This window comes from Cupriavidus sp. 01L45 (assembly GCF_056399885.1).
On sequence record NZ_JBFTSG010000026.1, the window covers coordinates 57672 to 108748 of the forward strand.

39 protein-coding genes (1 of these 39 only partly in view) are annotated in these 51077 nt (G+C 67.0%); 17 read left to right on the forward strand and 22 right to left on the reverse strand.

The genetic code is table 11. From position 1 onward, the window contains the following. The 3 genes in view from AC1DT6_RS18910 to AC1DT6_RS18920 are tightly spaced (at most 52 nt apart) and all read left to right on the forward strand, a layout consistent with a single transcriptional unit that may run on beyond the window. On the forward strand, nucleotides 1-73 hold the 3' portion of the coding sequence (locus AC1DT6_RS18910) for a TonB-dependent receptor (protein ID WP_477111521.1). It extends 2174 nt beyond the left edge of the window; 73 of the gene's 2247 nt are visible here — the last part of the coding sequence; its start codon lies beyond the left edge, outside the window; the stop codon is at nucleotides 71-73. An 8-nt stretch (nucleotides 74-81) separates the two neighbouring features. Further along, on the forward strand, nucleotides 82-1611 hold the full coding sequence (locus AC1DT6_RS18915) for a PepSY domain-containing protein (protein WP_441632406.1): 1530 nt from the start codon (nucleotides 82-84) through the stop codon (nucleotides 1609-1611). Between the two features lie 52 nt (nucleotides 1612-1663). Then, on the forward strand, nucleotides 1664-2722 hold the full coding sequence (locus AC1DT6_RS18920) for a HoxN/HupN/NixA family nickel/cobalt transporter (RefSeq protein ID WP_441632408.1): 1059 nt from the start codon (nucleotides 1664-1666) through the stop codon (nucleotides 2720-2722). 117 nt (nucleotides 2723-2839) lie between these two features. On the opposite strand, the gene AC1DT6_RS18925 is transcribed toward AC1DT6_RS18920, so the two are convergent. From AC1DT6_RS18925 to AC1DT6_RS18970, 10 genes are all read right to left on the reverse strand, one after another. Next, nucleotides 2840-3157: a HigA family addiction module antitoxin gene (locus tag AC1DT6_RS18925; RefSeq protein WP_441632410.1), complete on the reverse strand. Its 318-nt coding sequence runs from the start codon at nucleotides 3155-3157 to the stop codon at nucleotides 2840-2842. A 31-nt stretch (nucleotides 3158-3188) separates the two neighbouring features. Next, nucleotides 3189-3467: a type II toxin-antitoxin system RelE/ParE family toxin gene (locus tag AC1DT6_RS18930; RefSeq protein ID WP_441632412.1), complete on the reverse strand. Its 279-nt coding sequence runs from the start codon at nucleotides 3465-3467 to the stop codon at nucleotides 3189-3191. 168 nt (nucleotides 3468-3635) lie between these two features. Next, nucleotides 3636-4139, reverse strand: coding sequence for a vWA domain-containing protein (locus AC1DT6_RS18935; RefSeq protein ID WP_441632414.1), 504 nt, complete (start codon nucleotides 4137-4139; stop codon nucleotides 3636-3638). Nucleotides 4140-4297: 158 nt separating this feature from the next. Beyond that, a complete protein-coding gene (locus AC1DT6_RS18940) occupies nucleotides 4298-5362 on the reverse strand; it encodes a magnesium chelatase ATPase subunit I (protein ID WP_441632416.1) in 1065 nt (354 codons plus the stop codon). After that, the gene (gene cobN, locus AC1DT6_RS18945) at nucleotides 5359-9174 is read right to left on the reverse strand and encodes a cobaltochelatase subunit CobN (RefSeq protein ID WP_441632418.1); all 3816 of its coding nucleotides are present in this window, start codon (nucleotides 9172-9174) and stop codon (nucleotides 5359-5361) included. Before cobN ends, AC1DT6_RS18940 begins: the two co-directional genes overlap by 4 nt. 24 nt (nucleotides 9175-9198) lie before the next feature. Continuing rightward, entirely contained in the window at nucleotides 9199-10278 is a 1080-nt protein-coding gene (gene cobW, locus AC1DT6_RS18950; protein WP_441632420.1) for a cobalamin biosynthesis protein CobW, read from the reverse strand. 162 nt (nucleotides 10279-10440) lie between these two features. Continuing rightward, nucleotides 10441-14598, reverse strand: a complete 4158-nt coding sequence (locus AC1DT6_RS18955; RefSeq protein WP_477111522.1) for a cobaltochelatase subunit CobN — start codon at nucleotides 14596-14598, stop codon at nucleotides 10441-10443. Then, entirely contained in the window at nucleotides 14598-15029 is a 432-nt protein-coding gene (locus AC1DT6_RS18960; protein ID WP_441636446.1) for a DUF2149 domain-containing protein, read from the reverse strand. The genes AC1DT6_RS18955 and AC1DT6_RS18960 overlap by 1 nt, the downstream gene beginning before the upstream one ends. Next, entirely contained in the window at nucleotides 15029-15703 is a 675-nt protein-coding gene (locus tag AC1DT6_RS18965; RefSeq protein WP_441636448.1) for a MotA/TolQ/ExbB proton channel family protein, read from the reverse strand. Before AC1DT6_RS18965 ends, AC1DT6_RS18960 begins: the two co-directional genes overlap by 1 nt. Nucleotides 15704-16223: 520 nt before the next feature. Continuing rightward, nucleotides 16224-16727 (reverse strand): DUF6630 family protein, encoded by a 504-nt coding sequence (locus tag AC1DT6_RS18970; protein ID WP_441636450.1) that lies wholly within the window; start codon nucleotides 16725-16727, stop codon nucleotides 16224-16226. A gap of 539 nt (nucleotides 16728-17266) precedes the next feature. Here AC1DT6_RS18970 and AC1DT6_RS18975 point away from each other — a divergent pair. The 6 genes from AC1DT6_RS18975 (at nucleotide 17267) to AC1DT6_RS19000 (ending at nucleotide 25524) form a co-directional block, all read left to right on the forward strand. Next, nucleotides 17267-17434 carry a hypothetical protein gene (locus tag AC1DT6_RS18975; RefSeq protein ID WP_441636452.1) on the forward strand — a complete coding sequence of 56 codons (168 nt, stop codon included), beginning with the start codon at nucleotides 17267-17269 and terminating at the stop codon, nucleotides 17432-17434. Between the two features lie 195 nt (nucleotides 17435-17629). Then, entirely contained in the window at nucleotides 17630-20386 is a 2757-nt protein-coding gene (mgtA, locus tag AC1DT6_RS18980; RefSeq protein ID WP_441636454.1) for a magnesium-translocating P-type ATPase, read from the forward strand. A 137-nt stretch (nucleotides 20387-20523) separates the two neighbouring features. Then, on the forward strand, nucleotides 20524-21246 hold the full coding sequence (locus AC1DT6_RS18985; RefSeq protein WP_441636456.1) for an MgtC/SapB family protein: 723 nt from the start codon (nucleotides 20524-20526) through the stop codon (nucleotides 21244-21246). Between the two features lie 1216 nt (nucleotides 21247-22462). After that, nucleotides 22463-23392 carry a Bug family tripartite tricarboxylate transporter substrate binding protein gene (locus AC1DT6_RS18990; protein WP_477114813.1) on the forward strand — a complete coding sequence of 310 codons (930 nt, stop codon included), beginning with the start codon at nucleotides 22463-22465 and terminating at the stop codon, nucleotides 23390-23392. A gap of 96 nt (nucleotides 23393-23488) precedes the next feature. Beyond that, the gene (locus AC1DT6_RS18995; protein ID WP_035868222.1) at nucleotides 23489-24688 is read left to right on the forward strand and encodes a CaiB/BaiF CoA transferase family protein; all 1200 of its coding nucleotides are present in this window, start codon (nucleotides 23489-23491) and stop codon (nucleotides 24686-24688) included. Next, nucleotides 24685-25524: a citryl-CoA lyase gene (locus AC1DT6_RS19000; RefSeq protein ID WP_441636458.1), complete on the forward strand. Its 840-nt coding sequence runs from the start codon at nucleotides 24685-24687 to the stop codon at nucleotides 25522-25524. Before AC1DT6_RS18995 ends, AC1DT6_RS19000 begins: the two co-directional genes overlap by 4 nt. Nucleotides 25525-25533: 9 nt before the next feature. Here the strand turns inward: AC1DT6_RS19000 and AC1DT6_RS19005 are convergent, their stop codons facing one another. The 7 genes from AC1DT6_RS19005 to AC1DT6_RS19035 all read right to left on the reverse strand — a co-directional run bounded on the left by AC1DT6_RS19005 (nucleotide 25534) and on the right by AC1DT6_RS19035 (nucleotide 31732). Beyond that, on the reverse strand, nucleotides 25534-26763 hold the full coding sequence (locus AC1DT6_RS19005; protein ID WP_441636460.1) for a GGDEF domain-containing protein: 1230 nt from the start codon (nucleotides 26761-26763) through the stop codon (nucleotides 25534-25536). Between the two features lie 271 nt (nucleotides 26764-27034). Further along, nucleotides 27035-27763: an IclR family transcriptional regulator gene (locus AC1DT6_RS19010; protein ID WP_441636462.1), complete on the reverse strand. Its 729-nt coding sequence runs from the start codon at nucleotides 27761-27763 to the stop codon at nucleotides 27035-27037. Between the two features lie 108 nt (nucleotides 27764-27871). Continuing rightward, entirely contained in the window at nucleotides 27872-29485 is a 1614-nt protein-coding gene (locus tag AC1DT6_RS19015) for an FAD-binding oxidoreductase (protein WP_477111524.1), read from the reverse strand. 21 nt (nucleotides 29486-29506) lie between these two features. Then, the gene (locus tag AC1DT6_RS19020) at nucleotides 29507-29986 is read right to left on the reverse strand and encodes a hypothetical protein (RefSeq protein WP_441637574.1); all 480 of its coding nucleotides are present in this window, start codon (nucleotides 29984-29986) and stop codon (nucleotides 29507-29509) included. Nucleotides 29987-30211: 225 nt separating this feature from the next. After that, nucleotides 30212-30994, reverse strand: coding sequence for an anti-sigma factor family protein (locus AC1DT6_RS19025; protein ID WP_441637572.1), 783 nt, complete (start codon nucleotides 30992-30994; stop codon nucleotides 30212-30214). Further along, nucleotides 30991-31530 carry a sigma-70 family RNA polymerase sigma factor gene (locus AC1DT6_RS19030; RefSeq protein WP_441637578.1) on the reverse strand — a complete coding sequence of 180 codons (540 nt, stop codon included), beginning with the start codon at nucleotides 31528-31530 and terminating at the stop codon, nucleotides 30991-30993. The genes AC1DT6_RS19025 and AC1DT6_RS19030 overlap by 4 nt, the downstream gene beginning before the upstream one ends. 46 nt (nucleotides 31531-31576) lie before the next feature. Further along, on the reverse strand, nucleotides 31577-31732 hold the full coding sequence (locus AC1DT6_RS19035) for a hypothetical protein (RefSeq protein ID WP_200876776.1): 156 nt from the start codon (nucleotides 31730-31732) through the stop codon (nucleotides 31577-31579). A gap of 753 nt (nucleotides 31733-32485) precedes the next feature. Here AC1DT6_RS19035 and AC1DT6_RS19040 point away from each other — a divergent pair. The 3 genes from AC1DT6_RS19040 to AC1DT6_RS19050 are packed head-to-tail and all read left to right on the forward strand — an operon-like array spanning nucleotide 32486 to nucleotide 38468. Further along, nucleotides 32486-33736 (forward strand): efflux RND transporter periplasmic adaptor subunit, encoded by a 1251-nt coding sequence (locus AC1DT6_RS19040; protein WP_441636815.1) that lies wholly within the window; start codon nucleotides 32486-32488, stop codon nucleotides 33734-33736. 15 nt (nucleotides 33737-33751) lie between these two features. After that, a complete protein-coding gene (locus AC1DT6_RS19045) occupies nucleotides 33752-36952 on the forward strand; it encodes an efflux RND transporter permease subunit (RefSeq protein WP_477114810.1) in 3201 nt (1066 codons plus the stop codon). A gap of 1 nt (nucleotide 36953) precedes the next feature. Then, the gene (locus tag AC1DT6_RS19050; RefSeq protein WP_477102182.1) at nucleotides 36954-38468 is read left to right on the forward strand and encodes an efflux transporter outer membrane subunit; all 1515 of its coding nucleotides are present in this window, start codon (nucleotides 36954-36956) and stop codon (nucleotides 38466-38468) included. Between the two features lie 18 nt (nucleotides 38469-38486). Here the strand turns inward: AC1DT6_RS19050 and AC1DT6_RS19055 are convergent, their stop codons facing one another. The 3 genes from AC1DT6_RS19055 to AC1DT6_RS19065 all read right to left on the reverse strand — a co-directional run bounded on the left by AC1DT6_RS19055 (nucleotide 38487) and on the right by AC1DT6_RS19065 (nucleotide 41797). Next, the gene (locus AC1DT6_RS19055) at nucleotides 38487-39257 is read right to left on the reverse strand and encodes a class I SAM-dependent methyltransferase (protein WP_441636809.1); all 771 of its coding nucleotides are present in this window, start codon (nucleotides 39255-39257) and stop codon (nucleotides 38487-38489) included. A gap of 208 nt (nucleotides 39258-39465) precedes the next feature. Continuing rightward, nucleotides 39466-40461 (reverse strand): hypothetical protein, encoded by a 996-nt coding sequence (locus AC1DT6_RS19060; protein ID WP_477114811.1) that lies wholly within the window; start codon nucleotides 40459-40461, stop codon nucleotides 39466-39468. Nucleotides 40462-40660: 199 nt separating this feature from the next. Then, nucleotides 40661-41797 carry a 4-hydroxyphenylpyruvate dioxygenase family protein gene (locus AC1DT6_RS19065; protein WP_441636805.1) on the reverse strand — a complete coding sequence of 379 codons (1137 nt, stop codon included), beginning with the start codon at nucleotides 41795-41797 and terminating at the stop codon, nucleotides 40661-40663. Between the two features lie 407 nt (nucleotides 41798-42204). Between AC1DT6_RS19065 and AC1DT6_RS19070 the strand changes: the two genes are divergently transcribed. Then, a complete protein-coding gene (locus AC1DT6_RS19070) occupies nucleotides 42205-43038 on the forward strand; it encodes a shikimate dehydrogenase family protein (protein WP_441636803.1) in 834 nt (277 codons plus the stop codon). Nucleotides 43039-43142: 104 nt separating this feature from the next. After that, nucleotides 43143-44492 carry an MFS transporter gene (locus AC1DT6_RS19075; protein ID WP_441636801.1) on the forward strand — a complete coding sequence of 450 codons (1350 nt, stop codon included), beginning with the start codon at nucleotides 43143-43145 and terminating at the stop codon, nucleotides 44490-44492. A gap of 55 nt (nucleotides 44493-44547) precedes the next feature. Here AC1DT6_RS19075 and aroQ read toward each other — a convergent pair whose 3' ends face one another. Both aroQ and AC1DT6_RS19085 read right to left on the reverse strand, forming a co-directional pair. Continuing rightward, on the reverse strand, nucleotides 44548-45000 hold the full coding sequence (aroQ, locus tag AC1DT6_RS19080) for a type II 3-dehydroquinate dehydratase (RefSeq protein WP_441637382.1): 453 nt from the start codon (nucleotides 44998-45000) through the stop codon (nucleotides 44548-44550). 70 nt (nucleotides 45001-45070) lie between these two features. Beyond that, nucleotides 45071-45430: a Gfo/Idh/MocA family oxidoreductase gene (locus AC1DT6_RS19085; RefSeq protein ID WP_441637389.1), complete on the reverse strand. Its 360-nt coding sequence runs from the start codon at nucleotides 45428-45430 to the stop codon at nucleotides 45071-45073. Nucleotides 45431-45730: 300 nt separating this feature from the next. Here AC1DT6_RS19085 and AC1DT6_RS19090 point away from each other — a divergent pair, with 300 nt between their 5' ends. The 3 genes from AC1DT6_RS19090 to AC1DT6_RS19100 all read left to right on the forward strand — a co-directional run. Further along, nucleotides 45731-48313, forward strand: coding sequence for a type VI secretion system Vgr family protein (locus AC1DT6_RS19090; protein WP_441637384.1), 2583 nt, complete (start codon nucleotides 45731-45733; stop codon nucleotides 48311-48313). Nucleotides 48314-48320: 7 nt separating this feature from the next. After that, the gene (locus tag AC1DT6_RS19095) at nucleotides 48321-50279 is read left to right on the forward strand and encodes a zinc metalloprotease (protein ID WP_441637386.1); all 1959 of its coding nucleotides are present in this window, start codon (nucleotides 48321-48323) and stop codon (nucleotides 50277-50279) included. 80 nt (nucleotides 50280-50359) lie between these two features. Continuing rightward, nucleotides 50360-51077: hypothetical protein (locus AC1DT6_RS19100; protein ID WP_477114812.1), on the forward strand; the 718-nt coding region annotated here is incomplete at its 3' end.

Consider the following 51077-nt stretch of genomic DNA (forward strand, 5'->3'; position numbering starts at 1 on the left):
CGGCAACAGCGGCGCCCAGTGGCTGCTGGGACGGCCGCGCGCCGCTGAGCTGTCGGCCAACTTCTACTTCTAGGCCAGGCCATGGCGAGCACGCCCCTGTCCTGGCGCGAGTCCTGCTGGCGCTTCACGCGCCGCTGGCTCTATCTGGTGCACCGCTGGGCCGGCATCGCCGGCTGCCTGCTGATCGCCATGTGGTTCCTGTCGGGACTGGTCATGATGTATGTGGCCTTTCCCGCGCTGACCGACGCCGAGCGCCTCGCGGGGCTGCCGCCGCTGGACGTGGCCACGGTGCGGGTCTCGCCCGATGCGGCGATGGCCGGCGCAGGCCTCGCCCGCTTTCCGCGCAGCCTGCGCCTGGAAATGATGGGCGCGCACCCCGTCTATCGCATGGTCGACTGGAACGGGAAGCCACACACCGTGTCCGCGCGCAACGCGGCCCGCATCGAACAGGTGGATGCCCCCGCCGCGCAAGAGATCGCCCGGCGCTTCTCCGGCGCCGCCGGCGCGCGCTGGATCGAGACCGCCGAGCGGGACCAGTGGACCGTGCCCAACGGACTGAATCCCTGGCGCCCGCTGCACCGCATTGCGCTGGACGATGCCGCCGGCACCGAGCTGTATGTCTCCGCGCGCACCGGCGAAGTCATGCGCGACACGAACCGCAACGAGCGATTCTGGAACTGGCTTGGCGCGGTCCCGCACTGGCTTTACTTCACGCCGGTGCGGGCCGATCCGCCGCTGTGGCGGCAGGTGGTGCTGTGGACATCCGGCGTCTGCATCGCCGTGGCGATCAGCGGCATCTGGATCGGCTGGCTGCGCCTGCGCGTGCGCCGCCGCTTTGCGCATGGCAGCGCCGGCGGCACCTCGCCCTATCACGGCTGGATGGCCTGGCACCATATCGCCGGCCTGGCCGGTTCGCTGTTCCTGCTGGCCTGGCTGGCAAGCGGCTGGCTATCGGTCAATCCCAACCAGTGGTTTCCGGGGCGCGCGTTTGCGCAGCCCGCGCTGGAGCGCTATGCGGGCGAAGTCCTGCCGCGCTTTCCCGCCAGGGACGCCACGGCGCTTGCGGGGATGCCGCCTGGCACCGGCGCGCCCCCGCGGGAAATCAAGATGGCCTGGCAGGCCGGATTGCCGGTCTTGCTGGTGGCGCGGGCCGCTGCCGGCGCCGCGGTCACGACGCAGGCTTACCGTGCCGACACCGGGGCGCCGCTTGCGATCTCCGCCGGGGCGCTCGCGCAGGCTGCCGCCCGGCTGGTGCCGGACGCGGCTGTCGCTGGCAGCGACCTGCTGCAACAAGACGACGCCTACTGGTACAGCCACCACCAGCCGCGCAAGCTGCCGGTGCTGCGCGTGCGCTTTGACGATGCCGCCGAAACCTGGGCGTATATCGATCCCGACAACGGCAACCTGCTCGGCCGCAGCGACAGCAGCCGGCGCGCCTACCGGTGGTTGTTCAATGCCGCGCATAGCTGGGATCTCGGCTGGCTGCTGCGGCATCGCCCCGCCTGGGACCTGGCGGTCTGGCTGCTTTCGATCGTCGGGCTGGCAGGCGCTGTCAGCGGCGTGGTGATCGGCTGGCGCAGGTTGTTTCGCAGGCGCCGCCGCCGGGCATGAATCCCGGCGGTCGCCCATTTACCCAACATTCCGGACCGTTCACGGAGCCCCCATGTTTCGCTTCCTCGCCAGCATCTTCAACGACCAGGACGCCGACGTGCGCCGCAAGGTCATTGCGCTCTATGTCTTCCTGATCGCCGCCAACGCCGGGGCGTGGGTGTGGGCGCTGGTGGCGTTCCGCGAGCACCCCATGCTGCTGGCCTCGGCGGTCCTGGCCTACACGCTCGGCCTGCGCCACGCCGTCGATGCCGACCATATCGCAGCCATCGACAACGTCACGCGCAAGCTGATGCAGGAAGGCAAGCGCCCGGTGACGGTCGGCTTCTTCTTCTCGCTCGGCCATTCCACCGTGGTCACGCTGATGTCGATCGGCATCGCCGTTGCCGCCGCCGCGCTGCAAACGCGCTTTGCGGACATGAAAGCCGTGGGCGGCATGATCGGCACCAGCGTGTCCGCGCTGTTCCTGTTCCTGCTGGCCTTCTTCAACCTGCTGATCCTGATCTCCGTGTGGCGCGCCTTCCGGGCGGTCAAGCGCGGCGAGGCGCTCAAGGAGCAGGACCTGGACCTGCTGCTGAACAACCGCGGCGTGCTGTCGCGGCTGTTCCGCCCGCTGTTCCGGCTGGCCAGCCGCAGCTGGCACCTGTTCCCGATGGGGCTGCTGTTCGGCCTCGGCTTCGATACCGCCACCGAGGTGGCGCTGTTCGGGCTATCGGCGGCGGAGGCGGCAAAAGGCGTGCCGTTCTGGACCATCATGGTGTTCCCCGCGCTGTTCACCGCCGGCATGTCGCTGGTGGACACCACCGACGGCATCCTGATGCTGGGCGCCTACGGCTGGGCCTTCACCAAGCCGATCCGCAAGCTCTACTACAACATGACCATCACGCTGGTATCGGTGATCGTCGCGGTAGTGATCGGTGGCATCGAAGCGCTCGGACTAATCGCCGACAAGCTCGGGCTGGAAGGCGGCCTGTGGGACGTGATCGGGGAGCTGAACGAACATTTCGGCATGCTCGGCTATGTGATCATCGGCGTGTTCGTGCTGAGCTGGCTGATCTCGATGGTGGTGTACCGGGTCCGGCGCTACGATGAGATCGAGGTGCGGATGGGGTGAGGTCTGGCGAGGCGGACCTGCGCCGCTCGCTGAAATGGGAACCACATCGGCGCCCTTGCTCAAGCCATTGAGCGAGTGTGGCCGGAGCGGAACTTATATGGGCTTCCCGCCGGTGCCCTATGCGCAGGACGGCTCCGCTTCGTCCATGACCGGACGAGCAATCGGCTTGATGTGTTTCCGGGGCTTCTGCGCGGCCATCCAGAGGTCGTAGGCCGTCTGCATACCGCACCACATCTCGCGGCTGGCACCCAACGCTTCTTCCAGGCGAATGGCAATATCGGGCGTAATTGCCGCATGGCCGTTCACGATACGGGAGAGCGTGGCACGCGTCACTTCGATGTGCTCGGCGAACGCCGTGATCGTCATGTCGTCGAGGCCCGCCAGCCATTCAGCGAGGACCGTGCCGGGATGCGGAGGCTTTTGCATCCGAGTCATGATGGGCTCCTTGATGTCAGTACTTTGAGGGTCAGTGGTAGTCGCGGTAGTCCACAACCAGCGCATCACCATCCTCGAATCTGAAGGTAATGCGCCAATTCCCATTGACGCTGATTGACCAGTGTCCGGCCATGCGGCCTTTGAGTTCGTGCAATCTCCAACTGGGCACGCCCATGTCCTCCGGCTTGATGGCGTGGTCTAAAGCACCAAGCTGTATCCGAAGTTTCTCGGCATGCCGAGGCTGAATCCCGGCTTTCGATCCGGTCTCGAAGAATCGCTGCAGGCCGGAGTGAGCGAAGCTTTTGCTCATTGCAAAATCATGAGAAATGTATAGCCTGACTATACGAATGACAAGCCTGACGCCAACGCCCAAGGCCGCCATCCAGGCCACCGAGTGTACGTTTCGCTTTCACGCTCATGATCCGGCGGAGGAAATGGCATCCTACACCACACTGTATAAACATACAGTGCTGGTATCTCACCCGATCAACGCATCCGCCACCAGATACTCTCCCTCCCACCTCTGCGCCAAATGCCGGCAACGCCCCAACGCCACCGCCTGCCGCTCGAAATCCACCACCATCACCGCATCTGCCCCATGCGGACGCGGCGGCTGCTCCATGCTGCGGCCATCGCTTAGCAGCCACAACCAGCGCTGCTGCGCCGGACGGCGGTGCGCAGCCTGCGCCAGCAGCTGGCCGGCACGCTCCATGCCAAGCGCCAGCGGCGTACCGCCGCCACCGGCAATCGGGCGGATCCAGGCTTCGCTCCACGGACGGGCCCGCGCTGGCTGCAGGCGCACCTCCGCCCGGCCTCCGGCGAAGCACACCAGCGCCACTTCGGCGCGCGCCTGGTAGGCGCGCTCCAGCAAGCGCAGGAGCACGCCTTTCGCAAGCGCCAATTGGCGGCCATGGAGCATCGATGCCGAGCAGTCGAGCACGAAACAATGCAACACGCCGGCATGTGCCTGCTGGGTTCGCATGCGGAGGTGGCCGGCGGCCAGCGGTTCGGTGCGCTTGGCCGCGAGCGTGCGCGGCCAGTGGATGCGCAGGCCTGCCGGGAGGCCTCGGGGAGAGGCGAAACGGGGTGCCTGCCACCGGTTGCCGCCTTGCCCGGAATCGGCGGCGGCCTGCCGGTGGCTCAGGCTTTTTTTGCGGGCAGCGGCCTCACGGATTTGACGGCGGCGATGCCCGTCGTGCTGGCCGCCGACGGCGGCGGAAGCGCTCCCCAGGGGTTGCCGGCGCCCGCCGCGCCGGTATCTGCCCTATCGCCCCCGCCATCGCTGGCACGGCTGGATTCCCCGGCATCGCTGGCATCGCCATGCCTGTCGGCATCGGGCGCCGCCTGGCGCCGATGGTGCAGCACCAGTTCCGCGACGGCATCCACATGCGCCGGCACCACCGCCGCATCGCATTGCAGGGCCGCCAGCGCGCGCGCCGCGCGCAACATCACCAGGTCGGCGCGCACGCCGTCGACGGCAGCGGCCAGGCACAGCGCGCTGACATGCTCGTGCACGGCATCGCTGAACGATAGCGACGGCAGCGCCGCGCGCGCCAGCCGCACCTGCCGCGTCAGCGTGTCCTGCTCGGCGGCAAAGCGCGCGCGCAGCGCCCCGGGATCGCTGTCGAACGCCAGCCGCGCCTTGACGATGGCCTGGCGCTGCGCGGGATCGGTGCAGTTCTCCAGCGCCAGCGCCAGACCGAAGCGGTCCAGCAGTTGCGGACGCAACTCGCCCTCCTCCGGGTTCATGGTGCCGACCAGCACGAAGCGCGCCTCGTGCTGGTGCGACACGCCGTCGCGCTCCACCACGTTGACGCCGCTGGCGGCTACATCGAGCAACTGGTCGACCAGGTGATCCTGCAGCAGGTTCACCTCATCCACGTACAACACCCCCTGGTGCGCTCGCGCCAGCAGGCCGGGCGCGAAGCGTACCTCGTTCTGCTGCAGCACATGGCCAAGGTCAAGCGTGCCGGTCAGTTGCTCTTCGCTGGCGCCCAGCGGCAGCGTGACGAACTGGCCCTCTGGCAGCAGTTCGGCCAACGCGCGCGCGGCGGTCGACTTGGCCGTGCCGCGCGGGCCGCTGACCAGTACGCCGCCGATGCCGGGGTCCACCGCGGCGAGCAGCAGCGCTTGCCGCAGACGCTGCTGCCCCACCAGGGCACTGAAGGGAAACGGCACGCGCAGGAGCCGGGCGGTCGCATTCATGAGGGCATTCCTTCAAGCGCCTGCTCGCTGTCGAGCAGGTGTTGTTCCAATTGGGCGCGGCGTGCGCCCGGCTCCTGCCACAGGCCACGTTGCACCGCTTCGAGCAAGCGCTCGCAGATGGCGTGCAGCGCGCGCGGATTGTGCTGCCGCAGGAAGGCGCGGGTGTCCGCGTCGTTCACATAGGCATCGGTCACCAGGGCGTACTGGTGGTCGGCCACCACGCGCGTGGTGGCATCGAATCCGAACAGGTAGTCCACGGTGGCGGCCATCTCGAAGGCGCCCTTGTAGCCATGCCGCTTGACGCCGTCGATCCACTTGGGATTGACCACGCGCGCGCGGATCACGCGGCTGATTTCTTCCTGCAGGGTACGGATGCGCGGCGCCGCCGGATTGCTGTGATCGCCGTGATAGATGGCCGGCTGGGCACCGCCGAACGCGCGCGCGGCGGCCACCATGCCGCCCTGGAACTGGTAGTAATCGTTGGCGTCGAGCAGGTCGTGCTCGCGGTTGTCCTGATTCTGCACCACCGCATCCAGGCTGGCCAGCCGCTCGGCAAAGCTGGCGCGCGCTTCGACGCCATCCGTGCCCTGTCCGTAGGCGTAGCCGCCGGCATGCAGGTAAGCCTGGGCGAGATCGTGGTCGTCCTGCCAGTTGCGGCTTTCGATCAGATCCTGCAGGCCCGTGCCGTATCCGCCCGGCCGCGCGCCGAACACGCGCCAGCCCGCGCGGCGGCGCGCCTCGGCGGCCGGCACGCCCTGCGCTTCCAGCCGCGCTCGCTCGCTTTGCACGCGTGCTCGCACCGGGTTGAGTTCGGCCGGCTCGTCCAGTTCGGCCACCGCCTGCACGGCGGCATCGAACAGGCGCATGACGTTGGCGAAGGCATCGCGGAAAAAACCCGACACGCGCAAGGTCACATCAATGCGCGGGCGGTCGAAGATCGTCATCGGCAGGATCTCGAAATCGGTCACGCGGTAGCTGCCGGGCGCCCACTTCGGCCGCACGCCCAGCAAGGCGAACGCTTGCGCGATGTCGTCGCCGCCGCTGCGCATGGTGGCGGTGCCCCATACGGAAAGCCCGATCGACTGCGGATATTCGCCGTGCTCCTGCAAGTGGCGCTCGATCAGCTGGCTGGCGGACTTCAGGCCCAGCGTCCAGGCCGTGCGGGTGGGCACCGCGCGCGTATCGACCGAGTAGAAATTGCGCCCGGTAGGCAGTACATCGGGCCGTCCGCGCGAAGGCGCGCCGCTGGGGCCGGGCGGGACGAAGCGCCCGGCCAGCCCGCGCGACAGTTGCAGCATTTCCTGCGGGCCGCAGGCATCCAGGCGCGGCATCACGTCCCGCTGCAGGCGTGCCAGCACGGCAGCGGTCCGCGGCAGGGAACGCGCCATGCCGTCACCGGCGTCCGCCGCGTCAAGCAATGCCGTGGCCAACATCTCCAGCCGCTCGCGCGTATCGCCATGATGGCGCCACGGCCCCGCGTCGAGCGCCGCCATTTGCGCCGGACGCGGCCCTTGCCATGGCGCGGACCAGTCGGCATCGAGCGGATCGAAGCCGCCGCCCAGCGCCAGGTCGGCGGCCAGCGCCGTCAGCAAGCTGGCCTGCGCGCCCTTGCCGTCGCCCACCGGAAAGCGCCCGAGCGCAAGCAGCGTGTCGCGCCGCTGGCGGCCCGCCGGCGACACGCCGAAAACATGCAGGCCATCGCGGATCTGCGATTCCTTCAGCTCGCACAGGTAAGCGTCGGTGCGGTTGAGCAGCGCGTCCTCGCCATCGCTGTCGGCGGGGGCATCCAGCCCGAGCTCGCGATGCAGTTGCTGGTCGACGATCAGCGTCAGGATGGCCTTGCGCAGCAGCCGCGCGCGGCGCGGGTCCACCGCCAGCGCCTCGTAGTATTCGTCGACCTGGCGCTCCAGGTCTTGCAGCGGGCCGTAGTTCTCGGCGCGCGTGAGCGGCGGCATCAGGTGGTCGATGATGACGGCCTGCGCGCGCCGCTTGGCCTGCGCGCCCTCGCCCGGGTCGTTGACGATAAAGGGATAGAGATGCGGCAGCGGCCCGAGGATGGCATCCGGCCAGCAGCTGTCGGCCAGCGCCACGCTCTTGCCGGGCAGCCACTCCAGGTTGCCATGCTTGCCCACATGGACGATGGCATCGGCGCCGAAACTGTGGCGCAGCCAGAAATAGAAGGCCAGGTAGCCGTGCGGCGGCACCAGATCGGCATCGTGGTAGCTGGCATAGCCCTGGGTGCCCGCTTCGCCGGGCAGCGCGTACGCGCGGGCCGGCTGCAGCCCCACGAACAAATGGCCGCTGCGCACGCCGGCGATCATGAAACGGCCTTCGCGCACCATCGGATCCTGTTCCGGGCGGCCCCAGCGTTCGGCAATGGCGCGCCGGTTCTCTTCCGGCAGGGCGGCCAGTTGCCACAGGTAGTCCGCCATCGGCAGGCTCTGGAAAGCCGGCCGCAGGTCGCGTTGCGCCAGGTCGTTGGTGATGCCCCGGGTCAGCCCGCGCATCAGGTCGTCGCCGTCCGCCGGCAAGCCTTCGCAGTGGTACCCCTGTTCGCGCAGCATGGCGAGAATACCCACGACCGAGGCGGGCGTATCCAGGCCCACGCCGTTGCCGATGCGCCCTTCGTTGGCCGGATAGTTGGCCAGCACCAGCGCTACGCGCTTGTCCGCATTGCCGAGCTGCCGCAGGCGGCACCAGCGGCGGGCCAGCTCGGCCACGAAGGCGATGCGCTCCGCGTCAGGCTGGTAGCGCACCACGTCGACCTCGGTGTAAGGACAGCGATAGGCCAGTCCCTTGAAGCTGACCGCGCGCGTGATGATGCGGCCATCGACCTCGGGCATGGCGATATGCATGGCGACATCGCGCGCCCCGAGTCCCTGGCTGTCGCGCAGCCAGTCCTCGCGGTTGCCGCCGCTCAGGATGACCTGCAGCACGGGCGCATCGCCGGCAAGTTGCGGCGATTCGGGCGCATCGAGCGAGGAAACCGCGAACGCCGTCGTGTTGAGCACCAGCGCCGCGCCGTGCTCCGCGCACAAGTGCTGCATGACGTCGCGGCACAGCGTGTCCTTGAGCGAACTGACCGCCAGCGGCAGCGGGCGCATGCCCTCGGCGCGCAAGGCCGCGATCAGGGCATCGAACACGGCCGTGTTGCCGGCCTGCAGGTGCGAGCGGTAAAAGACCAGCGCCACCACCGGCCCGTCCGGATGGCCGTCACGCTCCCATTCGCGCTGCCAGTCCGCCGCCGTGGCCACGCCGTGCGCCGGATGATAGATCGCTGCCTGCGGCAGCACGCGCGGCTGCAATGCCGGCTCGCCCCAGCCAAAGGCATGGTGCGCGAGGCAGCGGAAGAACTGTTCCGCGTTGTCCGCGCCGCCTTCGCGCAGGTAGCGCCACAGGTTGCTGGCCAGCGCTTGCGGCGCATTGCTGCGCGCAAGCAGGTTGGCATCTTCGGCCAGGTCGCCAGAGAACATCACCAGCAACTGGCCGCGCGCGCGCGCCAGTTCGGACAGCCGCTCCAGGCCGTAAGCCCAGTCGCTATCGCCGCCGAGATGATCGACCACCACCACCCGCGCGTGCTGCAGCACATCGTCGACGTACATGTCGAGCGAGGCCGGCTGGCGCAGGTACATCTGGTTGGCCAGCCGCACCGTGGGGAAGTCCGCGCCCAGGCGCGGAAAGACGCCGGCCAGCAGCGACAGCGTGGTATCCGCCGCGCTCAGCACCACGATCTCGGCCGGGCTCTGCTCGATGCGCACCACGCCGGCGTTATCGTCGACGAAGCCGCCCGGGCGGGTGGAAAGCAGATGCATCGGGTGCCTGGGCTAGGGTCTGCCTCAAGCCACGCGCACGGCGCCCGCCAGCGCGGTTTGCAAGGCGGCCTGCAGGGCGGGCTGGTCAAGATCCTGCCCGATCAGCACGATGCGGGTGGACTGCGTCTCGCCCGCTTGCCAGCGGCGGTCGAAGTAGCTGTCGAAGCGGCGGCCCACGCCATGCAGCACCAGGCGCATGCCCTTGCCCGGCAACGCGGCGAAGCCCTTGATGCGGTAGATCGTATGGCTTTCCACCAGTTGGCGCAGGCCATCGATCAGTGGATCGCGGTCCACCTCGCCGAGCTCCACCACCACCGAATCGAACTCGTCGTGATGGTGGTCGGCGTGATCGGGATCGTCCGCCGAGCCGTGGTGGTCGGGCCGCAGGTGAATGCTCTCCTCCGAGGCACGGTTCAGCCCCAGCAGCAGCCCGATATCCAGCTTGCCGCCCTGCGCGCCGACGATCTTCACTTCGGCGGGGATTTCCGGACGGATCAGCGCTTCCACTTCGGCGCGCTGCGCCGCGTCGATCAGGTCGGTCTTGTTGAGGATGACGAGGTCGGCGGCGCCTAGCTGGTCTTCGAACAGTTCATGCAGCGGGGATTCGTGGTCGAGATTGGGGTCGGCCTTGCGCTGCGCGTCCACGGCGTCCGGATCGGCGGCGAACTGGCCGGCGGCGGCCGCGGCGCCGTCCACCACGGTGACCACCGCGTCGACCGTGAAGGCGCTCTTGATGCTGGGCCAGTTGAAGGCCTGCACCAGCGGCTTGGGCAGCGCCAGGCCGGATGTTTCGATCAGCACATGGTCGATGTCGGCGCGCCGCTCCAGCAATTGCTCCATCACCGGGAAGAATTCCTCCTGCACCGTGCAGCACAGGCAGCCGTTGGCCAGTTCGTAGAGCTGGCCATTGCTCTCGCCGGACTCGTCGCAGCCGATGCCGCAGCCCTTGAGGATCTCGCCGTCGATGCCCAGTTCGCCGAACTCGTTGACGATCACCGCGATGCGGCGGCCGCCGGCGTTTTCAAGGATATGGCGCAGCAAGGTGGTCTTGCCGCTGCCAAGGAAGCCGGTGACGATGGTGGCGGGGATTTTACGGGTCTGCATGGGCGGATTTGCGAATTCGGCGTTGGGGTTGAACCGGGGCTTGCGAAGCGATGCGGGCGTTTGGCAAGTTATGCACCACGCAGCCGGTAAGCGGCGGCGGTCCCGGCCGCTGCGAGGGGATCAGCATAAAGAGATACGGAGGTGCTGTCCACCGGCGCCGCGTCAGCTTTGCGCCGGTCCGCGCCGCCGGCCGCGCCACCACTCGGCGCCCGCGCCGGCGCCAACCAGCAGCAGCATCAGCACGGCGGCCCGGAGTGCCTCGCGGGGCGCAAGGCCCGTCAGGGGCGCGGGCGGCGCGAGCTTGAGCACGCGGCTTTCCAGCAAATGGCCGGTGACTGGCCCGGTGGCTGGCTCGGTGGAGGGACGCGGCGCCGGTGGCTGCGGCGCGGCCTGGCGCGCAGGCCGTGCCGCAAGCGTCTCGGCCAATCCCGCGCGTGCGCCCTGCGCGGCCGGCTCCCGCCCCGGCATGGCGCGCGCCAGCCGCTCGGCGAATGCGCGCAGCGTATCCGACGGCAGCCGGGCTTGCTGCCCCAGCCCGGCGATGTATTGCATCAGCACCGGATTGCCGCAGCTATTGGCCGAGCACGACAGTCCGTCGCGGTTGACCGATTCCACATAGCGCCGCGCCATATCGGCGCGCTCTTGCGCCGTGAAGCGATAGCTGCCCTGCCGGTCCACCTCAAGCAACCGTGCCAGGATGCCCTGCCGCGCGTGCGGGTTGCTTTGCGAAAAGAAGCGGTCCATGCCCAGCCCGTGCTTGTCGGCCACGTAGACTTCATACGTGTTCTGCCAGAAGCTGCCGCTCATCTGCTCCGGGCTCGTGGCCTGGAAGCCATAGAGATGCTCGATCTCCTTGAACATCTCGCGCGCGCCGGCATAGCCGGAGCGCTGCATGTTTTCGATCCAGCGCGGGTTCCAGTTGCGCGCGTTGAGCTCGGTTGCCAGCCAGGTGCGGGCATCGACAGTCTGCTCCTCGCCGGCGCGGCGCAGGTTGTGCAGCCAGAAGCGCGGCGCCTGCCCGCTGACCGCGCGCGTGGCCATGTTCAGGCCGCCGGCGTACTGGTAGGTATCGTCGTTGTCGAGCGCGCCGTACAGCGTGCTGGCGCGCGAGAACAGCACGGCCTGGTTGGACTTGAGATGGCTGGCCAGCGCCTGCGGCGCGGTTTCGCCCCAGCCTTCGCTTGAAAACGCGAAGTTCATATAGCGCAGGTATTGCCGCGCCAGCGCGCCCGGCTGTTCCCCGGCCTGCGGCACATCCTTGCTCTGCTCCACCATCTGCTGCACGCCGATGCTGTAGTTGCCGGGCTTGGCGGCAAACACGCGGGCGCGGGCCAGGCGGCCGGCCAGTTGCGGTTCCACGCCGGCCGCCAGCAGCGTTGCCCGCGCCTCGCGGTCGTGGCGGCTGATGGCGTTGTCGCCGGCGGCGGCGGCCAGGCGCGCGGCCTTGTCCAGCAGCGCCACCTTGTCGCCGAAACCGTCGCGGTAAATGCCGGAAATGGTGAACAGCACGTTCACGCGCGGGCGGCCGAGTTCGGCATCGGGAATCAGGCGCACATCCTCAACCACGCCGCGGGCATTCCAGACCGGCTCCACGCCCATCAGGTAAAGCGCCTCGCTCTCCATCGCGCCCTGGTGGCGTTCGGTCTCGCCGTACCACAGCACCATCGACACCTGTTCCGGCGCGGCGCCGGTTTCCTCGCGATAGCGCGCCAGTGTCTGCGCCGCCAGTTGCTTGCCGAGTGCCCAGGCGGCCGGCGTGGGGATCAGCGCGCCGTCGAAGGCATGCAAGTTGCGCCCGGTGGGCAGGCCCTGCGGGGTGCGAACCGGATCGCCCAGCGGCGCGGTCGGCAAGTAGCGGCCCGCCAGCACGGTGATCAGGCCGTCGAGTTCGCGGCGCGGCGATTCGCGCAACCGCGCCAGCCACTCCCGCGCCATCGACAACGCGGCCTTCGCCTTGTCCGCCAGCGGCTGCCCATCGCCGACGCCGGCGGTGTCGGGCTCGCGTCCCTCCACCAGCGCGCCCGCCCAGCGGGACAAGGTATCCTGGCCGATGCGGCGCGTCTCGCCCGCGTCAAAGGCGCTCCCCAGCACGGTGGCCAGCGCCTGCTGCTGGATATCCGGCGGTGGCAGTTCGCCTAGCGCATGGATGCCCAGCGGCACCGGCTCGGCCTCGACCTTGTGCAGGAAGCGGTGGATCACCGGCTCGACCTGCGCCCAGGGCGCGCCGAGGTCCAGCCCGAGCTGGCGGTCCAGGCCCAGCGCGCGGATCTGCGCCAGTGCCTGCAAACGGTATTGCTCGGCAAGTGCCGGAGAGCTGTCGGCGGCGGCTTCCTGCTGCTCGATCACTTCGTCCAGCTTCGCCAGCGCGTCCGGCCAGCCCGCGCGGGCGATCAGCGGCGTCAGGTGGCTGACCAGCACGGCCGCGCTGCGGCGCTTGGCCTGGATCGCCTCGCCGCCGCCGTCCTGGATGTAGTAGTAGGCGTTGGGCAGGTCGCCCAGCAGCACTTCGGCACTGTCGCCGCCGCTCTGCCCCACCTGTTTGCCCGGCAGCCATTCCAGCGTGCCGTGGCGGCCAACGTGGACCATCGCGTCGGCGCCAAAGGCGTGGCGGTACCAGAGGTAGGCCGCGATATAGGAGTGCGGCGGCGGGGTCACCGTATCGTGCGAGCTGTCCATCGCACGCGCGAACGTGGAGCGCAGCGGCTGGGGGCCGACGAACAGGTTGCCGAAGCGCAGGCCCGGAATGACGAAATCCTGCCCGCCGTGGCCATCGCCAACCAGCATCAGCGGATTGCGCTCCGGCGGCCCCCAGGCTGCCAGCACCGACTGGCGGAACGCCGCCGGCAAGGCGTCGAACCAGCGCTTGTACTGCGCCATCGGCAGCAAGCTGACCCTGCCGCGCGACACCATCTCTGCCAGTTCGCCGGGCGACCATTCTTCCATGTTGCGGCCGTTGCGTTCCAGCAGCGCGGTGAGTTCGGCCGTGTCCGGCAACGCGGTGCCGGTGCGGTAGCCGGCTTCCCGCAGGCGCGCCATGATTTGCACCAGCGACGGCAGCGTGGCCAGGTAACTGGCGCCGATATTGCCGCGGCCCGGCGGGTTGTTGTAGTAGAGGATGGCGATGCGCTTGTCCGCCGCGGGCTTGTCCTGCAGCGCGATCCAGCGCCGCACGCGGGCCACCGCGGCGTCCGCGCGCTCCGGCACGGCCCGGCTGGTCTTGGCGCCGCCCTCGTCCTCCAGCGTGGCGAACAGGATCGGCTCCGTGGCGCCGGCACGCTCGGGCGTGTTGAGCAGCAGCGGCAACCGCTCGCCGCCGATGCCGCGCACGTCCGCGCGCCACGCTTCCTGGCTGTCGCGCGTGGCGATCAGGTTGATGGCATGCAGGCCCCGGCGTTCCAGCCAGGACTTGTCTTCGGCCCGGCTGATAGTGAGGTTCAGCGTCAGCAGCGCGCGCAAAGGGCTGTGGCCGTCGGCCGCCAGCATCGGTTCCAGCCCGGACAGCGGCCAGCCAAACGCCGGCACCGCGCCGATGCCCTGGCGCTCCAGCGCCGCGATCAGGGCATCGATATGCGCAAGGTCCTGCTGCCGATAGTTGCTGGCGTAGAAGGCGATGCCGACCAGCGGCGCCTGTGCAGGCAGGCCGCCGGCTCCGCCGCCGCGATACCAGGCCAGGTAGTCCTTGAGCGTGGCGAAGGGCTGCGCGGCGCGCGGATGATAGATGCCGGCCGTGGGCAGCGGGCGCGGCGGCGGCACGGCGATGGCTTGCTCCCCGCGCACCGCGGCCACCAGCCAGGCCAGCCAGCCGGCCAGGTTGTCGGCGCCGCCGGCGCTCCAGTAAGCCTCGGCGGCCTGGTTACGCGCGGCGTCCATGCCGATGCCCCAGGCGGCCTCGGCGGAGGCGGCCGGCGCCGCCAGCACCAGCGCGCCGCGCTGCCGCGCCTGGCGCACAGCCGGTGCCACCTGCCGGAGCACGGCAGTTGGCGCGAAGTAGGCGTAGACGACATCGGCGGCGGCCACCTGCGCGGGATCGGGCGCCGTGGTGACGGCGTCGAGCCGCACCCTGCCCGGCCCCGCCAGTTCACGCAGGCGCGCCTCGGCGGCGGGCAGCAGATGGGTATTGGTAGTGATCAGCAACACGCGGACAGGGGCACGGCCGCCATCGGCTGCGGGTTGCACCAACCCCGCCGCGTGGGCTCGCCCGCACAGCAGGACAAGCGCGAGCAACAGCCAATGCAACGGGCGAGACCGGAACAGCGCATCCGCCAGCATCGTCATCGGTGCGAGGGACACCGTGAACGGCGTGCGCGGCATCGAACCCATCAACGCGCAGCCGGCGCCGATGCCGCCGGGACAGGCCGGGTGCCCGGCGCCGCGCCTTCCGGCACATACACCACGCTGCCGTCCGGCAACTGGTAGGCCACGCCCAGCCGCGTGCCCTCGCCGGTCTTTTGCTGCGCGGACATTTTGCTGACCTTGACCTCCCTGCGGTTCTTCTCCAGCAACTGCAGCTCGCCGGTCCGCGGGTCGCGCTGGACCATGGTGAATTGCGAATCGGGATTGAGCAGCTGGGTCAGGCTGAAGGCTTGCGTGAGCGCCACCATCAGGCCCACGGCAAAGACGATGGAGGCGTCGAACAGGTTGGCGACGCCGGCCAGCGGGTCTTCCCGGTGCACCGACGCCAGCTCGCCCTGCGCGCGGCGGCGCCGCACAAAGCGCCGGCGCCTGAACTGGTGTCCTTGACCCGCGTCCATCAGGCGTGCGCTCCGGCGAACTGCGCCGCGCCGCGAACATGCGCTGCCTCGGGCAAGGCCCGCAGCACCAGCTCGCACAGGTTTTCCATTTCCTTGAGGTCGACCCGCGCCCAACGTTCGCGGGTCAGCGTCAGCACGTAGGCGATGCCGCCCAGCACCAGTCCGCAGACCACTGCGCCGAAGCCAATCACCAGGTGATTGACCATGCCGGCCATGTCGCCGGCCAGCAGCGATTGCAGCGCCGGCCCGAGCGGGATGATGGTGCCGGCCAGGCCCAGCATCGGCGCGATGCGAACCAGCGTGCGGGTCAGATCGAGCCGGTTGGCCACGCGCATTTCCTCGCGTTGCAGCGTTTCATCCAGCCACAGGTCGAGGTGTTCGTGCGAATCGAGCCGGGCCAGCCGTGCTTCCAGCATGTCCCAGAATCGGGCGAGCGAAGGCGACAACGATGCCGCGCCCAGATGCGGCCGCGTGCCGTTGCGCAGGCTGGCGGCCAGCGCATTGGCCAGCGCGGGCAGATCGCTGGCCGGCGCATTGGCGCGGCGGCGCGACTGCACCAGCAGGCTGCCGAGATCGGCCAGCGAAAGGACAAACAACGCCAGCAGCGCCAGCGCGACCGGCCAGAAGAACGCCGTGGAAAGGCGGTAGAAAATCTCGGTGACGGCGCTTTCCATCGTGATTGGCGGCTAGGAGTTGATGCGGATTGGCGAACCGGGTGAGGGCCCTGGCGAGCCCCGGCGCAGCATTGTACGTCGGCGCCGGCGCGGCGCAATCACGCACGCCGGGGTAAGTGCCGCTCCCAGGCAAAAAAGCCAGGCCACATTGCATGGCCTGGTTGGCAAAACGGCAGCAGGGGGCACTGCTGCCGGCGGGTATGAGATGCCGCAAGGGACACCTCGGCGAACAGGTTAGCGCCTTGCGATTGTGGTAACGCGAGGGGACTGACGCGGCTTGCCCGGCGCCCGCCACAATGTTGTCCTCAAGGGAACGGCGCGTGCTTCGGTGGGAAACGATAAGAGCCAGGCCGAACGCATCCGGCGGATCGTGGAGGAGGCTGGCTTTAGCTGCGCGAGCCAAGGTCGGCGAACGGGAAAGCCGACGGCAATGCGCAACGCGCGCAAATGTCAACAAATGTGAATGCGAGCGACATTCGCGCCGCGGCCCCGTTTGCAAGTGCGGGGCCGCGGCGGCGGCTCAGTAGGTTTCGTCGGCGGGATCGATCATCAGGTGCAGGCGGCTGGCGAGTTCAGCCAGCGCGGCCTCGTCGCGGCTGCGGATCATCCATCCTGCGTAGGCATCGGCCTGTGTGTCCCAGCACCACAAAGTAAAGCCCGCCGCGCGCAATGAAGCCTGCGCGATGGCCATCAATTGCGGCACATCGTGCCGCGCGAGAAAGGCACTTGAAAGCGGATCGGTCACGCCCCAGCCGACACGCACGCCGACGCGGTCGCACAGAGCCTGCACGCTGCGGACCAGGGCGGCAGTGTCCTTCCATTCCACGTAGAAGCCCGCCGCATGGCCGATCGCCTCATTCAGGGGCCACAGCAGCATTTGGCCGTCGCAGCCTGTTTCAGCGCGCGCTAGCGCCCGCTGAAACGAGGCCCAGTATTCTTCCGCGGCATCCTGATCGTGCAAGGAAATCAGCAGGATCAACTCACGCAAGGCAGCCTGCGTTTCACTTGGGAGCACTATGGTCATAGACTTCTTGCTGGTTGAGGAACACAGGAAACCGAAGGGATCCGGTGCGTGCAGGGCACAACGCGATGCCGCGCGGATCGCAGCCCCCTATTCTGACAAAGGTTGGTGCGAGGCGCCATATGAAAGCGCAACGAGATCGCACCCGCGGACACGCCGGCGTAGCGGCGCACGGTCCGAACGGCATGAAATTTAGGACTCGTCTTAGCGCGCGACGAAGCCGGAAGAAAAGGGTTGCCAAGCGCGCATCGCCTTTGCTACGCTTCGCCCCGTTATCGCTACGGAGTCATCTCCATGGACAGTTGTTCTAGTTGGCCTCCGGCCAAACTCTGAACGGCTAGGCAAGTCCAGGCGTCTTATCGCCACTGCCTAGCCGATACCGGCGGGTAGTGGTCCGTTGCACGGGTTCTCCGTGCGACTCCCTCCCAGTTCGTTGCAAAAGCCTGCGGCTATCCAGCCACGGAGCGCGCTCGTCCGCGCCCCGCGATGTGGTACCCGCCCCTGCCAGCGCGCGCCTTCGGGCCATCGCGCAAGGAGGCCTCATGCCGTCTCTCCTCATCGCACAACACGCCTTGCTGGCGCTGCAGATGCTGCGCTGGCACGCCGGCCGCCCCGGCCGCGCCGCCGTGCTGCTGCTCGCACTGGCGCTGCCGCCGGTCTGTCCTGCCGAAGCGCGTCATGACGACGCGCACCGCCCCCCGCCGGGCTAACGCTCGCACCCTGCCTGGCGCCGCATTGCCGGCACGCCGGCTCGCACCTGCATACGAGCCCTGGCGAGGCTGGCCTCCCACGCTGCCCCCCATTTTCTTGCACTTGCAGTATCCGTCCATGGCGGCGCCTCGCCCTAGCCGCCCCGATCACGCATCGCCGCCCGGCTCGCCGGGAACCACTGGAAAACCGCACCGATGAACCTGATGAAAACGCTCTTCGTCGCCTTCCTGCGCACGCGCCGGGCGACCCACCACTTCCGCCGGCTGGCGATGTTTGAGTCGCTGGGCAAACCGGGCCCCTCACGCACGGTGCCGGAGCAACTGGCGCAATCCCTGAAGCGCGCCGCCAGAGAAGACGTGCCTGACGTGCTGGTACGGATGCGCTCGCACGAGGACGGCCTGACCGGCGCCGAGATGGAGGAACGGCTCAAGCAGTTCGGCCCCAACGAAGTCGACCATGAGAAGCCGCTGCCTGCGTGGCTGCACCTGTGGCATTCCTACAGCAACCCGTTCAATCTGCTGCTGACGCTGCTGGCGGTGATTTCCTATTTCACCGAGGACATGAAGGCAACGCTGGTCATCGGCACCATGGTGACGTTGTCCACCATCCTGCGCTTCGTCCAGGAACGGCGCTCCAACCAGGCCGCGGAAAGCCTCAAGGCCATGGTCAGCACCACCGCCACGGTGATCCGCCGCGACCTGGCCGCCGGCGTTGCCGCCGTCAGCGCGGAATACTTCAACGTGCACGTGCACTCCCGCCCGCCGGCCAGGATCGAAGTGCCGATCCGCAAACTGGTGCCGGGCGACCTGGTAGCGCTTTCCGCCGGCGACATGATTCCCGCCGACTGCCGCATCATCGCCGCCAAGGACCTCTTCATCAGCCAGGCGGCAATGACGGGGGAATCGCTGCCCGTGGAAAAATTCGCGGAACTGCGCGACCGGCAGGACAGCCCGCTCGAACTCTCCAACATCGTCTTCATGGGCACCAATGTGGTCTCGGGCGCGGCCACCGCCGTGGTGCTTGCCACCGGCAACCAGACCTACTTCGGCACGCTCGCCGCGCGCGTCACCAGCACCGAACGCTCGGCCACCGCCTTCCAGGCCGGCGTCAACCAGGTGAGTTGGCTGCTGATCCGTTTCGCGCTGGTGATGGCGCCGCTGGTGCTGCTGGTCAACGGCTTCACCAAGGGCGACTGGATGCAGGCCTTCCTGTTCGCGCTATCGGTGGCGGTGGGCCTGACGCCGGAGATGCTACCGATGATCGTCACCTCCACGCTGGCCAAGGGCGCGGTGATGCTGTCGCGGCGCAAGGTGATCGTGAAGCGGCTCGACGCCATCCAGAATTTCGGCGCGATGGACGTGTTGTGCACCGACAAGACCGGCACGCTGACCCAGGACAAGATCGTGCTGGAGCGGCATACCGACGTGCTCGGCCGCGTGAGCACCGACGTGCTCAAGCACGCCTACCTGAACAGCTACTACCAGACCGGGCTGAAGAACCTGCTTGACCGCGCGGTGCTCGATCATGTGGAGTTGCAAAGCGAGTTGAGGCTGACGCAGCATTACCGCAAGGTCGATGAGATCCCCTTCGATTTCGAGCGGCGGCGCATGTCGGTGGTGGTGGCCGAGCGCGAGGACCACAACGAGCTGATCTGCAAGGGCGCGGTCGAGGAAATGCTGGGCATCTGCTCGCGCGTGCAGATCGATGGCACGGCGCAGGCGCTGGACGCCGGTATGCTGGCACGCGTGCGCCAGGTGACGCACGACCTCAACGAGGAAGGCTTGCGCGTGGTGGCGGTGGCGATGAAGGAAACGCCCACCACGCAGACGCAGTACGGCGTGGCCGACGAATGCGAGCTGACCCTGGTGGGCTACATTGCCTTTCTCGATCCGCCCAAGGACTCCACCCGCCCCGCGCTGCAAGCGCTGGCGGAACACGGCGTTGCGGTCAAAGTGCTGACCGGCGACAACGAGCTGGTCACCGCCAAGATCTGCCGCGAAGTGGGGCTGCCCGTCACGCGCGTGCTGCTGGGGCCGGACATCGAGAAGATGGACGCGCCCACGCTGGCGCGCGCGGTGGAAGAGCACAATGTGTTCGCCAAACTGTCGCCGCTGCACAAGGAGCAACTGGTGCTGGCGCTGCGCGCCAACGGCCACGTGGTTGGCTTCATGGGCGACGGCATCAACGACGCGCCCGCGCTGCGCGCTGCCGACATCGGCATCTCGGTGGACAGCGCGGTGGATATCGCCAAGGAAGCCGCCGACCTCATCCTGCTGGAAAAGAGCCTGATGGTGCTGGAGGAAGGCGTGATCGAAGGCCGCCGCACCTTCTGCAATATGCTGAAGTACATCCGCATGACGGCCAGCTCCAATTTCGGCAACGTCTTCTCCGTGCTGGTGGCCAGCGCCTTCCTGCCATTCCTGCCGATGCTGCCGCTGCAACTGCTGGTGCAGAACCTGCTGTACGACGTCTCGCAGATCGCCATCCCGTTCGATCGCGTGGACAAGGAACTGGTCTCGCGCCCGCTGCGCTGGAACCCGGGCGATATCGGCCGCTTCATGGTGGTGTTCGGCCCGATCAGCTCGATCTTCGATATCACGACCTATGTGGTGATGTGGTACGTGTTCGCCGCCAACAGCGTGGAGGCGCAGGCGCTGTTCCAGTCCGGCTGGTTCGTGGTCGGGCTGCTCACGCAAACGCTGATCGTGCATATGATCCGCACGCCCAGGCTGCCCTTTATCCAGAGCCGCGCGGCCTGGCCGCTGACCATTGCCACCGTGGCGATCATGGCGGTGGGCATCTGGCTGCCGATGGGACCGCTGGCGGCATACTTCAAGCTGGAGGCATTGCCGCCGGGCTATTTTCCCTGGATGATCGGCATCGTGCTGGGTTACGCCTTGCTGGTGACGGTGGTCAAGCGCTTCTATATCCGGCGGTTCGGGTGGCAGTAAGCGCCCGGCGGCGCCCCCGCCACCCTTGCGGGGGGCGCCGCCCGTGACATCAGGATGACACCTGGCGGGCGTAAAAGCAGGCAAGACAGAATGACAGGTACCAAAAACAATAACTTTCAAGACCGGGGAAAACCATCATGTCCCTCCAAGCTTTCCAGAACATCAACCTGGACTCGCTGCTCGACACCACCGTCAGCCTGACCACCGCCTTTGTGCTGGGCGCGGTGATCGGCTACGAGCGGCAGATCCGCCAACGCACCGCCGGCCTGCGCACCAATGTGCTGGTGGCGGTGGGCGCCGCCATCTTCGTCGACATGGCCAACCGCATGGCCGGGCACGACGGCGCGGTGCGGGTGGTGGCCTATGTGGTGTCGGGGATCGGCTTCCTCGGCGCCGGGGTGATCATGCGCGAGGAAGGGAATGTGCGCGGGCTGAATACCGCCGCCACGCTATGGGGATCGGCGGCGATCGGCGCCAGCGCCGGTGCTGACCTGATACTGGAGGCCGGGCTGGGGTGCCTGTTCGTGCTGGCCGCCAATACGTTGCTCAGGCCGGTGGTTAACCGGATCAACCAGCAGCCAATGGATACGCCTGCGGTGGAAGTCACCAATACGGTCTATGTGATCGCGCCGCGTGCTTCGCAGAAACAGGCCTTGCGGTTGCTGGAGCAGACGCTGGAGGCGGGGAATTATCCAACGCGGGATCTTGAGGTGCGTGCGTTTGGGGATAGCGATGTGGAGATTGAGGCGGTGTTGACTTCGACTTCCGTCGATGGGGATGTGTTGGATCGGCTGATGGCGCGGTTGGCTGAGGCGGAGTTTGTTCATCAGGCGTTTTGGAGTCCTAGTACTACGGATTGAGAGGGGGGGTTCTGAGGTTCTCTGCAGGTTCTCTGGGGTTCTCGCTGTTTGGTGTTCGGTGTTGGCTTTTGGACCCAACAGCGTACGACATCCCCCTGCGGGGGACGCCGGTCACTCTTCTTTGCTTCGGCAAAGAAGACTAACGAGAAGAAAGCCGACCCTGCCGGGGGCAGAGCCATCAGGCGATTCGGCGGCAGTGATTCCGTCGTACGGGCAGTGGCTTCGGCTGGCATGCTCTACCGGCTTTAACGGCAGCACGACTGCATGACCCAGTGGTTTCGTGGTGCGGCCCCCGATGGCGGGCGCCGTGCCCATTCGGCCATCTGCCGTTCGCGATGCAACGGGCTGCGCTATCTCATGCTTTGCTGGTTTCGTGGTTTTGTCTCTGACGGCAAATACCCTGCCATTCGACACCCTGCCGTACCGGCGCTTGCCTTGACGGAATACAGCCGTCCTCGTTTCGTGGTGGGCCCCTTGGCCCGGTCAGCGAACACGAAAGAATCTGACGATGGTGTTGTGCGGTTCACTACCATGACATGCGCGAGGCCACGGGCGACTGAGCGCGGGCCACCGCGCCCACCACGAAACCCATCATTGCGAAGTTGCGCGGCGCCCGTCCCTGCGAACGGCAGGGACCGAACAATCACCGCGCGTGCCGCCAGAGACAAAACCACGAAACCACCAAGGCGGGCAGCGTCGTGGCGCTCGGCACCGCGAACGGCAGATGGCCGAATGGGCACGGCACCCGCCATCGGGGGCCGCACCACGAAACCATTGGGTCATGCAGTGGCGATGTCCTTCAAGCCGGTGAGGCACGCCAGCCAACACTCAGGGCCGTACGACGAAACCACCGAGGCCCATAAGCCTTATTGCTCTGCCCCCGGCAGGGTCGGCTTTCTTCTCGTTAGTCTTCTTTGCCGAAGCAAAGAAGAGTGACCGGCGTCCCCCGCAGGGGGATGTCGTATTCCTTTGGGTCCAAAAACCAACACCGCTCCATAAAAAACCCCCAAGCCCCAAAACCACATAAAACCCCACCCTTGACAACCCTCCCCACCCCTCCTATCCTCTCGAATAAATTCCCTAAGTAAGACCACTGTTCTATCCTACAGAACACAAAAAATCACCCAACGGTGCAGAGCACCACCCCAAACAGGAGACAAAATTGACCCTCTTCCCCTCCCCCATCCGTGCCCTGCTCCTCCTCGCCATCCCCGCCATGCTCGCCACCGCCGCCACCCCCGCGGCAGCGGACAGCTACCCGAGCCAACCCGTGCGCCTGGTAGTACCCTTCCCCCCCGCCGGCGGCACCGACGTCATGGCCCGGCTGGTGTTCAACAAGGTAGGCATGTCCACCCACTGGAACGTGGTGGTGGAAAATCGCGCCGGAGCAGGCGGCAATATCGGCATGGACGCAGTAGCCAAGGCCCGTCCGGACGGCTACACGCTGGGCATGGGCCAGACCGCCAACCTGGCGATCAATCCCACCCTGTATCCCAAGATGCCCTACGACGCGATCAAGGATTTCACGCCAGTGGCGCTGGTTTCCGCGCAGCCGCTGGTGCTGATCGTGCGCAAGGATGCGCCATACAAGAACCTGGCTGATCTCGTTACCGCCGGCAAGGGCAAGCAGCTATCGATGGCCTCGGCCGGCACCGGCACCGTGGGCCACCTCACCGGCGAGATGTTTGCCCGCCGCACCGGCATCAAGATGTTGCATGTGCCGTACAAGGGCGCCTCCCCGGCACTGACCGACCTGCTGGGCGGCCAGACCGATTTCTACTTCGCCACCCCGCCCATCGCGCTGCCCATGATCAAGGCCGGCAAGCTGCGTGCCCTCGCGGTGACTTCGGCCAAGCGCATGCCGCTGCTGGCCGACGTGCCCACCGTGATCGAAGGCGGCTACGCCGGCTTCCAGGCGGAGGACTGGAAGGCGCTGGTAGCGCCGGCCGGCACGCCGGCGGACGTGGTCAAGCGCGTCAACGAGGAAATCAACAAGGCCATCACCCAGCCCGACACCATCGCCAAGATGCGCGAGGAAGGCAGCGAGCCGCGCGGCGRCAGCCCTGCCGACCTGGGCGCGTTCATGAAGGCGGAAAACACCCGTTGGGGCACCATCGTGCGCCAGTCCGGCGCCAAGGTAGAGTAAAGCCTCCCGGTCTTTACCGCCCCGACCGCTMCGCACCCCGGGGCCGGCTTCGCTGCCACGAAGCCGGCCCCGGCACTGATACCTGGAATCCGCGCCATGCAAAAACCGCTACGCCATATCCGCGTCCTCGATCTCACCAATGTGCTGGCCGGCCCTTTCTGCTGCCACCAGCTGGCCCATATGGGCGCTGAAGTCATCAAGGTGGAAACGCCGGGCACCGGCGACCTCGCCCGCCAGCTCGGTGCCGACGCCGAACTCAACCGCCGGCTGATGGGCGTGTCCTTCCTGGCGCAGAACCCCGGCAAGCGCTCCATTACCGTCAACCTCAAGCACGCGCGCGGCAAGGAAGTGTTCCGCAAGCTGGTGGAGAGCGCCGACGTGCTGGTGGAGAACTTCCGCCCCGGCGTGATGGACCGGCTGGGGCTGGGCTTCGACGCTCTCAAGCTGATCAATCCCAAGCTGATCTACTGCGCGATCTCCGGCTTCGGGCAGGACGGCCCGCTCTCGGACCTGCCGGCGTACGACCAGATCATCCAGGGCATGTCCGGCGTGATGAGCATCACCGGCGACCCGCAGACCGCGCCTTACCGCGTGGGATACCCGGTCTCGGACACCATCGGCGGCATCACCGCGGCCTTTGCCGTGGCCGCCGCGCTGGCCGACCACCAGCGTACCGAGGGCTATTTCATCGATGTGTCGATGCTCGAGGCCACCCTCGCCACCATGGGCTGGGTGGTCTCCAACTACCTGATCGCCGGCAAGACTCCGGCGCCGATGGGCAACGAGAACATGACGGCCAGCCCGTCGGGGGCCTTCCACACCGGCGAGGGCCTGATCAATATCGCCGCCAACAAGCAGGAACAGTTCGAAGCGGTATGCCGGGTGGTGGGTCGCCCGGAACTCGCCACCGACGCGCGCTTCGCGGAACGCCAGGCGCGGCTGGCCAACCGCGCCGAGCTGACGCGCGAGCTGGAAGCCGAGCTGGCGAAGAAGTCCGCCGACGCATGGTGGCAGTTGTTCAACGAGGCCGGCGTGCCGGCCGGCCCGGTCTACAGCGTGCCGCAAACGCTGGACCACCCGCAGGTCAGCGGGCGCGGCATGATCGGCGACTTTGCCGACGTGCCCGGCGTGGGCCGCGATATCCGGCTGGTGCGCACGGGCTTCAAGCTCAACGGCGAGGCGCCGTCGGTCGATACGCCGCCGCCGGAACTCGGCCAGCACACCCGCGAAATCCTCGCCCAGCTCGGCTATGGCGAGGCTGACATCGAAACCCTGCAACAGGAGCGTGCCGTATGAGCGAACCCATCAACGAAGGCCAGCGGCTGTCCCAGGACTGGTGGCGCACCGAAATCATCGACATGCAGCCCGGCGAGATCCGCTACCGCGGCTATCCCATCGAGCAACTGATCGGGCAGGTGTCGTTCGCGCAGATGATCTGGCTGATGCTGCGGGGCGATCTGCCGGGCCGCGGCCAGGGCGAATTGCTGGATGCCGCGCTGATGTCGGCGGTGGACCACGGCCCGCAGGCGCCCAGCATCGCGATCGCACGCATGGCTGCCACTTGCGGTGTGGGGCTGAACAACGCCATGGCGTCGGCCGTCAACGTGCTGGGCGACGTGCACGGCGGCGCCGGCGAGCAGGCGGTGGAGTTGTACCAGGATGTGGCGCGGCGCGTCGACGGCGGACAAACGCAAGAAGAAGCGGTCAAGGGTGCGCTGGCGGATTACCGCGACAACCACGGCAAGTTCGTGTCCGGCTTCGGCCACCGCTTCCATCCGCTGGACCCGCGCGCTCCACGCCTGCTGGCACTGGTGGACAAGGCCGCGGCCGAAGGCGTGGTTTCGGGCCGCTTCGCCGGCATCGCGCGCGCGGTGGAGGCCGAACTGGGCGCCGGCCGCAGCAAGCCCATCCCCATGAATATCGACGGCGCCACGGCCGTGATCTATGCCGAACTGGGTTTCCCTGCCCCCCTGGCGCGTGGGCTGTTCTGCCTGTCGCGCTCCGTCGGCATCCTGGCCCACGCATGGGAGCAAACCCAGCAAGGCGGCCGCAACAAGGGCCCCATCCCGCGCCAGTACATCTGGACCTATGACGGCCATCCGCCGCGGGACGTGCCGCCCGCGCAGGACTGAGCGGTAGAACTACCGGATCGGCGCGTGGACGGAATCGCCCACGTCGCCAGGTACCGGCCGCGTGGCCGGCGCCATCCAGGACGCCAGCGCATAGCGGTCACGGCCGAACTCCTTGGCCGCGTAGAGGGCACGGTCGGCCGCCGCGAACAGCGCGCGCCACAGCCCGTCCACCCCCGCCGCCCCGCCCCGCAGCTCGGCCACGCCGATGCTTACGCTGGCGAAGGCCGTCCCGTCGCCGGGCAGCGGGATGGCACGCACTTTCTTCAGGATGCGGTTGGCCAGCGTCGTGGCCTGGCCTTCATCGGTATGCGGGCAGAGGATGCAGAACTCCTCGCCGCCGTAGCGGCCGGCCACATCGGAGGCGCGCCGCGAATTGTCGATGGCCTCCGCAATCAGCTTGAGCACGCTGTCGCCGGCATGGTGGCCGTTACGGTCGTTGACCTGCTTGAAATGATCGACGTCGATCACCAGGCACGACAAGGGCTGGCCGTGGCGCTCCCATGCCGCTACCAGGCTGGTAGCCGCCTTGTCGAGCGCGCCGCGGTTGAGCAGGCGCGTCAGCGCGTCCAGCCGGGCGCCGTCTTCCTTGGCGGCGATAACCTGCTCCATCGCCATCAGCGTGAAGCCGAACAACCCCAGCAAGGTAGCCACAAGCGGCGTCAGCAGCAGGAATGCGTCCGCACTGCTGGCGTAGAACGGGCCCGAGGCCACCATGCCGTTCACACCGGCGGCGAAGCCGGCCAGTTGCGTCGTCAGGTGCATCAGGCTGGCGACCACCACCAGCGGCGTGCCGATGCTGCGCCGGCCCCCGTGGGCGCACAGCAGCGTGCCGGCGGTCAGCGCAGCCACCAGGGCCAGGCAGCCATAGCCGATCACGTGCATGCGCGCCTGGCTGTTGGCCATGCCGGCGACCCCGAGCAGCGCCAGTCCGGCCACCGACACGCCCACTGCCAGCGAGCGGTCCCACGAGACCAGGCCGCAGTAGATCCGCACGCCGCGGTAAATCAGCAGCCTGCCGGCGATAAACGTCGCCGCGCCCGCGGCGCCGACATAAACCAGGCGCGCCGACGCATTGGCGGCCAGCACCAGTCCGGCCGCCGACACCAGCAGGTGCCCCCATGCCCACAGGCGCCCGGCGGCACTGGGACGCAAGGCCGCCAGGAGGCCCGCCGAAATGGCCAGCGCGCTGGCGTACACAACCACCATGACGACGACGATCGTTTGCTGGTCTAACTGCACGGGATTCCTTTGAAGATACCGTGTTGCCGGTGACGTTGACGGGAAGGTGCGGGGGCGGGGGCGGCCTGGATACCGGGTCAATTTCGCAAAGGCGCATGATAACGTCACGGGGCCCCACCGGGCACCCCCGACAAGCCGGGCATGGTTGTCCCTGACAAACATCGTTGGTTTCGTGTCAGGTTCGGACGGAGGAAGCGACGCAGCGCTAACAGCGAGCCGGCGTGCGACCGGCGACCGTGGCAAGCGCCAGCGAGGCCTGGATCCCCGGGTATCAGACAGGAAACGGGAAGGTGCCCCCCAGCGCCACAGTCAGGTCACGCGCCGCAAGCAGCACATGCGGGCGAAACGCCTCGTCAAAGCGCGGCGTGGGGCAGGTCAACGTCAGCGCGCCCTTCAGCTGGCCGTCCGGACCGAACACGGGCGATGACACGCCGGCAATGTCCGGGATCCGGTCGCCAACCAGCGCGGCAACGCCCTCTTCCCGGATCTTCTGGTAGATCTCTCCGCGCGCGCCGCTGAATGCGCGCAGCACGCGGCCGCCGGCGCCGCGGTTGCGCGGCAGCAGTTCGCCCGCCTTGGCGTGGTCGCGCACCGGCTGCGGCGAATCGACACGGTACAGGCACAGGCGATGCTCGCCCTGCTCGACGTGAAAGGCGGCGCTCTCGCGCGTGGCCTGCACCAGCTGGCGCAGCACGGGCATCACCACCATCTCCAGCGAGAAGGAGGCGGAATACACCGAGTGCAGGCGAGCCACTTCGGGACCTAGCCCATAGCGGCCATCGGTATGACGCAGGATCAGCCTGGCATGTTCGAGCGACGCCAGCAAGCGCAGCAGCGTGCTTTTGTAGAGGCCCGTACGCTGTGCCAGTTCGACCAGGCTCAGTGTGGTGTCGCCAAGATGGAACGCGGAGAGCACATAGAGGGCCCGGTCCACGGCTACGGCGCCGCCTTCCGCGGCATGCTTGTCGGCTTCGGATAGCTGGGCAGCTTTACGTGGCATGTATGTAGAAACAGGAAACAGGAAACAGGACTGGAAAGCTTGAATGGCGCAGGCGAAGGAACGACATTCCCGCACACAGTTCCACGGTATAGAACGGCACCAGCCTTGTCAATTGTCCCCGCCACCCTGCGCGCGGGGACGCCGCCCGCGTGGCCAGATGCCCTGCTTCCCCGGCGCCAGCATGCCCGCCGGGTCGAGCGCATCCTTGACCCGCTCGACCAGCCGCAGCATGGCATGCCCGTTGAAATCCTGCTGTGCCGCCACGCGGTCCATCAGGTCCGGATGGGCGCGGTACAGGCCGTAGCCTGCGGCGCCCAGTTCGCCCGCCAGCCGGTGCGCAAGCGCGCGCGCCTGGCTGCGCTGCTGCGGGTCGGCACGATCGAAGATGGCGGCGAAGATGTGATGCAGGCACCGTGGCGCCGCGGTGAAGCCACCGTAGTAGTCGAAGCCGTGCGCCGCCGCGCGATCGCGCACCAGCAGGTATTGCCGCATGGCATCGGCACCGGTGGCCGGGCACAGTGGCGAGATATCGAGGTGCGCGCCGTCGCCGCCGCACCACGCCAGCATGCGCATGGCCGACAAGCTGGGCACGCCAAGCAGGCCCAGCGCGCCTGCGCTGTCCGGCGGCGCGCTGGCCACGCCGGCGGCGTCGTACGGCCAGGCCCGCAGGCGCGCGCCGGGGATCGCGCCGAATGCCTTGCGCGCGATGCGCCAGCGCGCCTGCACCAGCGCGGCCGGTCCGTACAGGCCGAAACGCAGGTTCCACCAGCCGATGTCCAGCTTGCGGATCATGGCTTGCAGCGCCGTTGCCGGCATGGGGCCGGCACCGTCATACCAGTCGCTGCGCGCCGACACGCCGGCGGCCCAGCGCACGGCGCTTTCGATCACGGCCGGCCCGTGCACGACCTCGGCCAGCCGCAGCGGGCGCAGCGTGTCGACTACCGTCTCTAGGTCGGATTCGCGGGCAAAGCTGGCCTGGCACAGCAAGACCGTCTCCGGCGCGGGCATCAGCCAGATGCCCATCTTGGTGACGATGCCGAGATTGGATTGCATGAACAGGCCATCGATGCCAGGGCCATAGCCGTCCCGGTGCAATTGCCAGGCCGTGCCGCCGGACAGCGCGCCCATGCCGGTGCGCACGATCTCCCCGCTGGCCAGTACCACCTCCATGCCGCACTGCATGGCGGCGTGATCGCCATAGGGCGTGACGCCAAACCCGCGCTCCAGCGTATTGCCGATCACGCTGCCCCAGCCGACCGCCGGCGGATCGATCCACAGCGCAATGCCTTCGCGGCGCAAATGCGCGTGGAGATCGAAATAGCTGACGCCCGGCTCCACCAGCGCATAGGCCAGCGCCGGGTTCACTTCGAGAATGCGGTTCATGCGCCGCAGGTCGAGCACCAGCGTGCCGCGCTGCCGCGGCGCGGCGCCGCCGTAGCCCAGGTTGCGGCCAATGGAAACCGGCCAGAGCGCAAGGCCCGCGGCGCTTGCCACGCGCAGCGCGTCCTGCACTTGGGCAATGCTGGCCGGCAGCAACACCGCGGAGGGGGCGAAGGCCCCCGGATCTTCATCGGGCAGTGGCGAGTAGGGATCGAGATAGGCGGCGAGGTCGGAGGGCGCTGACAATACCGCGCCCTCCCCGAGCACCGAGGCGAAATCATCCAGGGCCCGCGCAAACCGCGCCGTGGAACAGTCCGGCGGAAGCACCTGTTTCGCATTCACGTCCGGCGCCGGCCTCCCTCCTCAATGGTGGTGGCCACCGCCACCGCCGCCCCCATGGAATCCACCCTGGAATCCACCCTGGAATCCACCGCGGAACCCGCCCCGGAACCCACCGCGCATGCCGCCATGGAAGCCGCCCCCCGCGTGCGCGAAGGACATGTGGTGCATATGGTGAAAGTGATGAAAACGGTCAACGAAGATAAAGCTCGCCCCAAAGCCGACACCGACCGGCGCCCAGTACCACGGATCGACGTAGTAAGCCGGCTGCGTATAGATCATGGTGCCGCCGGAGCTTTCCACCATCTGCCACGAACCGTCCGGCTGCAGGCAGGCCAGCCCGACCACTTGCTGCAGGTAGCCATCGATCTCCACCTGTCCCGCCATCTGCTGGCAGGGCGACGAATAGCCGTTCCATGCGTCAGCGGCCATCTGCGCTGCGGCCGGCACGCTCAAGCCGAGGCCGGCAAGCAACGCCGCCACGGCACCCAGAGCTTTTCCCATGATGTCATCCCAGGGAACGAACGCCCGACGTTTGCGACGTACCAGGGCAACGCGCAAGGCACATCCCGCGGCACATCGGTTTGCCTGCAGGACCCGCTGGCGCGGCTGGCGCACGCGCCTGCGCGCCTGCATTACGTAAACGGATTGGCGCCCCCGCTTATTCCCCCCGTTTATTCCCCCGTTCATGCCACGCTGCCTGACGTCGTCAAAACGCGCCGCGGACCGCTATCGCCACGCCTCCGGATGCCCTCCCAGGCTGGCGCAGACATCGCCGGCGATGGCGCGCAGGCGAGCTTCGCCCAGTTGGCCTGACAGCGCATAGCCGGCCCCGCCCCCGACCCAGTAATAGGTGCGGCGGTCCGCCTGGCGCAGCAGGCCGAGCGAGGCCGAAGCCGGCGCCGCCGGCGTGATGTACAGCGTGAGCCGCTCGCCGGCCGCGTTCTGGTACATCAGTTGCGCAGCCGGGCCGGCGTCGCCCACAAGCAGCCGGCCACCCAGCAGCGCGAATCCGTATTCGTCCAGCGACGGGATGGTCAGCGTGCGCGCGAGCCGGCGCGACAGCCAGGCCTGCAAGTGTGGCTGGTCGGCAGCCGCCACCTCGACCGGATGGCGCTGTTCGGGCGCGAACACCGCGTAGGCGGCATCGGCGTGGCGCGCGAACTCGCGGGGATCGGCGCTCGCACCGGGAAGCCAGGCCACGCCGAGGGCAAGCGCCATTCCGGCCAGCGCCCAGCCCAGCGCGGCAAGGGCACGGCGCCACCAGCGCGGCCGCGCCCTGACCAGCACATAACGCAGGTTGGCTGGCAGCGGAAACAAGGCCTTGAGCGCGGCATTCTGCTGGCGATAGCGCTCCGCCAGCATTGCCGCCTGCGCGTCATGCGCCAGCGCCGCGCGGGCGGCCGCCGCTTCGGACTCCGGCAGTTCGCCGTCCACCAGCGCGCACAAGCGCGCTATCGCCTCGATATCCGGTGCGGGTTGGCTGGAGCCAGTTTCCCGATCGTCGTTCATGGCGTATTTCTCACCACCTTGAGCGGCACGTGCCGCTCGCTGTTTCCACCTGCGCCACCGGTGCCATCGCCAAGCCACGCGCGCAAGTGCTCCCGCGCCCGCGCCAGGCGCGACATCACGGTGCCAGGCGGCACCTGCAATACCGCGGCGGCCTCCTGGTAGCTCAAGCCCTCCAGCACGATCAGCAGCAGCACTTCACGCTGCTCTGCCGGCAGCCGGTACAGCGCGCGTTGCACATCGCGCAGCAAGAGCCCGTCGATTTCGCCTGCCGGGGCCTCCTGCCGCTGCCACAGCGGGTCGGCGTCGTCCACGGCCACTTCGCGGCGGCGGCGCAACTGATCGATATAGAGATTACGCAGCACGGTCAGCATCCAGGCCCTGACGTTGCTGCCCGCGCGCAGGCGGCTGCCCTGGGCGATCGCGCGCTCCGCGGTGTCCTGCACCAGGTCGTCCGCCCACGCGGCGTCGCCGGTAAGGGCGCGCGCATAGCGCCGCAGTTGCGGAAGCCAGACCGCTATGTCATCGCCAAAGCTCACAGCTGACAAGACATGGGGCACGCATCCCGATGCATCCGCGCGGATCTCAGTACCCGCCGCCGCCCATGCCGCCGGTGCCGCTCGTGCTACGGCTGCCGTCGCGCGAGGCCGATGACTGGCCGGACCCGCCGCCATCCGACGAGCAGGCCGCCACCGCCATCAACGCCAGCAGCAATGCTGAAACCAGTCGGAGCGCTTTCATGTTGGTCTCCTTGGTGGCAGGCCACGCGGCGGCGGCATCGGCCGATGCCGCATGCGCCACGGCCGGCTGCGCGCATGCCGCCGCCGGTCCTGCCCAACGGGTAAACGCATGGCGCCCCGGTTTTATTCCATCGCAGGGGGTGCGTCGCTGTCCGCCGCCGCAATCGCGGCGTATCGCCGACTTCCGCGCCAGGCTCGTGCGGCCCGCGATACTTCACGACGTTCCTTGCATTGTCATGCAAGTGATCTAGAGTGATGTGATGCGCCATTTCGCCCCGCCGTTTCGCCCCACTCTGCCCTGCTGTGACGGTAAATGAATAGTCACAGCGCTTCACGGCATGACGGCATGACGTCACGATGAAGTGATCGAGCAATGGCTGGATTGAGTGCACTGACACAGGCTCGCATTCAGTTTGCGGAAATCACCTTCCTCCACCTCGTTCGTCCTGCCATTTCCCATGGCCAGGTCAGGCATCAACGCTCTCACGGCCTTTCCCGCGCGCCGTGCGAGGCTTCCGGCCATCGCCGCCGCCCTGATCGCGGCCACGACCGATAGCCGAACCTTCAACGATGGCCTTGCGCGGCGCAAAGCCGGAATGGCTGCCGCCTTGCTTCCCCGGCGCCGGCCGGCGCCCCGCCGCGCCGCATCCGTCACCGGGCCGTCAAGCCGCCCCGCCGGCCCGGTCCGGCGCGCATCCGGCGCATGCGTGTTTTCGTGTCTCCAGTCCCCTACCACCGATTCCGAGGTTCTTTCATGCGCATCGAGCGGGTTCCATTTCGCCATATCAGTGCCGCGACGATTGCCGTAGTGCTTGCCGCGTGCGGACAGAAACCTGCTGCGCCGCCGCCCCCGCCGCTGGAAGTCGGCGTCGTCACCGTCAAGCCGGCCACCGTGCCTGTCACGACCGAACTACCCGGCCGCACCAGCGCGTTCCTGGTGGCGCAGGTGCGCGCGCGGGTCGATGGCATCGTGCAGCGCCGGGAATTCACCGAGGGCTCCGACGTCAAGACCGGACAGCGTCTCTACAAGATCGACCCGACGCCCTACATTGCCGCGCTCAACAATGCCAAGGCGGCGCTGGCGAAGGCGCAGGCCAACGTCGGCACGCAGCAAGCGCTGGTCCAGCGCTACAAGATACTGGTCGGGGCAAACGCCGTGAGCAAGCAGGACTACGACAACGCCGTTGCCGCCCTGGGCCAGGCGGTGGCCGACGTGGCAGCTGGCAAGGCTGGCGTGGAAACGGCGCAGATCAACCTGGGCTACACCGATGTCGTCTCGCCGATCACCGGGCGCAGCGGCGTGTCGCAGGTCACGCCGGGCGCCTACGTGCAGGCCAGCCAGGCCACCCTGCTGACCACCGTGCAGCAAATGGACCCCATCTACGTCAACCTGACGCAATCGAGCGTGGAAGGCCTGCGGCTGCGCCGCCAGATCCTGGAAGGCCGGTTGCAGACCAGCGGCGCCAACGCCGCCAAGGTCACGCTGCTGCTCGAAGACGGCCGCACTTACCCGCAGACCGGCCAGATCCAGTTCACCGACGTGAGCGTCGACCAGGGCACGGGCTCCGTCACGGTGCGCGCGATCTTCCCCAACCAGGACCGGGTGCTGCTGCCGGGCATGTTCGTGCGCGCGCGCATCGACGAGGGCATGAACGACAAGGCCATCGTCGTGCCCCAGATCGGCGTCACGCATGACCAGAAGGGGCAGCCGGTGGTGCTCGTGGTCGGCCAGGACAACAAGGTAGCCCAGCGCCAGATCGCCACTTCGGGCACCTTCGGCAATGGCTGGGTGGTGGACAGCGGCCTGCTACCGGGCGATCGCGTGATCGTGAACGGCGTGGAAAAGGCAAAACCCGGCATGACGGTAAAGCCGGTCGAGGCCCAGGTGCCGGCGCAGCCGGCCTCCGGCGCGCAGGCAACGCCCCCCGCGAGCGCGCCTGCGGCATCGGCGACAGCGGCGCCATCGTCGGCGCCATCCCCGTCATCCACCCCGGCCGCGCAATAAAAGGGAGCCGCCTTCATGGCAAAGTTCTTTATCGACCGGCCAATCTTTGCGTGGGTGATCGCCATCATCCTGATGCTGGCCGGCCTGGCCTCCACCGCCACGTTGCCGGTTGCCCAGTACCCGACGATTGCCCCGCCCGCCGTCCAGATCAGCGCCACCTATCCCGGCGCTTCCGCAAAAACCGTCGAAGATACCGTCACGCAGGTAATCGAGCAGCAGATGAGCGGTCTCGATCACCTGCTCTACCTGTCCTCCACCAGCGACGACTCCGGCACGGCCACCATCACGCTGACCTTCGCGGYCGGCACCAATCCGGACATTGCGCAGGTCCAGGTACAGAACAAGCTGCAACTCGCGACGCCGCTCTTGCCGCAGGCCGTGCAGCAACTGGGCACCAAGGTCACGAAATCGAGCAGCAGCTTCCTGCTGATCCTCGCCTTTGTGTCGAAGGATGGCAGCATGGGCCGCTACGACCTCGCCAACTACGTGGCATCGAAGGTGCTGGACCCGGTCAGCCGGATCGACGGCGTCGGTACGGTGACGCTGTTCGGCACGCAGTACGCGATGCGCATCTGGCTGGACGCGACCAAGCTGAACAACTACAGCCTGACGCCGATCGACGTCAAGAACGCGGTCGCGGCGCAGAACGTGCAGGTGGCCGGCGGCAGCCTGGGCGGCACGCCGTCGGTGCCGGGACAAATGCTGCAGGCCACCATCACGGAAGCCACGCTGCTGCAAACCCCTGCGCAGTTCGGCAATATCCTGCTGAAAGTGAATACCGACGGCTCGCAGGTGCGCCTGAAGGATGTGGCGCGGATCGATCTTGGCGGCGAGAACTACAACTTCGACACCAAGTACAACGGCCAGCCGACCGCGGCCTTCGGCATCCAGCTCGCCACCGGTGCCAACGCGCTCAGCACAGCAAAGGCGGTACGCGCCAAGATGACCGAGCTGCTGCGGTACGCGCCGCAGGGCGTGGTGGTGGAGTATCCGTACGACATCACGCCGTTCATCACGCTGTCGATCGAGGAAGTGATCAAGACCCTGATCGAAGGCATCGTGCTGGTGTTCCTGGTCATGTACCTGTTCCTGCAGAACCTGCGCGCCACGCTGATCCCGACGATCGCGGTGCCGGTGGTGCTGCTGGGGACGTTCGCGGTGATGTCGGTGGTGGGGTTTTCGATCAACACGCTGTCGATGTTCGGCATGGTACTGGCCATCGGCCTGCTGGTGGACGATGCGATCGTGGTGGTGGAGAACGTCGAGCGGGTCATGGCCGAGGAAGGCCTGTCGCCGCGCGACGCGACGCGCAAGGCCATGGAGCAGATCACCGGCGCGCTGGTCGGCGTGGCCCTGGTGCTGTCGGCGGTGTTCGTGCCGGTGGCGTTCTCCGGCGGCTCGGTGGGCGCGATCTACCGGCAGTTCTCGCTGACCATCGTCGCCGCCATGGTGCTGTCCGTGATGGTCGCGCTGATCCTGACGCCGGCGTTGTGCGCGACCATGCTCGAGCCGATCCCGAAGGGCCATCACGACGAAAAGACCGGCTTCTTCGGCTGGTTCAACCGTACGTTCGCGAAGAGCCAGCAGAAATACCGTGGCGGCGTGGTGCACGTGATCCGGCGCTCCGGCCGCTGGCTGATCATCTACCTGGTGGTGATCCTGATCGTGGGCTTCCTGTTCGTGCGGCTGCCCAAGGCGTTCCTGCCGGAAGAAGACCAGGGCACGATGTTCGTGCTGGTGCAGGCGCCCGTGGGCTCCACGCAGGAGCGCACCGCCAAGGTGCTGCTGGATGTGCAGCAGTACCTGCTGAATAGCGAGAAAGACGCGGTCGAGGCGGTGCTGACGGTGAACGGCTTCAGCTTTGCCGGCCGGGGGCAGAACTCCGGCCTGGTGTTCGTGCGGCTGAAGGACTTCAAGCAGCGCGAGTCCGCGGACCTTAAAGCCCCTGCCCTGGTCAAGCGGATCTTCGGACATTTCGCCGGGTACAAGGACGCCAACGTGTTCCCGTTGAATCCGCCGTCGATCCCGGAACTCGGCACGGCCGCGGGTTTCGACTTCGAGTTGCAGGATCGCGCCGGCCTGGGCCACGAGAAACTGATGCAGGCGCGCAATATGCTGCTCGGCATGGCGGCGCAGGATCCGATGCTCGCGCAGGTCCGCCCGAACGGCCTGAACGACACACCGCAGTTCAAGGTCAACATCGACCGCGAAAAAGCCAATGCGCTCGGTGTCAGCGCCGCGGACATCGACCAGACTTTCTCCGCGGCATGGGCTTCCCTGTACATCAACAACTTCCTCGACACCGACAACCGGATCAAGAAGGTCTACGTGCAGGGAGAGCCGAGATTCCGCATGAATCCCGAGGACCTGAACGCCTGGTACGTGCGCAACGCGTCCGGCGGCATGGTGCCGTTCGCGGCATTCGGTTCGGGGGCCTGGATCTATGGATCTCCCAAGCTGGAACGCTTCAACGGCATTCCGGCGACCGAGATCCAGGGCGCGGCCGCTTCCGGCAAATCCACCGGCCAGGCGATGAACGCCATGGAAGCCATCGCCGCCAAACTGCCGCCCGGCATCGGCTACGAATGGACGGGCCTGTCGTACCAGGAGCGCCAGTCCGGCTCGCAGGCGCCGATCCTCTATGGCATTTCGATCCTGTTCGTGTTCCTGTGCCTGGCCGCGCTGTATGAAAGCTGGTCGATTCCGTTCTCTGTGATCATGGTCGTGCCGCTCGGCGTCCTGGGCGCGCTGCTGGCAGCCACCCTGCGCGGGCTGGAGAACGACGTGTTCTTCCAGGTSGGCCTGCTGACCACGGTGGGCCTGTCGGCCAAGAACGCCATCCTGATCGTGGAATTCGCCCGCGACCTGCGCGACCAGGGCATGAGCACCATCAATGCGGCGGTGGAGGCCTCCCGCCTGCGCCTGCGCCCGATCCTGATGACATCGCTCGCCTTCATCCTTGGCGTGATGCCGCTTGCGCTCAGCAACGGCGCGGGCTCGGGCAGCCAGCATGCGATCGGTACCGGCGTGATCGGCGGGATGCTGACGGCGACCTTCCTGGCCATCTTCATGATCCCGATGTTCTTCGTCGTGATCGGCAAGTTCAGCAAGACCAAGGCAGCGCCGGGGACGCCTCCCCCGCCATCGCCGCCTTCCGGCCAGCCTGACCAGCCGGACAGCAACGGCGACGCCGGCATGCACAGGGAAGGACACTGAGATGCCCAGACTCGCATCGATCACGACCGCCGTGGCCATCCTTGCCGCCGGCTGCACGCTCCAGCCACGCTACGAGCGCCCGGCCGCCCCTGTTGCGCCGGCCTTCCCCGCCGGCGGCGCCTACGGCCAGCAGCCCGCCGCGAGCGGCGCGGAGAGTACCACGGCGGCCGCGCCGGCGACCGATATCGGCTGGCGGGATTTCTTTGCCGATCCGCGTCTTCAGCGCCTGCTCGAGCTGGCGCTGAAGAACAACCGCGACCTGCGCGTGTCGGTACTGAACATAGAAGCGGCGCGGGCGCAGTACCAGATCACGCGCGCGGCGTTGTTTCCCTCGGTCAACGCGGCGGCCTCGGGAACCCGGGCGCGCACGCCGGCGAACCTGACGGTCGCGGGCCGGACCATTGCGGCCGAATATTCGGTCGGCCTCAACGCGTCATGGGAAATCGACTTCTTCGGCCGTATCCGCAGCCTGTCGGACCAGGCGCTCGCGCAGTACCTGTCGCTGGCGGAAAGCCGCAAGGCGGCAGAGCTTGCCCTGTTGTCTTCGGTGGCGAACCAGTATCTCGCCATGCTCGCCTTCGACGATGCGCTCGCCGTCACGCGCGCCACGCTGGTGACGGCCGAGGAGTCGTTGCGCATCACCAGCCTGAAGTTCGATGTCGGGACCGGCTCGGAGCTTGACCTGCGGCAGTCCGAAGGCGTCGTCGAGCAGGCGCGCGCCAACCTGGAAACGGAAGCCCGGCTGCGCGCGCAGGCGGAGAACGGGCTGGTGCTGCTGGTGGGAGAGCCATTGCCGGAGGACCTGCCGCCGGGCCTGCCGCTCAACAGCCAGGCCCTGCTCGCCGATATCCCGGCGGGCCTGCCGTCCGACCTGCTGACGCGGCGCCCCGACATTGCCGCCGCGGAGCAATTACTGCTGGCCGCCAACGCGAACATCGGCGCGGCGCGCGCGGCTTTTTTCCCCCGCGTGACGCTCACGGGCAATGCGGGCACGCTCTCGCCAACGCTCGGCGGCCTGTTCAAGCCCGGTTCCGGCGCGTGGTCATTCGCGCCGCAGATTACCCTGCCGATCTTCCAGGGCGGCCAGAACGTGGCGGCCCTGGACCTGGCGCAGGTACAGAAACGCATCGAGATCGCCAGCTACGAGAAAGCCATCCAGACCGCCTTTCGCGAGGTGTCCGATGGCCTGGCCGCGCGCGGCACCTTCGACAACCAGATCAAGTCACTGGAACGCTTCACCGGCTCGCAGGAGCGCCGGCTGGTGCTGTCGGACCTGCGCTATCGCAACGGGGTGGACAGCTACCTGAGCGTGCTGACCGCGCAAAACGACCTCTACAGCGCGCAGTTGCTGCTGATCAACGCGCGGCTGCAACGGTTGACGAACCTGGTCGATCTCTACCAGTTCCTCGGCGGCGGCTGGATCGAACGAGCGGGTGACACGCCGCGCCCGGCCGACGCGCCGGCCGACTACGGCATGACCGCACCGGCTCCGGCGCCAGGCACGGCTTCCCCGTAGCCCCCCCGCCCGCGCCTGCTACCCCAGCCGCTGGCAGCTATACGCCTCGGTCCGGTAGGGAAACGCCACGCTCGGCTTGCCGGCCAGCGCCGGGCTGCCGTCGATCACGGCCTGCAGCCGTGCGCGCACCGCATCCTGCTGCGCCGGCGGCAGCGAGGCAATGAAACTGACCGACATCACGCGGTCCACGACCACCTGCTGCGCGGGACCGACATGCTCGTAGGGGAAGGCGGACAGGGCTAGTTCGCCGAAGCCTGCCGCCGGAAACACCGCCTTCCAGTCGCCTTTGTAGAAGCGCGGCGCATCGCCCTCGAACGGCGTCATGATGGCGGTGAGCCGCGCCACCCAGTCGACCGATTCGTCGCGTACGTTCCAGACCAGGCCGAGCTTGCCGCCCGGGCGCAGCACGCGGCCGATCTCGGCCATGGCGGCGCTGTTGGCGAACCAGTGGAAGGCTTGCGCGCAGACCACCGCGTCGACGCTGGCGCCGGGCAGCGGGATGGCCTCGGCGGTGCCCTCGAGCGCCTGCACCGAGGGCACCGCGGCGCTGAGCCGCGCACGCATGGCCGCAACCGGCTCGACCGCGATCACGGTGGCGCCGGTAGCCAGCAGCAGGCGGCTGAACTTGCCAGTGCCCGCGCCCAGGTCCAGCACGGTCTTGCCGGCCCGCAGGCCAAGCTCCTGTTCCAGCCAGGCGCCAAGCGCCGGCGGATAGTCGGGGCGGCCACGGGCGTAGGTATCGGCCTGGCTGGAAAAACCCTGGGCGGCGGCGTGATGGATGTCGGTCATGGGTGCGCGATTCTCTGAGTGCGTGGGACGGGCACGCCGGAGCCGGCAAGCGTGCAGGCGCGGCTCGGGAAGTGGCGGCAGCGGGCGGCGCGCGGTCAGGACCGTGGGAGTCTTGCCGTCGCGGCGGCGGCAAGCCGACAAGCTACGCCTTCCGCGCCGCCCCCGCAAGCACCGGTAAGCCCCGGCGGCGCGCCCCGGCCTGGGAGGCTCAGAAAGAGGGAACCGGGTTCTGGCCCTGGCTCACCAGGTACCTGCCGTCCTGGAAACGATAGCGCACCACTGCGTCCAGCGAGCGGCGCCGGGGCTTGGCCGCGCCGCCGGGCACCTTGACCTCCTCGCCCTGGAACGTCAGCGTGAGCTCCCCCGGCGCATCCGTGCCGAGCGCGAAGGCCGGCTTGCCCTCCACCTGGTAGCAGACCTGCTCGCCATCGTCCTGGCTGTCCGTGCCGCGTTCGGCGGGCGCGAGCGGCTTGCCGGCGAGCGCGTCCGCGCACGGTTCCAGCGCACCGCTGTTTTCCGCGCTCATTGCCACGCTGCCCAGCAAGGTCGATATCTGCCCCGGCGCCAGGCGATAGACGGAGGCCCAGCTGCCGCAATAGCCCTGCCAGCAACTGCCCCAGGTCTGGGTCAGCGCGAAATCCGTGGCTGAGATCTTCGTGACGGATGACTGTCCCAGCGAGCCTTCCACGCCGGTGTAGTCATAGCCGTCGACGCGCCGGTCCAGTTGCCAGGCTTCACCGTTGCGCGTGAAAAAATACGCACCCAGCCAGGCGCCCGCGGCGTGGCTATCGTTGCGCGTGCCGCCTTCATCCACGGTCACGCCTTCGGTCAGCATCACGGCGTGGATGTCATCCAGCCGGATTACCTGGATCGGCTTGACGTCGATGGTGTCCTCCACCAGCGGCGCCTCGCCCTTGCCCTTGTACTCCTGGTCCGGCAAACGGGCGCGCACCACGCGGCCCTTGTCGTCGTCGCGCCAGCCGAGAAAGGCGAGCCGGATCAGGGCCTCGCGCTTGAGGCTGTCGGCCTGCGCAACCGCCGCGGAGGCCGGCCTGGCCTCGGCGGACGAGGCGCCGGCCGCCTCGGGCGAGGTGTCGTGCCGGGAGCACGCGGGCAAGCCGAGGCAAAGTGCCAGGGCCGGCGCCAGCATCAGCCGGGCAAGGGTTGGGCATGCCGGAAAGACAGCGGGAGGGCGAAGATTCATGGTGACGGCGAACGCGAGGGCCGCGGCTGCACGGCCTGAAACAAGGGAGGAAAAAGCTGGGACGACACCGGCGCCGCGCTGAGCACGGGATGCCGCGAACCGCACTATCCGCGAGCAGGTCCGTGCCGTCAAGCCAGTGCGGCATCGCCGTTGGCGGCCTGGCGTGGCAGCTGGCACTGCGCGGCCATCCGCAGGCCGGTCAGGCCGGCGACCTGGGCGCGCGGGCCATGGCCGCTTCCAGCGCCGGCAGGTTGCCCTCGCCGAAACCGTGGTAGCCGTCGCGCTGGACGATCTCGAAGAAGAATTCGCCGGCCTCGCGCCGGGCGAAGGCTTGCAGGAAGCGCTCGCGCGTCCCGTCGTCGCGCTGCGCGCCATCCACCAGGATGCCATAGCGCCGCAACGCGGCCAGATCCAGCCCGTGGCCAGGCACGCGCGCATCGACGGTGTCGTAATAGGCTGGTGGCGGCTCGACGAAACGCACGCCGTTGCGCTCCAGCGCGGCCGCGCTGGCCACGAGGTCGTCGGTCGCCAGCGCAATATGCTGGATACCCTCGCCGTGATGGCCGGACAGGTAGTGCTCCATCTGGTCGTGCCGCTGCGTGCCCTTCTCGTAGATCGGGATGCGGATCAGACCGCATGGCGAAAGCAGTACGCGTGAATCGCTGGCGACATGCCAGCCGGCGTTGACTTCGTGGATCTCGCGAAACCCGAGCACGTTGCGGTAGAAATCGAGCCACTCTTCCAGGTGGCCCGGATCGACCGCCTGCGTCAGATGGTCCACGCGGGTGAGGCCGGCTGCGGTGGACGCGGCGGCGTCCGAAGCCGCATGGGCCAGCGAGCGGAAATCGACGTCGTAGATGGAGATGTCGCCTACGTCGCCGGGCCGGCCTTCCTTGCCGCGCCAGCGGTCGATGAAGTAGATGATGGACTGGCCGATGCCCTGGATGGCGGGAATGTTCAGTTCCATGGGCCCCACCGTCCCGCCCTCGAACGGCCATGCGCCCGCATCGATCGCGCGCGCGAAGGCCGTTGCCGCATCGTTCACGCGAATGCCGACCGCACAGATCGACAGGCCGTATTCGGACGCATAGCGGGTGGCGAAGGAATCCGGCTCCGCGTCGACGATGAAGTTCATCTCGCCTTGCCGGAACAGCTTCACGTTCTTGTGCCGGTGCTGGGCAATGGCATGGAAGCCGAACCGCTCGAAGGTACGCCCGAGCGCCACGGGGTCGGGAGACGCGAATTCGATGAACTCATAACCCATGATGCCCAGCGGATTCTCCCAAGGCTGGAAATCGTCGCCGCGCGGGGAAAAAGCGTCTGCCGACAGGCTCATGTCTCTGCTCCTTTATGGAATCCGTGGTGGCTGCGGGTGTGGCGTCACTCATCATAGCAAGGGCCCCGGCTTCGCTCTAGCCCGGCCGCAAGACCCGCGCGCGCCGAACCGGGTGGGCGCGGCGGCAGCCGAAGCGTAGCCGCCGCCCCCGCAGCCAACAATGGCAACAGCCCCGGCCCGCCACATTATTCGTGCACCGGCGAACGATGAACGCACGAAACTGGCGTAAACCCTTATCTCGCCTTGCCGCTCTGTCCGGGTAGGTGGAGCACCGGGGGCAAACCCGAATTTCGACCTATAATCGCGCGCATTCGTCCATCTATCGCGCATTGTGCCGATTGAATCTCTTGGAACAAGCCACTTGAGCCTCTAAGCTTCGGCTATCCACATCGAACCCGGCCTACATCATGATCAACGGCAAGACCACTCTCATCGCCCATATCGGCTACCCCACCGAGTCATTCAAGGCGCCGATGATCTACAACCCGTGGTTCGAACAGCGCGGCATCAATGCCGTGGTGGTGCCCATGGGCCTGAAAGCGGAGGACTTCGCGAGCGGATTCCGCGCGCTGTTCCGGCTGACCAATATCCGCGGCGCGCTGATCACCATGCCGCACAAGGTCACCACCATGGAACTGGTGGACGCGCTCACCCCGACCGCGCGCATCGCCGGCGCCTGCAACGCCGTGCTGCTGCGCGAGGATGGCACCTTGCTGGGCGACCAGTTCGATGGCGCCGGATTCGTGCGCGGCATCCAGCGCAAGGGCTGCCGGCTGGAGGGCGCCAGCGTGCTGGTCTCGGGCTGCGGCGGCGTCGGTTCGGCCATCGCCGCGTCGCTGGCTGCCGCCGGAGTGGCGCGGCTGGGGCTGTTCGACGCGCGCGAAGCCTCCGCGCAAGCGCTGGCGGCACGCCTGCAGTCGCACTATCCGAGCCTGCAGGTCAGCGTGGGCGCCAACGACCCCGCCGGCTACGAAGTGGTGGTCAACGCCACGCCGCTGGGCATGAACGAGACGGATCCCCTGCCCTTCGACGTATCGCGCATCGATCCGCAGGCATGGGTTGGCGAGGTGGTGATGAAATCCGAATACACGCCCTTGCTGCGCGCGGCCATCGCGCGCGGCTGCAAGGTCCAGGTCGGCACCGACATGCTGTTCGAAATGATTCCGGCCTACCTGGAATTCTTCGGCTTCGGCACGGCAACGGCCGATGCGTTACGCGCCGTGGCCAGGATCGCCTATTGAGCGGCGCGCTCGCCGGCCACGCAGCGGGTACGCTGCCGCAAAAGCACAGACGCCATGCCACGGCAAGGGCGCAAGACAGAATGGAAATTCCCGGAGACACCCCCATGACTACGACACATAAGGACCTTGTCACGCCACTCGCCGTGCATGGCACGATTGGCGACAAGATACGCTCGGCCTTCGCCGTCGGGCGCATGCGCTGGGGCATGCTGGCCCTGGTGTTCTTCGCCACCACGCTGAACTACATCGACCGTGCGGCGCTGGGCGTGATGCAGCCGGTACTGGCCAAGGCCATGAACTGGACAGCCCAGGACTACGCCAATATCAACTTCTGGTTCCAGGTTGGCTATGCCGTGGGCTTTGGGGCGCAGGGGCGCTTTATCGACAAGGTCGGCGTGAAGCGCGCGTTCCTGATCGCGGTGCTGCTGTGGAGCGTCGCCGCCGGCGCGCACGGCCTGGCGGTGTCGGCCGTTGGCTTCATGGTTTGCCGCTTCTTCCTGGGCCTGACCGAAGCCGCCAACTATCCCGCCTGCGTCAAGACCACGCGGCTGTGGTTTCCGGCGGGCGAGCGTGCCGTGGCCACGGGCCTGTTCAATGCCGGCACCAACGTCGGGGCCATGGTCGCGCCGGTCATGCTGCCGCTGATCCTCGTGGCCTGGGGCTGGCAGGCCGCCTTCTTCTGCATCGGCGCGCTCGGCCTCATCTGGGTGGTGTTCTGGGTGCGCAACTACTACGATCCCGAGCAGCACCCGCGCGTCAGCCAGGGCGAGCTGCGCTACGTACAGCAAGGCGTGGAACCCGCGCCGCAGAAGGTGCCGTACTCGCGCATCCTGCGCATGCGCGGCACCTGGGCCTTCGCGCTGGCCTACACCATCACGGCCCCCGTATTCTGGTTCTATCTCTACTGGCTGCCGCCGTTTCTCAACCAGCAGTACAACCTCGGCATCAACGTGACGCAGATGGGCATTCCGCTGATCGTCATCTACCTCGCCGCCGATCTCGGCAGCGTTGGCGGCGGCGCGCTGTCGTCGCTGTTGATCGGCCGGGGCATGGCGCCGGTGAAGGCACGGCTGCTGTCGATGCTGCTCTTCGCCGCCTGCATCACCATGATCGTGTTCGCCGCCGGCGCCAGCAGCCTGTGGATGGCGGTGGCCGCGATCTCGATCGCCATTGGCGCGCACCAGGCCTGGACCGCGAACATCTGGAGCATGGTGATGGACTACACGCCCAAGGAAGTCATCAGCTCCGTGTTCGGCTTCGGCGGCATGATGGGCGCCGTCGGCGGCATGTTCATGACCCAGCTCGTCGGCTACGTGCTGACCAGGACGCACAACAACTACTCGGTGCTGTTCACCATGATTCCCTGCGCGTATTTCCTCGCGCTGGCCTGGATGTACTTCATGGCGCCGCGCGCAGTCCCTGGCGCGATCGAGGGCCAGTCCCCCGCTCACTGAAACGCATGACGGCGCGAGGCGCGGCCCGGCGGCTTTCCGCCGGGCCGCGCCGCTTTCATTTAGCCGGCGTGGCTCTCAGCTTCGCGCCAATGAACTGCAGCGCGAGGCCATAGCCCTGCGTGCCGAAGCCTGCCATCACCGCCTCCGCGATATCGGACAGGTAGGAATGGTGGCGGAACGCCTCGCGCTTGTGCACATTCGAGATATGCACCTCCACGAAGGGAATCGCCACGCCGGCGAAGGCGTCGCGGATCGCCACGCTGGTGTGCGTGAACGCGCCGGGATTGATCAGGATGTAGCTGACGCCCTCGGTGCGCGCCGCGTGGATGCGGTCGACGATGGCGCCTTCGTGGTTGCTCTGGAAGCAGTCCAGCGACAAGCCCATTCCGGCGGCCTGCTGCTTCAGGGCCGCCTCGACGTCCGCCAGCGTGGTCGAGCCATAGATCTGCGGCTCGCGCGTGCCCAACAGGTTCAGGTTGGGGCCGTTGATGACGAGTACGGATTGCATGTTGTTTCCTCTTTCCCAGGTGTTCTTGCCGGTCTTCCGATCGGTGCCGCCTTGCTGGCGGATGCACGGCTCAGGCCTCCACCGTCCCGACGATGCAGCCTGTGCGCGCAGCCTCGGCGATGGCCTCGGCGACACGCAGATTCTGCAGCCCATCATGCACGGTGGCAAGAGGCTTCGCCGTGCCGTGGATCACGTCGCAGAAATGCGCGAGCTGCCGTTCGAGCGGGTCCTCGTGCACCAATCCGGCCACGCTGGCCTGGAATGGCTTTAACCATGAGCGGTCTTTGTCGCGCGCGCAGGTCTTGAGTCGCATGGTCTGCACGGCTAGCGATCCGTGCGCACCGGCGATCAGGTAGCAGTCCTCATCCGGATAACTTCTGGCCCTCCTAGAAGCCCGGCACGCAACGCGCAAGGATGGCCGGACATGCACCAGACAGCAGTACCTGACCGCGTCGTTTGCGCGCCACGCAATGTAAGCAATTTGCAAACGCGCTAGCGCGGGTATTGCCTCTTGCGCCAGGCTGGTCGCGCCATCCGAAATGAGCGTGATATCAGCCGTAACTCATTCCGCTTTGCATTTGACTTCGATAGCGAATTCGGACGCGTCCGATTTACTCGCTAAGCGCACCTATTTAGCATCACCCTGAGTCACTGCGCCTGGACTGGCCGAACCGCGTGGCAGCCGCCATGCGCAAGCCACCGAGTTCCAATCTCTCACGGAGTGTTTTGCATGGGTCATCGCTTGCCGTCGTTTTCCTCCCGCACCGTCCGCGTCACCGGTGCGGGCATGCCCACTTTGCTTGGCCAGCCGATGCTGGTGTTCTCCAAGCTGTCTGGCACCGAAAGCATCAACAGCCTGTTCGCCTACGAACTGGAACTCAAGACCCCGGATGCACGCAATGCCCTGTATGGCCCTGCCGCCGAACTGGACATGGAAGCCATGCAGGGGCAGGAACTGACGGTTGAAATTGAACTGGACGGCGCCGGGTCAGGCCCTGAAGGTGGCGTCGGCAAGGGCACGCGCGAAATCACCGGCATCGTCACCGACCTGTACGGCCCCATCTATGAGAACCAGCACGTCGTCTACCGCATGACGCTGCGCCCCTGGCTTTGGCTCGCCACACAGACCACCGATTACAAGTCGTTCCAGAACATGACGGTGATTGAAATCGCCGAGAAAGTGCTGTCGGATTACACCTTCCCGGTCGAGCGGCGCCTGTTCGGCATCGAGTACCCTCGGCGCGAATGTCAGTGGCAGTTCGGTGAAACGGACTACCGGTTTCTCTGTCGCATCCTCAGCGAATTTGGAATCAACTTCCATTGGGAACACGCAGATGGCCATCACCGCATGGTGTTGACCGATGGCAACGGCGCCTTTCGCAAATTCCCCAGCGCCGCCTATCACACGATCAGTTGGTATCCCTCTTCGGATCGCGTGGATAAGGAACACCTGCACGCCTTCGAAATCCACGACCGGCTGGTGTCGGGCAAGTGGACGCACGGCGACTACGACTTCAACCAGCCGCGTGCCGATCTGAACGTCACCAGCAAAGATCCGCGCGACACCAGCCACCCGATGCAGGAACGGTATGTGTGGCCGGGCGACTTCACCCAACCCAAGACCGGCAGCGATGCCTGGCAGGAAGGCGACATGCTCGCACGCATCCGCATGGAAGCGATGCGCCAGCACGGCTACCGGGTGCGGGGCAAGGGCAACGTGCGCGCGATGGTGCCGGGCTGCATGTTCACACTCAAGCGGTTCATGCGGCGCAAGGCGAACCGCGAATTCCTGATCTATGCCGCGCGCCTGTGGATCGAGGACGTGGGGGAAGTCTCCGGCAGCGGCCAGCAATGGCGCTGCGAGGTCGAATTCGAAGCGCAGCCCAGCAATGAGATCTTCCGCCCAGAGCGCGTGGAAAAGCCCAAGGTGGGCGGCTATCACAGCGCCAGGGTCGTCGGCCCCGAGAACCAGGCCATCTGGTGCGATGACGTGGGGCGGGTCCGCGTCCAGTTCCCGTGGGACCGCTATGGCAAAGACGACGCGAACAGTTCCTGCTGGATTCGCGTGGCCGACTATGCCTCGGGCGACCAGTTCGGCAGCACGCACGTGCCGCGCATCGGCCAGGAAGTGCTGGTGGAATTCATGGGAGGCGACCCGGACCTGCCGATCATTGTCGGGCGGGTGAACAACCGCCTGAACCTGCCGCCCTGGAACCTGCCCGGCCAGCATGCCCTATCCGGCTATCGGAGCAAGGAGCTGTTTGGCGAGGGCCGCAACCACACACTCTATGACGATACCCAGGATCAACAACAGGTCCAGGTAGCCTCGGCCTACCAGAACAGCTTGCTGGCGCTGGGCCACAACGTGCGGGTAAAGGACGCCGAGGGGCGCAAGGACAAGCGCGGCGAAGGGTTCGAGTTGCGCACCGATGGCAAGGGCGCCATCCGTTCGGACGGCATGCTGATCACTACCGAGGCCCGGCGCAAGGCAGAGGGCCATGCGTTGGCGATGCGCGAAACGATCCAGCGGCTGGAACAGGCACTGGGCGAAGCGCGCAATGTGCTGGAGGCCAGCATCGCGGCCCTCGCGCAAACCAATGAACAGGAGGATGTAGCCGAGGCCATCGCGGCGCAAAACCAGGTTATCCGGGGCACAGGCGACCCCCTTGGGGAACTGAGCGAACCAATGCTGATAGTGGCAAGCCCGGCAGGCATCGCCAGCACGACCGCCAAGACCACGCACCTGCACAGCGGCGACCACACAGCGCTGACCACCGGCAAGCATCTCTCCCTCTCCAGCGGCGCCAGCATCGTCGGCAGCGCGGGTAAGGGCGTTTCGTTGTGCGGCCACACAGAGGATGTCAAGCTGATCGCGCGCAAGGGCAAATTCATCGCGCAGGCGCAGAACAATGAGATGGAGATGGTGTCGCGCGACACGCTGCGCATCACCAGCACCGAGAAGAAAGTAGAGATCACCGCCGCCGAGGAGATCGTCTTCAACGTAGGCGGCACGTACTACCGCATGACGCCCAGCTCCATCGAAAGCGGCACCAGCGGGTCCTGGGCGGTCCACGCGGGCAGCCGCTTGCTCACCGGCCCCAAGACCCGCACCACGCCCATGCCCAGCTTCGGCAAGGGCTACTCCGGCTTCTACAAGCTGCACTGGGAAGACGCCAACCAGCCAGCGCCCTACCAGCCCTATCGCATCACGCGCGCCGATGGCAGCGTCATCGAAGGCGTAACCAACGCCGATGGCGAAACCGCGCTGCGTCTGGCCGAATTCGGCGAACCCCTGAAAATCGAACTCCTGTAAGGACACCATGGCGACCCATCCTTCCCAGCCCGCCAAGACCGCGGCCCCGCTCCCCACGCTGACACTGAAGCCCGGCGGCGCAGTTTGTCAGGTGGGGCTGCCGCTGCGGCCCCTGCGGATTTACTTCCAGACCTACCCCGGCATGAGCGGCAAAGTGTCCGAGCGCGCACTGGCTGGCATCTTCTACAAGCTGCGCATTCCCGGCCGGCCAGACATCGAGAGCCAGACCGAACCCAACGGCCAGATCCTGCTGCCGGGATTGCGGCCGGGGTTGACCGGAGAACTGGAAATCCTGGGGACAACCATTCACCTGCAACCGCGCGACTACAGCGCCGACGAAGCGACCGACGGCCGGACGACGATGAGCATCCAGGGCGCGAAACGCCGCCTGATGATCCTGGGCTATTACGACAAGCCGTACTGTTATGTACCACCGAACACACGAGTGGAACCCCAGACGCCCAACGACAAGCTGGATCATCTTGAAATCGAGGACGCCATTCTTCGCTTCCAGGTGGACAACGGCCTCATGCCGGACGGGGAAATCGAGCGTCACGAAGTGGGTGCCGATGGCAAGATCGATCCGGGCCGGAAATATGGCTTTCACACCGACATCGCAAGCTCCACCACCAGGCAGTTTCATCCCGATTTCGTGGCCCGGCTGGCGGCAGGCGGCGGCAGCGCCCCGCCGGACACGATGACACCGTGCGCCGTACCGCCACCCCAGCCGGCCAAGGGCAAGCCGCAGCCAGGCAAGTCGCAGCCACTCGCGCGGGAGATCTACGAAGGACACCGCTTCGTGCCGGTGCGCTTCGTGCGCGAGAACTACAACAGATTCGATCCGAAATACCCGGAACTGGATGACCGCGGCTATGTCGATGGCAGGCCCGGCCCGGTGGTCAGCCTGACGAATGGACAGACCATTCAGATCTACCTGCAACGCCTGCACTTGTTCAAGAATGTGCCATTGTCCGTCAAGAGCACGGATGAAAGCGTGGTGACGGTTGGCACGCCATCGGGCGATATCGTGCAACTGACTGGAGTCAACGGCGGTGATAGGGAGAAGCCCAGGAAGGCCACCATTGAGGTTCGCTATAGCAACGCTGGTGGCCCGCTCCTGCATCGCCTCTATGTGGAAGTCTACAACCCTATCTGGGTCGCCGTGGTCGTGCACGCCATGACCATCGGCCAGAAGGACAATCCTGCCATTGCGCCGGTTGGCCCAGGCCTGACCCGTCACGATATCTGGAACCTGTTCGACAAGGTCAACGACATCTGGCGCGCGGCCGGCATCCAATACGAGATCGAAGGCTGGCTCGACGAGAACATCCGGCTCACAAAGGCCGGTGAAATGAATGCTGCCGAGTTCGATGAAATAACCAGCGTCAATCGGCTAAGCGGCAAGCTCAATATGTACCTGGTCCGAACCATGAGCGGGATTGGCATCGGATGGGGGGCCTGCAACACCGCGCTGGTGGTTGGCGAGAAGATGGCTGGCGGCTTCCAACAGGCTGCACCGGAAGTCATACAGGCCATTGCCCACGAAATCGGCCACTACCTCGGCCTCTGGCATCCCGGCACGATCAACGCCAGCGGTGACGATGTAGCGAACCCGCCTACCCGGCCGGAAGACCACGCCATGCAGGATTACTGGTCGCGCCGGAGCCTGATGTACGTTTCCACCGCACTGCAGGCGACGCCCCCGCTTCAAGCCAACGTACGTCAACGCGGACGCTTGAACGATGTGGGGTATGGCAGAACACAGTACCCCAATGGGGGATACGTCGACTGCGGCGGCAAGATGCTGTGTTGCAAAGTCGTGCCGACGATTGTGTCCCGTGCGGACGAATCTGAAATCGCCACAGCGCGCAATATCGCGTTGCTCAACCAATCCAAATCAAAAGGAACCGACACCGCATGGAGCCAAGACATCGACGCCAAACCCGGTCATGGCGTGTTTGCCTGACGCTGCTTTATGGCATTGCCACGGCCATGCCGGCCCTATCCGCTACCGCGCAAACCGCACCCGCTCAGGAGACCCAAGCCATGCCAACCCTGGCCCAACTGATTAACGACAAAAAATGGGACGAGGCCAAGACATACTGCCGCACTTACCGGAACGAGGTCATTCCTGAGATCAAGGCGATTCTCGCCCGACGTTATCCCAATAACCTCATCGCGACCGCCAAGGAAAGTGACACAAAGGATGCCGCTTATGCTTGCCTGAGGCAGATCCGCACACAGGAATCCGCGCTGCTTCTAGCGCAGGGCTTCGGCAATGGCGGCGGATACAACAGCATCTATGGCTTGATCGAAGATCCGCGGCCCGAGGTCTACCCCATTCTCAAGGCAAAACTGCAGCCTCCGGAAGAGGAAGATGACAAGGAGCTCCTGCTGACCATGGCCCAGATATCCGTACCTGTGGAACAACGCGTTGCCGATATCCGACCATACCTGGAAGCGAAATATTATGGCGTGCGTCAGGGTGCTGTTCTCGGACTTGCACTGCTGGATGATCCCGGCAGCATGGAACGCATGGCCTATGTGCTGGGGACAGACCGGCGCCAGCGCAAATGGAATTTCCTTCGTACCTTCTATGACTTCCGCGCCTGGAGAATCCCAAAGTTCGTCCCGGTGCTGATCCCGGTCCTGAACGACCCGCAGCCACTCGAAGACATCGGCGTCCGCCAGTACCTCCCCGGCGGCGTCGAGCAGGCCATGACACCCGAAGAACAGCGCTATTGCCGCGCACGCGACTACGCGC

Bases quoted from the DNA above. Each gene is read 5' to 3' on its own strand.
- AC1DT6_RS18925 (WP_441632410.1), bottom strand. From the start codon at position 3,157: ATGACTCGGATGCAAAAGCCTCCGCATCCCGGCACGGTCCTCGCTGAA.
- AC1DT6_RS18935 (WP_441632414.1), bottom strand. From the start codon at position 4,139: ATGCGAACCCAGCAGGCACATGCCGGCGTGTTGCATTGTTTCGTGCTC.
- AC1DT6_RS18915 (WP_441632406.1), top strand. From the start codon at position 82: ATGGCGAGCACGCCCCTGTCCTGGCGCGAGTCCTGCTGGCGCTTCACG.
- cobN (WP_441632418.1), bottom strand. From the start codon at position 9,174: ATGCATCTGCTTTCCACCCGCCCGGGCGGCTTCGTCGACGATAACGCC.
- AC1DT6_RS19075 (WP_441636801.1), top strand. From the start codon at position 43,143: ATGACTACGACACATAAGGACCTTGTCACGCCACTCGCCGTGCATGGC.
- AC1DT6_RS18930 (WP_441632412.1), bottom strand. From the start codon at position 3,467: ATGAGCAAAAGCTTCGCTCACTCCGGCCTGCAGCGATTCTTCGAGACC.
- AC1DT6_RS18920 (WP_441632408.1), top strand. From the start codon at position 1,664: ATGTTTCGCTTCCTCGCCAGCATCTTCAACGACCAGGACGCCGACGTG.
- AC1DT6_RS19095 (WP_441637386.1), top strand. From the start codon at position 48,321: ATGGCGACCCATCCTTCCCAGCCCGCCAAGACCGCGGCCCCGCTCCCC.
- AC1DT6_RS19020 (WP_441637574.1), bottom strand. From the start codon at position 29,986: ATGGGAAAAGCTCTGGGTGCCGTGGCGGCGTTGCTTGCCGGCCTCGGC.
- mgtA (WP_441636454.1), top strand. From the start codon at position 17,630: ATGAACCTGATGAAAACGCTCTTCGTCGCCTTCCTGCGCACGCGCCGG.
- aroQ (WP_441637382.1), bottom strand. From the start codon at position 45,000: ATGCAATCCGTACTCGTCATCAACGGCCCCAACCTGAACCTGTTGGGC.
- AC1DT6_RS19000 (WP_441636458.1), top strand. From the start codon at position 24,685: ATGAGCGAACCCATCAACGAAGGCCAGCGGCTGTCCCAGGACTGGTGG.
- AC1DT6_RS18955 (WP_477111522.1), bottom strand. From the start codon at position 14,598: ATGGGTTCGATGCCGCGCACGCCGTTCACGGTGTCCCTCGCACCGATG.
- cobW (WP_441632420.1), bottom strand. From the start codon at position 10,278: ATGCAGACCCGTAAAATCCCCGCCACCATCGTCACCGGCTTCCTTGGC.
- AC1DT6_RS19090 (WP_441637384.1), top strand. From the start codon at position 45,731: ATGGGTCATCGCTTGCCGTCGTTTTCCTCCCGCACCGTCCGCGTCACC.
- AC1DT6_RS18995 (WP_035868222.1), top strand. From the start codon at position 23,489: ATGCAAAAACCGCTACGCCATATCCGCGTCCTCGATCTCACCAATGTG.
- AC1DT6_RS19025 (WP_441637572.1), bottom strand. From the start codon at position 30,994: ATGAACGACGATCGGGAAACTGGCTCCAGCCAACCCGCACCGGATATC.
- AC1DT6_RS18985 (WP_441636456.1), top strand. From the start codon at position 20,524: ATGTCCCTCCAAGCTTTCCAGAACATCAACCTGGACTCGCTGCTCGAC.
- AC1DT6_RS19070 (WP_441636803.1), top strand. From the start codon at position 42,205: ATGATCAACGGCAAGACCACTCTCATCGCCCATATCGGCTACCCCACC.
- AC1DT6_RS19035 (WP_200876776.1), bottom strand. From the start codon at position 31,732: ATGAAAGCGCTCCGACTGGTTTCAGCATTGCTGCTGGCGTTGATGGCG.
- AC1DT6_RS19050 (WP_477102182.1), top strand. From the start codon at position 36,954: ATGCCCAGACTCGCATCGATCACGACCGCCGTGGCCATCCTTGCCGCC.
- AC1DT6_RS19010 (WP_441636462.1), bottom strand. From the start codon at position 27,763: ATGCCACGTAAAGCTGCCCAGCTATCCGAAGCCGACAAGCATGCCGCG.
- AC1DT6_RS19060 (WP_477114811.1), bottom strand. From the start codon at position 40,461: ATGAATCTTCGCCCTCCCGCTGTCTTTCCGGCATGCCCAACCCTTGCC.
- AC1DT6_RS18965 (WP_441636448.1), bottom strand. From the start codon at position 15,703: ATGGAAAGCGCCGTCACCGAGATTTTCTACCGCCTTTCCACGGCGTTC.
- AC1DT6_RS18970 (WP_441636450.1), bottom strand. From the start codon at position 16,727: ATGACCATAGTGCTCCCAAGTGAAACGCAGGCTGCCTTGCGTGAGTTG.
- AC1DT6_RS18975 (WP_441636452.1), top strand. From the start codon at position 17,267: ATGCCGTCTCTCCTCATCGCACAACACGCCTTGCTGGCGCTGCAGATG.
- AC1DT6_RS19065 (WP_441636805.1), bottom strand. From the start codon at position 41,797: ATGAGCCTGTCGGCAGACGCTTTTTCCCCGCGCGGCGACGATTTCCAG.
- AC1DT6_RS18960 (WP_441636446.1), bottom strand. From the start codon at position 15,029: ATGGACGCGGGTCAAGGACACCAGTTCAGGCGCCGGCGCTTTGTGCGG.
- AC1DT6_RS19055 (WP_441636809.1), bottom strand. From the start codon at position 39,257: ATGACCGACATCCATCACGCCGCCGCCCAGGGTTTTTCCAGCCAGGCC.
- AC1DT6_RS19040 (WP_441636815.1), top strand. From the start codon at position 32,486: ATGCGCATCGAGCGGGTTCCATTTCGCCATATCAGTGCCGCGACGATT.
- AC1DT6_RS18940 (WP_441632416.1), bottom strand. From the start codon at position 5,362: ATGAATGCGACCGCCCGGCTCCTGCGCGTGCCGTTTCCCTTCAGTGCC.